Here is a 54,949-nt window from a genome sequence, read left to right as displayed (position 1 = left end):
CGGGGCACGCCCATCCGGACCAACTCGCCGACCTCGTCGCGGCACTGCGCGATGACCCGGTCGACGGCCCGGCCCAGCTCCCGCTCGTAGCCGATCCGGCGGGCCGGGCTGGTGTCCTGCACGCCCTGGTGGCGCCGCTTGACCACCCCCAGGGCGTGGTACGTCTGCACGACCGGAACGCCGGTCTGCCGGCTGGCGGCCAGCGCGGCGAGGCCGCTCATCCAGAAGTGCGCGTGGATCACCTCGGGCATCCAGTCGCCGCCCCGCCACCGGTCGACCAGCCAGCGGCTGAACTCCCGCATGTGCGGCAGCAGGGCGTCCTTGGCGACCGGCTCGGCCGGCCCCGCCGGGACGTGCACCACGTCGTAGCCGTCGGCGCTGCGTACGGTCACCGGCAGGTCCACGGCGTCGCGGCGGGTGTAGACCCGCACGTCGTGTCCGGCGGCCGCGAGGGCGGCGGAGAGCTCGGCGACATGCGTGTTCTGACCGCCGGCGTCCTCGCCGCCCAGGATGGCGAGCGGGCTGGCGTGCTCCGAGATCATCGCGATGCGCATACTTCCTCCTCCAGCAGCCGGTCCCAGTCGGCGAGGAAACGGTCGAGGCCGTAGCGGTCCCGGGCGGCGGCGCGGGCCCGCTCCCCCGCCCGGCGTGCCTCCGCCGGCTCGTCGACGAACCGGCGGGCGGCGTCGAGCAGGGTGTCGAGCCGGGTGGACAGCGCGCCCGCCCCCGGTGGCACCGCCATCGCCGCCTCGGTGGCGGCCAGCGCGACCACCGGCATCCCGATGGACATCGCCTCGATCAGGCTCAGCCCCAGGGATGTCCACCGGCACAGGTGCAGGTACGCCCGCCGCCGCCCCAACTCGGCGTGCATCCGGTGCTGGGGCAGGTCGTCGTGGCTGGTGAGCCGGTCGGCGGGCAGGCCCAGATGCTCGGCCAGCCCGGCCACCTTCATGCCGAAGACGTCCAGCGGGGCGATCTCGGCGAAGCGGGGCAGCAGGTCGGTGCCGGTGACCCGCCCCCGGCGTACCGGCTCGTTGATCACCACCGCGAGCCGGTCGAGGTCGCCCGTGTACCGCACGGCGGGTGGGACGATGCCGTGGTCGACCACGGTGGTGCGGGTGGCGCCGGTGTCCCAGAACAGCTCGTTGAACCCGGTGACGTGGGCGACGAGCAGGTCGTCGCGGTCGGCCATGGGGTGCCGGCTGTTGGGCACGTCGCCGTCCTTGGGCGTGTTGTGCTCGACGTAGACGGCGGGTACGTCGCGGCCGGGCCGCCGGCCGAGCCACCGCTCGGCGAGGTCGATCTCCTCGGGGCGTTGCAGGACGACCAGGTCGACGTCGGCGGTGCGCAACTGCTCGGGGGTCACCTCGACGGCCGTGTCGGGCCACGGGTAGGTGCGGGCGCGGCCGAGGCCGTAGGGGCCCCGGTCCGGGGTGACGGGCACCAGGTACCGGTGCTTGCCGTGCACGAACGACGTGGTCCAGGAGCCGTGCACGTGCCACAGGAGCAGGTTCATCGGCCGCTCCCGCCGATGGTGGCCAGCGTCGTCACGCCGGCGGACGGGCTGCCGGTGGGCGGTGCCGGCCGGGCCGACGGGGTCACCCCGAGCAGCCGCAGCGCGTCGACGACCTCCTCGGGGTCGACGTTGCTGAGGCAGGGGTGTCCGGGCACCGGGCAGCGCGCCGCCCGGGTGTCGCGGCAGGCGGCCTCCGCGTCGCCGAGGCGCACCGTGGGCACCCGCCACGGCCCCCACTGCCCGAACGGCACCGTGGGGGCGAACAGGCTGACCACCGGCACCCCGTGGGCGGCGGCGAGGTGCGCGGGGCCGGTGTTGCCGACCACGACCGCGCCGGCGCCGGCGACCGTCGCGGCCAGCGCGGCGAGGCCGGTCCGCCCGCCCAGGTCGACGGCGACGTCGCCGGCCACCCGCGCGGTCAGCTCCTGCTCGTCGGGGCCGCCGGTGACCACCACCCGGTGGCCGGCGGCCGTCAGGGCGCGGGCGATCCGCGCGGCCAGCTCCGGCGGACAGCCCCGGGCCTGCGCCGCCGAGCCGGGGTGCAGCACCACGTAGCCGGGCGCGCCGGCCTCCGGCGGCGGCGCCTGCGCCGGACGCAGGCGCAGGGCGGGTCCGTCGTGGTCGGCGAGGGCGAAGCCGGCGGCGGCGGCGAGGGAGAGCGCGCGTTCCGGTTCGGGTACGCCGGCCGGCACGCGGTGCCGTACGTCGAGCAGGCTGCCGGGGTAGTCGTCGCTGATGGCGCTCACGCGTCCGACCCCCGCCAGGCGCAGCAGCAGGGCCAGGGGCAGGGGCGACTGGTGGAAGCTGGTGAAGACGACCGCCTCGTCGGCGTGCACGGCGGCGAGCCGGTCGGCGAGCTGACGCATGTCGGCGGGGTCGACGGGATCGGGGGCGGGATCGATCCAGGGCAGCCGGTGTTCGACGATCTCGTCGACGCCGGGCAGGAGGTCCGCCGCGGCGCGTCCCCGGGGCCCGCACAGCAACACCACCCGCTCGGCGTGGGCGGCGACGGCGCGGATGGCGGGCCCGGTCACCAGCACGTCCCCGGCCGAGTCGGCGCGTACCACCAGCACGGCCCCCGCCCGGCGCCTGCCAGCGCACCGCGCGGTGTCGGTGTCGGCCTGCCGGTAGGTATCGGGGTCGGCCTGCCGGTAGGTGGCCGGGTCGAGCGCCGCCTGGCGGCGCAGGATCTCCGCCACCGCCGCCGGGAGATCGGGCGCCACCTGCGGGGCGGCGGCCACCTCCTGCGGGCGGGTCACCGGCGTGGGCACCAGGATCCCCGACGCGCCCGCGGCCGACGCCGCGGTCATGTCCCGGCCGATGTCCCCCACCAGCACGCACCGCGCCGGCACGGTACCCAGCTCCCGCGCCGCGGCGTGCACCAGCCCCGGCGCCGGCTTGCGGCACCCGCATCCGTCGCCGTCGTCGTGCGGACACACCAGCCAGGCGTCGAACGGCCCCAGCAACCGCTCGACCCGGGCGTGCACCGCCCGCAGCTGCGCCTCGGTGAACAATCCACGGGCCAGGCCGGACTGGTTCGTCACCACCGCCAGCCGCAGGCCCGCCGCCCGCAACCGGTCCAGGGCGGCCCGCGCCCCCGGCACCGGCCGCACCTTCTCGGGATCGCCGTTGTACGGCACGTCCTCGATCAGCGTGCCGTCGCGGTCCAGCAGCACCGCGTCGAACAGGACGGGCCCGGAACCCGCCGTGCCAGCACCGGCAAAAACCCGGGCTGACCTGCGCTGATCCGGCTCCACCTGGTCCTGTCGCACAGCCGGCGGGTTCCCGGCGCCCCGGGGAGTAAACGTCGTCCCGGACGCCCGCCGCGTCGTACGCCGACGGCGCCGACCTGCCGTTACCCGTCGCCCGGGAGAAGCTAACCCGTCGGCACCGTTAGCCCCGGCCACACCCGGGGTACGGGAGAACAGTGGCGATTGTGGAGAAAGTGATCAAAGCTTCCCCGCAGCAGGTGTGGGCGGTGCTGGCGGACGGGTGGACGTACAGCGACTGGGTCGTGGGCACGGTGCACGTGCGCGACGTGGACGACGCCTGGCCCCGGGTGGGCAGCCAACTGCACCACAAGGCCGGGCCGTGGCCGTTCTCCCTGCACGACGTCTCCACGGTGCTGACCTGTGACCCGACGCGCCGGCTGGTGATCCGCGCCGGCCTCTGGCCTGCCGGCGAGGCCATCGTGGTGTTCACCCTCGAAGCGGTCGGTGCGGACGCCACCCGGGTACGCATCGGCGAGGACTTCGCCGCCGGTCCGCTGCACTGGATACGCAACAAGATCAACGACCTGGTGCTGCACCAGCGCAACAAGGAGACCCTGACCCGGCTGGCCGACATCGCCATGCGGCAGAAGGCGGACGCATGACGCAGACCGTGGTGGTCACCGGGGCGAGCGCCGGCGTGGGACGGGCGGTCGCCCGCCGGTACGCCGAGCGCGGCGCCCGGCTCGCGCTGCTCGCCCGCGGCGAGGCCGGGTTGGCGGCCGCCGAGCGCGACTGCCGGGAGCTGGGCGCCTCGGAGGTGCGCACCTACCGGGTGGACGTGGCCGACGCCGGGGCGGTGCAGCAGGCCGCCGACGACGTGGCGCGCCGGTTCGGCGGCATCGACGTGTGGGTGAACAACGCGATGGTCTCGGTCTTCGCCCCGGTGTGGGAGATCCCGGCCACCGAGTTCCGGCGGGTAACCGAGGTCAACTACCTCGGCACGGTGCACGGCACCCTCGCGGCGCTGCGGCACATGCGGGCACGTGGGCGGGGCGCGATCGTGCAGGTCGGCTCCGCGCTGGCCTACCGCGGGATCCCGTTGCAGTCGGCGTACTGCGCGAGCAAGCACGCCGTCCAGGGCTTCAACGACTCGCTGCGGGCGGAGCTGCTGCACGACTGCCCGGGCGTGAAGCTGTCGATGGTGCAACTGCCGGCGATCAACACCCCGCAGTTCTCCTGGGTACGCACCCGGCTGCCCCGGCACCCCCAGCCCGTACCGCCGATCTTCGCACCCGAGGTGGCCGCGAAGGCGATCGTCTGGGCGGCCGACCACGGGCCGCGCGAGCTGAACGTGGGCGGACCGACCTGGCGCGCCCGGCTCGGCGACGTCCTCGCCCCCGGCCTGCTCGACCGGAAGCTGGCCCGCGACGGCTACGACAGTCAGCAGACCGAGACCCCGATCGACCCGGCGGCCTGGCGGGACAACCTGGACCGCCCCGGGGACGACGAACGGGACCGGGGCGCGGAGGGTGTCTTCACGGACCGGGCCCGGGGCCGCTCGGCCGCCCTGTGGATCGGTACGCACAAGCCGGCCGTCTCCGGCGCCGCCCTGGCGGGGCTGGCGGTGGCCCTCACCGCGCTGGCCCGCCACCTCCGCTGACCCGGAACGGGTGCTCGTCGGGGCGGTGAACGGGACGGTAGGGGTGGCCTTTTCGACCCGGATGTGGCAACTGGCTACGCTCTGAGGGAGCCCCGTCCGCCGACCGAGGATGTCCGACATGATCGAACCCGTGCAGTTGCCCGTGCCGTGGCGGGACGCACGCCTGACCGTCGTGGTTCCCACCTACAACGAGGCGGGCAACCTCCCGGTGCTGGTCGAGCGGCTGCTGGCCCTGCCGCTGCCGGGCCTGAAGATCCTGGTCGCCGACGACAACTCGCCGGACGGCACGGGTGAGGTGGCGGACAAGCTGGCCATCGAGCACCCCGACCGGGTCGAGGTCGTGCACCGGGCCGGCAAGGAGGGTCTCGGTCGGGCCTACGTGGACGGCATCGGACGCGCCCTCGAGGGCGGCGCGGAGTACGTGGCGCAGATGGACGCCGACCTGTCGCACCCGCCGGAGGCGCTGCCGGGCATGCTCGGCGCGCTGCTCTCCACCCAGGCCGGCGTCGTGATCGGCTCCCGGTACGTGCCGGGCGGCGAGCTGGACGAGAACTGGCCGCTCTACCGGCGGGCCCTCAGCGGCTGGGCCAACCTCTACGTGCACACGCTGCTGCGGGTCCGGATCCGCGACCTCACCGCCGGGTTCAAGATCTGGCGGGCGGACGCGCTGCGCGACATCGGCCTGGAGCGGGTGCAGTCCAACGGCTACAGCTTCCAGGTGGAGATGCACTACCTGGCCACGAAGCTGGGGCACACCATCCTGGAGGTGCCGATCCGCTTCGAGGAGCGGCGCGACGGCGCGTCCAAGATGACCACCGCGACCAAGATCGAGAGCGCGCTGATGCCGTTCAAGCTGCGCAGCAAGCACCGCCACATCGAGCGCTGACCCGACCCGCTCCCCGCCACCCCACCCGGCCCTGCCACGCTGCCACGCCACGTCCTGCCCTGGTCCCGGGTCCCGTTCAGCGGGCCGGGCCCGGGGGCGGCAGGCGAACGGCGGAGGACGACGGACGGGTGAAGCAAGGGCGAAGGCGAGCGGTAGCGGCGAACGGGCGGAGCGGCGGACGGGCGACCTTGAGTCCCGGCCGTCCGGCCGCACGGAACGTCCGACACCGGCACCGCAACTGCGGAGTGCAACCCTCACCTTCCGTGACCATCGACCCCGCCTTGGGATCGGCGCTCTTCGCCCTTTGCTCTGCAGCCACGGACGCACCACGTCGCTGACCTGGGGCTGGCTCGCCGCCGGTGTGGCGGACTCGCCCGCACTTCGTCACCCGCAGCAACCGTTGCGTATATGGATGCAGAGCAAAAGGTGCGGCGAGCGACCCGCGCGGCCAGCGCTCCCCTAACTGTCCGTCAACAGCTTCCCCACAATCCGCCGGCGGGCACGCGCCCGTCCGGGCGCCCTGCTGGCCCGGCTCCGCGAAGATTCGGCCTGTTCGTGCGGGCCGCAGTGCACGGCGCCCCGCGCACGGCGCACGGCGCGAGCTTGTCGTCTTCGCCCTGCTGGCGGTCAGCGGTAGATCGCGCGGTGCGCGGCGTCGATCCCGGCCGCGTACAGCGGGCCGGTGAGGGCGCGGTCGCGGGCCAGGGCGGCGCGGGCCGCGTTCGCGCCGGGCGCGCCGTGCACGCCGCCGCCCGGGTGCGCCGACGCGCTGGCGAGGAAGAGCCGGTCCACCGGGGTGTCCGCGCGGCCCAGGCCGGGGATCGGGCGCAGGAACAGCTGCTGGTACGCGGCGGCGGTGCCACCACCGAGCGCGCCGCCGACCAGGCTCGGGTCGCCCGCCTCCAGGTCTGCAGGGCCGGCCACATGCCGCCCCACGATCAGGCTGCGGAAGCCCGGCGCGGCCTCCTCCAGCACCTGCTCCATCCGCTCGACGTGCGCGGCGATCTCGTCGGCCCGCCACCTCTGGCGGAACGGCAGGTGGGTGTACGACCAGAGCGACTCCGTGCCCGGCGGCGAGTGGCTCGGGTCGGCCACCGACATCTGTCCCAGCAGCAGGAACGGGTCGCGCGGGATCTCCTTGCGGGCCAGCGCGGCGGCGTAGCTGGTGAGGCCGTCCAGGTCCGCCCCCAGGTGCACGGTGCCGGCGGTGGCGACCGCCCGGTTGGTCCACGGCACGGGGGCCGACAGCGCCCAGTCCACCTTGAGCGTCGAGCCGTCCCAGCGGAAGTGCGCCAGGTCCTCCACCAGCCGGGGCGGCAGCGCCGCCGCGCCGACCAGGTCCAGGTAGAGGGCGGGCGCGGGGACGTCGGCGAGCACCGCGCGGCGGGCCCGCCAGAGGGCGCCGCCGGTGGTACGCACGCCCATCGCCCGGCCGCGGGCGGTCAGCACCCGGTCGACGTGTGCGCCGTAGAGGATCCGGCCGCCGCGCTCGGTCAGCCGGGCCACCAGCGCGTCGGTGATCTTCTGGGCGCCGCCGTCGGGCACCGGCCAGCCGACCTGCTGGCCGAGCATGGCGAGCAGCCAGCCGTACACGCCCGAACCGGCCTCCTCGGGTGACAGGTCGGTGTGCAGGGCGCAGCCGGCCAGCAGCACCGGGCCGCCCTCGCCCTCGAAGAGTTCGTCGCCGAGCTTGCGTACCGGCACCACCAGCCGTCGGGCCAGCCGCAGCGCCCCCGACACGCGCAGCCGGCGCAGCAGGGTCAGGCCCCCGCGCATCGGCGGGAACGGCCTGGTGATGCTCTCCAGCATCGGCTCGGCCACCTGGCGCCAGTCGTCGTACGCGTGCAGCCAGCGCTTGCCGTCGCCCGGGGCGAACGCCTCCAGCGAGGCCGCGGTGGCCTCCGGGTCGCGGTTGAGCACCGCCGCCCGGCCGTCGGGCAGCAGGTGGGCCAGCACGTCCGGGGAGTGCCGCCAGCGCAGCCCGTACCGGTCGAGCCCCAGCCCGCGCAGCACCGGCGAGGCGTAGCCGAGGGGGTAGAAGGAGCTGTAGAGGTCGCTCAGGTAGCCGGGAGCCGTCACCTCGGCGGAACGCACCGCCCCGCCCGGAGTCTCCGTGGCCTCCAGCACCAGCACGTCCCAGCCGGCGTCGGCGAGCAGATTGGCGGCGACCAGGCCGTTGTGGCCTGCTCCCACGATGACGGCGTCCGCGCTCTCCGCGCCGGGCGAACTCATCCGATCCGCCTACCCGGCCAGCAACCGGGCGAAACGCGTTTGCCGCGCCGGGGCCGGGGCATGCACTGCCATGTACACGGTTGCGCAGCTCATAGGCGGAGTGTGGGGCGCGGGCGGCGAGGGTGGCGAGTTGGTCGTACACGATCCGGCCGACGGCTCCCCGGTCAGCTCGGCGCCGGTGGCGACGGCCGACGAGGTCGGCAAGGCGGTGGAGGCGACGCGCGGCGTCGCGGCGGAGTGGGCGGCGACCGCCCCGGCGGAACGGGCGGCGGCCCTGCACCGGGCGGCGGACGCCGTGGCGGCGGTGGCCGACGACCTGGCCCGGGCCACGACGGCCGAGATGGGCAAACCCCTCTCGGACGCCCGGGGCGGCGTGGAGGCGGGGATCGGCACGCTGCGACAGTACGCGGAACTCGCCCCCGTGCGCGGCGGGCGGACCCTGCACGGCGCCACCCACGCCCTCGACTTCATGACGCCGCAGCCGCGCGGGGTGGTCGCCGCGATCACCCCGTGGAACGACCCGGTGGCGGTCTCCTGCGGGCTGCTCGGCGCGGCACTGGTCACCGGCAACGTGGTGCTGCACAAGCCGAGCGAGCGCACCCCGGCGACCGGCTGGCTGCTGGCGAAGGCGCTCGACTCCGCGCTGCCGCCCGGGGTGCTGTCGCTGCTGACCGGGGGCCCGGAGGTCGGGGCGGCGCTGGCCGCCCAGGAGGTGGACGTCGTCGCCCACGTCGGCTCCACCGCCACCGGGCGGGCCATCGCGGCCGCGGCGGCACGGACCGGGGCGAAGGTGCTGCTGGAGAACGGCGGCAGCGATCCGCTCGTCGTGGACGGCGACGTCGACCCGGTGTGGGCGGCCGGGCAGGCGGCGATCGGCGCGTTCGCCAACGCGGGGCAGATCTGCGTCGCGGTGGAGCGGATCTACGTGCACCGGGACGTCGCGGAGGACTTCGCGCTGGCACTGGTGGAGCAGGCCGCGAAGCTGCGGGCGGGCCCGGGCGGCGACCCGCGTACCGAACTGGGGCCGCTGGTGGACCGGCGGCACCGCGACCACGTGCACGGGCAGGTGACCGCGGCGGTGGCGCAGGGCGCGCGGATCCGCACCGGCGGCACGCTGCCCGACGGGCCGGGTGCGTTCTATCCGGCGACCGTGCTCACCGACTGCCGGCACGACATGACTGTGGTACGCGAGGAGACGTTCGGGCCGGTCGCCCCGATCGTGGCCGTCGACTCGTTCTCCGAGGCGCTGCGGTGCGCCGCCGACTCCCCGTACGGGCTGGCCGCGACCGTGCTGACCGGATCGATGAGTCACGCCCAGCGTGCCTGGCGGGAACTGCCGGTGGGCACCGTGAAGGTCAACGCGGTGTTCGGCGGCGCGCCGGGCGGTGCCGCGCACCCGCGCCGGGGCAGCGGGCACGGCTTCGGCTACGGGCCGGAACTGCTGGACGAGTTCACCGCGACGAAGGCGGTGCACATCGAGGCACCCGGTGGCGGCCACTGGTGAGACACGCGCGGGGGCTGTCCGCGCCCGGACAGCCCCTGCGTCGCGTACCCGAAAGGTGGCCTCAGCGGCCGCGGGCCTTGGCGGTCCGGCGGTTGTTCGCCTTCTCGATGGCCTTGACCAGTTCGGGCTTCGTCATGCTCGAACGGCCGGGCACGTCCAGCTTGCGGGCCACCTTCATCAGGTGGTCCTTGGTGGCGTTGGCGTCCACCCCGCCGGCCGTGGGCGCCCGGCGCTCCGGTCCGCCGCCGGCCGCCTGGCGGTCGCTCGGCCCCTTGCGACCCTTGGGCTCCCAGTGGTCGCCCACCTTCTCGAACTCGTGCTTGACGGCGGCGAATGCGGTGCGGTGCGCCCGCTCCCCCTCGCCGTACGTCTCCACGGCCGAGTCGTGCGTCTTCTCCCAGGTGCGCTGCGCCTTCTTGGGGGAGCGTCGCAGCGTGCTGGGCAGTACCTCGCGCCCGGGCATCTCGTCCTCCTCCGCGTCGATGGGTTCCCCTGACCGTTCCCCCGCGTCCGGTCGGCAAACCGGAGGTCGGGTTTGTCGATTTCCGGCCAGGGGTACCGGCGGGCCAGGCGAAGCCGGATGCACCGGGTCATCCGGCGGCCGGGGCGCAGGGAGCGGGCATGACGACGACGGAACCCGGCGCGGTGCGCGCCGGGCAGCGGCGACCGCGGATCCCCGGCCGGGTACGGCAGCTGAGCTGGCGCACCTGGCGCGGAGTGCTGGTGCGCAGCGTGCGCAACTTCGTCAAGGACAACTGCGCGGACTGGGCCGCCGCGCTGACCTACTACGGGGTGCTCGCGCTCTTTCCGTCCACGATCGTGGTGGTCGCCCTGGTCGGGCTGGTGTCCAACGGCGAACAGACCGTCGACACCGTGCTGGACCTGGCCCGGGACATGGGCGCCGGCTCGGTGGTGGCGAACGAGGGCTTCGTCGGCGTGGTGCGAGGCGTGGTCGACCAGAACGACTCGGCCAGCGCGCTGCTGAGCTTCGGTCTGCTCGGTGCCCTCTGGTCGGCCTCCGGCTTTATCGGGGCGTTCACCCGGGCCTCCAACGCCGTCTACGGGGTCGAGGAGGGGCGGCCGATCTGGAAGCTGCGGCCGGTGCAGATCGGCCTGGCGGCGATCTCGCTGGTGCTGTTGGCGATCGTCGCCACCGGGCTGATCGTGAGCGGGCCGGTCACCGACGCGGTGGGCGATCTGATCAACGCCGGCGGGCTGGCGCGTACGACGTGGAGCGTCGCCAAGTGGCCCGTGCTCGCGCTGATCATGATGGTGCTGCTGAGCCTGCTGTTCTGGATCGCGCCCAACGTCCGGCAGCCGCGGTTCCGCTGGCTCACCCCGGGCGGCGCGGTGGCCCTGGTGGCCTGGGCCCTCGCCTCCTTCGGCTTCGGCCTCTACGTGGCCAACTTCGGCTCGTACGACGCCACCTACGGCAGCCTCGGTGCGGTGATCGCGTTCCTGGTCTGGCTCTACCTGTCCAACTCGGCGCTGATGCTCGGCGTGCAGATCAACGCGGAACTCCAGCGCGGCCGGGTGCTCCAGGCCGGCGAGCCGGACCCCGACGAGCCGGTCCTGCCCCCGAAGACGCCGGCCACCACCTGACCCGCGCGGGGTTTACCGGCCGCGACGCCGCAGCGCCCGTTTACCGCCGGTGCCACCGGGTAGCGCAGAAGGCATGGAACGTGGCAGCAGCAAGCACGGACCGAGGGTCGACGAGCAGATGAGCCGGGAGGTCAGCGGCCTCGTGCAGGGGCCGGGGACCGGCGGCTCGCGGGTCGACGAGTCCCGTGTGCCGGAGCCGGCGGGTGAGGACCAGCCGGAGCCGACCACGGCCCCGGCCGGCGAACTGCGTACGGGCGCGCCCAAGGGGATGAGCTCCGAGGACGTCGAGCGACGCAGCCGGCTCGGCCGGTTCATCACGATGGCCGCCCTGCCCGGTGACCGGGAGACGCTGATCGCCAACGCGCGGGACAACGAGGCGCCGGCGGACATCGTCGCCGAACTGGAGCGGCTGCCCGAGGGCACCCGCTACCAGACGATCTCCGAGGTGTGGGCGGCGCTCGGCCACAAGAACGAGACGACCCGTTGGTGACCGGATCCCCGCACGATCCGGCCCGTCACCGGCGGACGAAGGAGGATGCCTTATGAGTGGCGTTACCGAGCACGTGGACGTCTCCGTCCCGGTCCGCACCGCGTACGACCAGTGGACCCAGTTTGAAGACTTCCCCCACTTCATGGAGGGGGTCCAGGAGGTCCGGCAGCTGACGGACACGATGACCCACTGGACGGTGGAGATCGCCGGGGTGAAGCGGGAGTTCGACGCCGAGATCACCGAGCAGCTCCCGGACGAGCGGGTCGCGTGGCGTTCCACGGGCGGCACCCAGCAGGCCGGCGTGGTGACCTTCCACCGGCTGGACCAGGACACCACCCGGGTCACGCTCCAGCTCGAGTTCGAACCGCACGGCGTGGTCGAGCAGGCCGGCGACAAGCTCGGCGTCGTCGACCGGCGCGCCAAGGGCGACCTGGAGCGGTTCAAGCAGTTCATCGAGCGACGCGGTCAGGAGACCGGCGCCTGGCGCGGCAAGGTCGACCGGCCGCAGCCCTGATTCCCCGCCCCCGGGTGTGAACCTCCGATGGCCGCCGGCTCCCCCGGCGGCCATCGTCGTTTGCGGGGACCCGGCCGGGGTACCGCGACTGGCATGACGGACGACGACAAGGTGTGGCGGGACGAGGAACGGACTTCGCTCCAGGAACTGGACCGGGCCGTCGCGCGGTCGACCCTGGACGGCCAGGCCGACGACGTGACGGCGAACGACGCCGGCGAGGAGGCGGCCTTCGGGCACGGCCCTCAGGCGGCGGACCGGGGCGGACAGGCCGCCGGTGCGGGCCGCGAGCCGACCGACCCGGAACGCGCGTACCGGCCCTCGACGACCGGCCGGACCGGACCGGACACGATGTGAACCGCACGGCGCGGCGGGCGGGCCCACCCCGGGTCCGCCCACCGCGCCGCTCGACGCGAAGGGTCCGGGCCGTCCGAGGCGACGGGTCCGGGCCGCTCGACGCGAAGGACCCGCGCCGCTCAGCGGGGCGCGGGGGCCGGCCGGCGGGTGCCGGCCGCGTGCAGGGCGATCAGGCCCAGCGCGAGGACGACGAGCGCCGGCCCGAGCAGCTCGACCGAGGTGTTGCCGAGCAGCACCCCGATGCCGGCGGGCACCAGCGCGCCGCCCAGCCCGGCCGCGGCGATCTGGAGCCCGATGGTCCGGTCCGCGTGCGCCGCACCGACCCGCTCGGCGGTGGTGAGGGTGAGCAGCGGGAAGACCGGGGCGGCGGCGAAGCCGACGACGAACAGCCCGGCCACGGCGACCCAGGCCGGTGCCGGCAGCGCGATCAGGACCGCGCCGACCGCCATCCCGGCGAGGCTGCCCCGCAGCACCACCGCCGCGCCCAGCCGTTCGGCCACCACGCCCTGCACCACGCGCCCGACGAACAGGCTGCCCCAGTAGCCCGAGACGCAGACGCCGGCGACGGCCGCGCCGAGGCCGCGTCCCTCGGTCAGCAGCAGGAACGCCCAGAGCCCGGCCGCCACCTCGATGGCCACGTAGACGGCGAAGGCGGACGCGCCGAGCCAGACCGCCGGCAGGCGCAGCGTCTCGCGTACCCGGGTGACGGTCGGTGGGGCGACGGCCGTCTCCCCGGCGGCGGACCCGGCGGGCTCGCGGGCCGGGGCGCGGTCCCGCCAGGCCCGCACGGTCAGCGCGAACGCGGCGGCCAGCGCGAGCTGGGCCCCCGCCACCAGGCCGTAGCCCCAGCGCCAGGAGAGCCCGGCGCTGAGCGCGCCGGTCATGATCAATGGTCCGAGCGCCACGCCGAGGCCGAAGAACGCGTGCATCCAGTTCATGTGCCGGGGACCGAAGGCGCCGGCCGCGTACGCGTTCAGGCCGGAGTCGATCGCGCCGGAGCCCAGGCCGAGCACCAGCGCGCAGCCCACCATCAGGGTGAGCCCGGGCGTCGACGCGTAGCCGGTGAGCGCGAGGCTGGCCAGCAGCGTGCTGCCGGCGAGCAGCCAGCCGACGCCGAGCCGGGCCAGCGTGAAGCCGGCCAGCACGCTGGAGGTCAGGTAGCCGGCGGTGCCGGCGGTGAGCACGAGGCCGACGGCCTCGGTGGGCACGCCGAAGTCGGCCCGGATCGAGGGCCAGCCCACGCCGATCAGGCCGTCGGGCAGGCCGAGGCTGACGAAGGCGAGGTAGGCCAGCAGGAGCAGCGAGGCGCGGGGCGGGGCGGTGGACACGGAGGACCATCCTGCCCGGAGTCGACGGCGGCGCCAGTCCGCCTCCCCTGGTGGGACGAAGATTACGGTCCGGACGGGCGGTAAAACGGACAGCTCATCCAGAATCGACCGTTCGGCTGACGGCAAGCGCCGGGTCGCGAGCAAGACTTTCGGGATGCATCAGGGCTCCGGCATCCTCTCCACGCGTCAGCGCCGCCTGGCATGGCTCGGCTTCCTCCTCGCCGCGCTCCAGGCTCCCGTCTCCGCCAAGCTGGCATCGGACGACTCCTGGTTGTTCAGCCTCTGCGTCGCGCTGATGGTGGCGACCGTGATCATCGCCGACGACGCGGCCCGCCGCCGCCCGGCGGACGCCCGCTCCATGGAGTGACGCGGCAGCCGGCGCTGCGCGTGACGCGGCAGCCGGCGCTGCGCGTATCGCGGCCGGGCGGCATGCGGTGGCCGCTCCGTGGGGGCGGCGCCTCGTTGCCGGGGCGCCGGCGGGCGCTAGCCGGCCCCGTCCGGGCGCGCCTCGTGCCCGGGCCGGCCCCGGCTGCGCCGTCGCTCCTTCATCTCCGCCTCGTAGAGGTGCCGGCGACCGCCGACCAACTCCTCCCGGGCGGCCCGGTCCAGATCGCGGAAGAGGGCGTAGTAGTTGTCGTCGAAGTCCTCGACGATCTGGAACGTCCACCGTCCGGCGATCACGTTGCGACCCAGCAGGTCGGTGTCGATCCGGTCCGCGATCCGGTCGTGCCCGGCGGCACGGAACATCTCCACGGCGTCGTCGAGCATCAGGTCGGCGTGCCCCACCAGCTGGTGCAGCGAGTAGAGGTGACCGCGGACCCGCTCGACGCACTCCAGCGCCTCGCTGAGCTTGCCGAGCGCCGCCACCGTCTCGTCGCTGACCCCGGCGGGCCTGCGGTGCCGTTCGTCCGGCCCGTCCTCGTGTCGTCCCATCCGTTCCTCCAGGTTTCGGCTGTGCCCGTCCGGGCGGTTCTCCTCCTGCCCCACCCGCGTCGGATCAACCCCCGCGCCGCCCGCTGACCGTTCGGGGGAGGGTGAAAAACCCGCCGACCGGCCGAGGTCGACCCTGGTCACGGCCGGATAGCCTCGGTCACCATGCGTGTGCCGTTCACCCGGGTCGAGACCCGTTCCGCCGCCAGTTCGGCGCGAGCCACCCTCGCTCTCCTGTCCACCTCGGTCGGCGCCGAGGGACTGGCCGCCGCCGCCGCGCGTCCGGGCCTGCTCGCCCTGGTCGACCAGCACGCCGCGGCGGTGCGGGAGAGCCTGGACGGCGACCGCCGGCCGCTGAGCGCTGCCGCGCTCGCCGGTTACGCGGAAGGTGTGCGCGCCGCCGCGCTGGAGCACGGCTGGCAGCCGCCGGCGGCCCCGGTGGACTGGTCCGCACCGGACTGGCTGCTCACCCGGCTGCTCGCGGTCTGTGCGCTGACCCGCTCGCTCGGGACCCCGGCGACCGCCCCGCTCCCGCTGGTCTGAACCGCGGCCCGGCAGGCCGCACCGACCGCCACGGGCGGGGGCGGCCCGCTGGTCTGAAGCCCGGGCAGCCGCGCCGTCCGGCCCGACCGGGGCGGGCCCCGAGCCCCGGTCGGACACGCCGGAGGGGCGCCCGCACGTCCGCGGACACCCCTCCCCGTCCCGCTCACCGCCAGGTCAGCGGCGGAACTGCTGGGTCTCGTCGCTGACGTTCCCCGACTGGTACGTGCCGCGCCCGCCAGCCGTCGCGGACTCCTGCCCGCGGGGCATGACCTCGGTGCGCTCGGCCGCCGTCCGGTCCGCCATCTGCCGGCCGACGTCGGTCTGACCGGCCTCCCGGGCCCGGCGGTGCTCCTGCACCGCCCGCGACTCCTCGGCCATCCGGTTCAGCCAGCCTTCCCAGCGGTTCTGCATCGGCCGCACCAGGCCACCGCCAACACCGATGATCAGGATGCCGGCCACGGTGGCGAGCACCGCGATCAGCACCGGTGTGGTCACCGTGGTGGCGATGCCCACCTGGTTCAGCGCGGCGATCACACCCAGCGCGAGGATGAAGACCGCCACCAGGTCGGCCAGGACCTTGCCGTACGCGAGCCCGCCCAGCGCCCCGGTGACCAGATCCCGGACGGCGTTGGCGATCGCGGCGGCCACGACGATGATGACGATCGCCACGAAGGCGCGTGGCAGCCAGGCGACCACGCCGCTGATCAGGTCACTGATCGCGTTGGGTCCCCACACCCCGAAGGCGAACTGCAGGGTGAACAGCAGTACGGCGTAGTACGCGAGTCTCGCCAGGATGTCACTGGCGTCGTACTTGGTGCGTTCCAGCGCGCGCTTGATGCCGCCCCGTTCCACCGCCCTGTCGAACCCGACCCGTTCCAGCGCCGTGTCCACGATCTTGAGCACCGCTCTGGCGATGAGCCATCCGACCACGAGGATCGCGATGAACGCGATGGCCCGCGGTATGAAGAGCAGCACCGACCTCCACATGTCGGCCACGGCGTTGCCGATGTCGACCTGCCTGACCGCGAGGCTTTCCGGCATGATGTCCCTCCTGTCGCATGGACTGCGCCGCGCGCTTACCCGGTCGCCGACGCGGCACGCCGTCGGAGTCCCCGAGTTTTTCCCGACATGTCACCGCAGAAGGACCCTGACCTGCCCGAACGTTCGGCCCCGGCGTGGTGCGGGGCATGATCGGAAACAGCCGACGGACCCTCCGGCTAGGCTGCGCTCATGCCAGGAACGGTCGGACGGGTCCCGAACCCACCAGCCCCGGTCTCGGGAACGCCCTCCGCGTCGGGCATGGCGGCCGCCGTCCCGCGCCACGACTGGGGTGGCACCCCGCTCGGTGCGTGGCGGACGTGGGACCCGGCGGTCCGGGCCGCCACGGAACTGCTCCTCGCCTCGCCCGTACCGATGGCCCTCACCCTGGGCGACGAGCACCTGCTCGTCTACAACGACGCGTACGCGGAGCTGATCGGCGACCGGCACCCCGACGCGGTGGGTCGGCCGGCGGCCCAGGTGTTCGCGGAGGCCTGGCCGCTGCCCGGCGTCGGGGACGCCATCGCGCACACCTACCGCTCCGGGGAGCCGTTCCTGGAGAAGGAGACCACGCTTCCGCTGCACCGTCGTCCCGGCCTGGTCGAGCAGTCGGTCTTCACCCGGGGCTACTCCCCCGTGCGCGACAGTGCCGGGCGGATCGTCGGCGTGCTGACCGTGGCCGCGGAGACCACCCAGGTCACCCAGCAGTTGCAGAGCCTCAGCGACTTCGCCGCGGCGCTCGCCGGCACCCTCACCCTGGACGACGTGGCCCGGGTCGCGCTGCGCTACGCGATCACCGCGTTCGACGCCGACCGGGTGTCGTTCGCCGTCGACGAGGGCGGCGGCGGCTGGCGGATGGTCCGGCGCATCCGTGGCGAGCTGGTGGACGAGGCCGACGAGCGCCTCCCCCCGCTGTGGCGGCGCATCCCGCCGGACTGGCTGGGGCCGGTGGTGACGTCCGCCCGCAGCGGCGTGCCGTACTTCGTCGACGACGGCCAGCCGCTGCGGGACATCGCGGTGGACCGGCACGACCAGAAGGTCCGTTCGCTCGCGGCGGTGCCGCTGCGGGCCTCGGTGGTGCGCGGCGGGCTGACGGTCGGCTACCAGGTCCCGCACGTCTGGTCGGCCGCCCGGCGCGCGCTGCTGGCCGCCTCGGCCGAGCTGGTCGGCCAGGCCGCCGAGCGGGCCCGCCGGTTCGAGACCCAGCACGGCACGGCCCAGCTGCTGCAACGCAGCATGCTGCCGGAGCACCTGCCCGACCTGCCCCGGATGCGGATCGCCGCCCGCTACGACCCGGGCGTCGACGGCAACGCCGCCGGCGGGGACTTCTACGACGCCTTCCTGCTGCCCGACGGCGGCCTGGGGATCGTGCTCGGTGACGTCGCCGGCCACGACGTGCAGGCCGCGGCCCGGATGGGTCAGGTCCGCGCGGCGCTGCGGGCGCTGGCGCTGACCGACCCCCGCCCCGACGCCGTGCTGGCCGGGCTCGACCGGTTGGTGACCAGCCTGGGCGCCGAGGGCGACACGCACGAGCTCTTCGTGACGGTGGTCTTCGGGGTCGTCGACGCCGACCGGCGGCGGCTCACCCTGGCCAGCGCCGGTCACCCCGCCCCGCTGATCCGCCGGTGCGCCCCGGACGGCGACCCGGTCGCCGAGTACCTCGACGTGCCCGCGGGCGCCCCGCTGGGCCTGGGCTGCCGACCGCGCACCGTCACGGTGCCCTTCGCCCCCGGCGACACGCTGCTGCTGTTCAGCGACGGTGTGGTGGAGCGGCGCTGGCAGGACCTGACGACCGGCCTGGACGCCCTGGCCGTCGCCGTGGCCGACGCGGGCAGCGGCGACCCCCGCGCGTTGTGCGCGGTGGCCACCGCGGCGGTGCCCGGCGCCACCGAGGACGACGTCGCGGTGCTGGCGGTGGAGCACGCGCTGCGGCCGTCCCGGTCGACGAGCATGGAGGTGCCGGCCGAGCCGACGGCGCCGAGCCGGGTACGGCACTGGATGACCGCGCAGCTCACGGAGTGGCAGGTGCCCGAGTCGATCATCGGCGCGGCGGTGCTCTGCACCAGCGAGCTGACCACCAACGCCCTGCTGCACGCGGGCACGGCCGCCCGGGTGGAGATCGACCTCAGCCCGGAGCGGCTGCTGGTGTCGGTCGCCGACTCGGGCACCCGGGGCACGGTGACCCGCGCGCAGACCGACACGCTCAGCAGCCGGGGCCGGGGACTGGGGCTGATCGAGGAGTTGAGCGACGCGTGGGGGACGGACCCGACCGTACGCGGCTCGACGGTCTGGTTCGAGATCCTCATCCCGCCCGCGTGAGCGGAGGGCGTCAGCCCGGCCCGACGGGGTAGGAGGACCGTATGACCACCGACGAGCCCACCGGTGTCCTCTTCGACGTGGACGGCACCCTGGTCGACACCACCTACCTGCACACCGTGAGCTGGTGGGAGGCGCTGCGCCAGACCGACCGGCCCGTACCCATGGCGACGATCCACCGCGCCATCGGGATGGGCTCGGACAAGCTGCTCGACCACCTGCTCGGCCCGGAGCGCGACCGGAGCGCGGACCAGAAGCTGCGCGCCGCCCACGACACCCTCTTCGCCGAGTACTGGGAGCGGCTGGTCCCGCTGCCCCGCGCCGCCGACCTGCTGCGTGCCTGCGCGGAGCGGGGACTGCGGGTGGTGCTGGCGACCTCCGCCGCCGAGCACGAGGTGACCGCGTTGCGCCGGGCGCTGGCCGCCGACGACGTGATCCACACGATCACCAGCTCGGCGGACGCGCGGGAGAGCAAACCGGCGCCGGACATCCTGGTCGCCGCGCTGGAGCAGTCCGGGCTCGCCGCCGAACGCGTGGTCTTCGTCGGTGACTCGGTGTGGGACGTCGCCGCCGCCGGCGAGCTGGGCATCCCCTGCGTCGGGCTGACCTGCGGCGGCACCGGCCGGGGCGAGCTGGCCGGGGCCGGTGCGGTGGCCGTCTACGAGGACCCCGCCGCACTGCTCGCCGCCCTCGACGACTCGCCGGTCACCCGGGCGGGGTGACGGCCGCCGGCTCTGTCGCTCCGAAGAGGAATACGAGAAGTCTTCCGGGGGCAAGGACTTGCACCACCTGCCCGCACGCCGTGGGCGAGGCGGAGAGGTGGGGTCGTGGAGCCGGTAGACGTGGCGTTCGCGGTGGTCGGTCTGGGCGCGCTGCTGGCGGGGATCCTGCCCCGCGTGCTCGAACGTCGGCCACTGTCCATGCCGATCGCCTTCCTCGGGCTGGGCATGCTGGTCTTCGTCCTCCCCGTCGGGCTGCCGGACCCCGACCCGCTCGCGCACCCGCAGATCGCCACCCACCTCACCGAGATCGGCGTCATCGTCGCGCTGATGGGCGCCGGGCTGAAGATCGACCGGCCGTTGAGCTGGGCCCGCTGGTCGTCGACCTGGCGGCTGCTGGCCATCGCCATGCCGCTGTGCATCGTGGCGGTGGCGGTGCTCGGCTGGTGGTGGGCCGGGCTGGTGCCGGCCGCCGCGCTGCTGCTGGGGGCGGCCCTCGCCCCGACCGACCCGGTGCTCGCCGCCGACGTGCAGGTCGGCGAGCCCACCGACGTCGAGGACTCCGAGGACGAGGTCCGCTTCGCCCTGACCTCCGAGGCCGGGCTGAACGACGGGCTGGCCTTCCCCTTCGTGTACGCGGCCATCGCCATCGCCACCACCAGCCTCGCGCCCGGTGACTGGCTGGGCCACTGGCTCGGCGTGGACGTGCTCTGGAAGGTGGCGGCCGGGGTGGCGGGCGGATGGCTGGTCGGGTGGCTGCTCGGCAAGCTCTTCTTCCGGGCCCCGAGCAAGCTGCGGCTGGCCCGGCACTCGGAGGGCTTCCTCGCGCTGGCGGCGACCTTCCTGGCGTACGGGCTGGTGGAGGTCGTCAGCGGCTACGGCTTCCTGGCGGTCTTCGTGGCCGCGCGGGCGATCCGGGCCGCGGAGCGCACCCACGAGTTCCACTCCGTGCTGCACGACTTCGCCGAGCAGGTGGAGCGGCTGCTCACCGTGCTGTTGCTGCTGCTCTTCGGCGGCGCCGTGGTGGGTGGCCTGCTGGGCCCGCTGACCTGGCCGGCCGCCGCGGTCGGGCTGGCGCTGGTCTTCGTGGTCCGCCCGCTGATCGGCTGGTTGTCGCTGCGGGGGGCGCCCGGCCGGCCGGCCGAGCACTGGGTGATCGCTCTGTTCGGTATCCGGGGCGTCGGCTCGTTCTTCTACGTCGCGTACGCGACCGCGAAGACCGATTTCCCCCAGGCGGACCTGATCTGGGCGACCGTCGGCCTCGTGGTGATCGTCTCGGTGGTGGTGCACGGCATCGCGGCGACCCCGGTGATGCAGTTGCTCGACCGGGCGGGGGAACGCACGTCCGACCCGTCCGAACGCCGCCAGGCCGGCGAGCCCGTCACCACCGGGGGTTGACCGTCCGGCCCGCCGGTGTGCGCAGGGGCCGCTTCCTCACCCTGCGCCCAGGCGGGTGACGAGGGCGCGACCGAGGTCGCGACCGGAGAGCCAGGCGCTCTGCACCCGGGGTGCGCCGAAGGCGTCGCCGGCCAGCCCGACGCCGTCGGCGTCGAGGTGGTACGTCCCGTCGGGGCCGGCGGTGGGCTTCGCGTACGTCCAGCGGTGCACGTGCACGTGCTCCGCCGCCTCGGGCAGCCCCAGCAGGTCCCGGACGGCCTCCTCGATCGCCGGGCCGGCACCGGAGGGCTGGGCGAGGTGGCCGGCGGCGAACTCGGGCGTGGTGTGGGCGACCAGCACCGGCGCGTCGTCGCCGCGGCGGTCGCCGTCGTCGCAGACGAGGTTCAGCAGCGGGTGGTCGTTGACGAAGGCGCCCCGGAAGGCGGCCCACCGGCGGGCCGGGAAACGCAGCACTCCGGCCAGGGACGGCGACCAGCGTTGGACCTGCGTGGCCCGGGTGGCGGCGGCCAGGGCCGGGTCGAGCAGCAGGGCCGCCTGCGGCCCCGGCATGGCGAGCGCCACCGCCTCGCAGGGCCGCCCGTCCACCACCGGGCCGGGCGCGACGCCGAGCACGAGCCGGTCCACGGTCACCGGCAGTTCCCGGGCCAGGTGCTCCACCAGCGTCCGCAGCCCCCGGGTCGCCGCCCAGCGCATCGGGCCGGGCACCGCACGCCGGCCGTCGGCGCCGTACGCGACGAAGGTGTCGGTCCACTCGCGGGCCAGGCCGGCCGAGCGCCATCCCTCGGCCACCTCGGCGAAGTCCGGATCGCTGACCGTGAAGTAGGCGGCGCCGGTGTCGGCCGGCCGGCCGTCGAAGCGGCGGCTGGCCATCCGGCCGCCGGCCACCCGGGCGCGCTCGCGGATCTCCACCGGGAGGCCGGCGCGGACCAGTTCCGTCGCGCACGCCACTCCGGCGATGCCCGCGCCGACCACCACCACACCCGCCCGCTGCGCCGTCGTCATCCGGTGAGCGTATGCGCGCCCGCGTCGCCCGGACGGCCGGAGACACGCCCGGCGCGTCCGGGCGTACGACGCGCCGGAGTGCGGCATGGATCGGTGCCGCGCGGGGTATTGGCACGTCTGTTCGAAGGAAGGTGGAGAGCATGACGGACCGCAGCAGCAGCCAGGCCAACCCGCAGGGCGCCATCAAGGACCCGGACGAGTGGGTCACCGGCGAGGAGCCGCCGACCGCCGCCCAGGAGTCCTACCTGGCGACCCTGGCCCGGGAGGCCGGCGAGGAGCCGCCGGAGGGCCTGACGAAGGCAGAGGCCTCGAAGCGGATCGACCAGCTCCAGGAGGAGACCGGCCGCGGTCAGTGACCGGGCGCGCGGCGCGGTGGCAGGCGGTGCAGTTCGACCTCGTCGAGCCGTCCCGCCGCCACCCGCGCCGTCAGGTACGTGGCGTACGGCTGGGCCCGCCGGTCGGTGGGCGAGCCGGGGTTGAGCAGCCGCAGGCCACCCGGGGCGAGCGTGTCCCAGGGGATGTGGGAGTGGCCGAAGACCAGCACGTCGGTGTCGGGGAAGCGGGCCGCGCAGCGGCTCTCCCGCCCGGTCTTCGGGCCGGTCTCGTGCACGACGGCGACCCGCAGCCCGTCGAGTTCCACCCGGGCGACCTCCGGCAGCCGGGCGCGCAGCGCCGGCCCGTCGTTGTTGCCGTACACCCCGACGAGGCGGCGGGCCCGGGCGGCGAGGGCGTCCAGCAGCGCCTCGTCGACCCAGTCGCCCGCGTGCAGCACCACGTCGGCGGCGTCGACCGCCGCCCAGAGGGGCTCCGGCAGGTCCCGGGCCCGCTTCGGGACGTGGGTGTCGGCGGTGATCACCAGGCGCATCCCGCCATTCTCCCCACGGGCCGCGCGCCGGCATCCGGCACGCCGACACGCCGCCCCGGAAAGTCGCGGCCTCTTCACATCGCGGCAATCAGCACGTAGTTTGACGGCGATGCATGGGAGCGCTTCCAGCGGTGCTCCTCGATGGAATGGAGATCCCGTGAGAAGCAGATCCGCACTCGCCGCGCTGAGCGCCGCGGCGGCGCTCACCGTCGCCGCCACCGTCACCGTCGGCATCGTCCGCGCACCCGCCGCGGTGGCCGCCGACTCGGCGTTCTACGTCGACCCCGCGACGGCCGCGGCGGCCTGGGTCGCCGCCAACCCCGGCGACCCCCGGGCCGCCGTGATCTCCGGCCGGATCGCGAACGTCCCCCAGGGCCGGTGGTTCACCCGGACCAACACCTCGACCGTACGGTCCGAGGTCGACGCCCTGGTCGGCGCGGCGGCGGCCGCCGGCAAGGTGCCGATCCTGGTCGTCTACAACATCCCGAACCGGGACTGCAGCGGCGCGAGCGGCGGCGGCGCGCCCGACCACGCCACGTACCGGCAGTGGGTCGACCAGGTCGCGGCCGGCCTGGCCGGGCGGCCGGCGACCATCGTCCTGGAACCCGACGTGCTGCCGCTGATGACCAGCTGCCAGAACGCGGCCCAGCAGGCCGAGACGAGGGCCTCCATGGCGTACGCCGGCAAGAAGCTCAAGGCGGGCTCGGCCGCCGCGAGGGTCTACTTCGACATCGGGCACTCCGCGTGGCTCGCCCCCGGCGAGGCCGCCTCCCGGCTGCTCGGCGCGGACGTCGCCAACAGCGCGGACGGCATCTCGCTGAACGTCTCCAACTACCGGCGCACCGCCGACGAGGTCGCCTACGCCAAGGCCGTGATCGCGGCGACCGGGGTGTCCCGGCTCAAGGCGGTCGTCGACACCAGCCGCAACGGCAACGGGCCGGCCGGCTCCGAGTGGTGCGACCCGGCCGGGCGGGCCATCGGCACCCCGAGCACCACCGCCACCGGCGACTCCGCCATCGACGCGTACCTGTGGGTGAAGCTGCCCGGCGAGGCCGACGGCTGCATCGCGCCGGCCGGCCAGTTCGTGCCGCAGCGGGCGTACGACCTGGCCCTGGCCGCCGGCCCGGCCCCCACCACCGCCCCGCCGACCACCGCCCCGCCGACCACCGCTCCGCCGACGACGGCGCCCCCGACCACCGCCCCGCCCACGACGCCCCCGCCGAGCACTCCCCCGCCGACCGGCGGCTGCGCGGTGTCGTACACCCCGAACTCGTGGTCCGGCGGCTTCACCGCCGAGCTGCGGGTGACCAACCACGGCGCCGCGCTCACCGGCTGGACGCTGACGTTCGCCCCCGGCGCCGGGGTCCGGCTGACCAACGGCTGGAACGGCGACTGGACCCAGTCGGGCGACCGGATCACCGTGCGCAACGCCGCCTGGAACGGCGGCCTGCCCACGGGCGGCACGGTCTCGCTCGGGTTCCAGGGCACCTGGCCGGGCGGCGCCCTGCCCACCCCGACCGGGTTCACCCTCAACGGCACCGCCTGCTCCTGACCGCCGTGCCTCGCCCGTCCCGCACGGGGCGGGCGAGGCACGGGGCCGTGCCGTGCGGCGCGGCCTAGAATCGGCGCGTGGGCGTGGGCGTGGGCGTGGCCGTGGCGGTGCAGGAGCGGCGGGCGCCGGTCGGGGCGCTGCTGCGGCAGTGGCGCCGGCGCCGCGGGCTCAGCCAGCTCGCCCTCGCGGTCGGGGCGGAGATCTCCACCCGGCACCTCAGCTTCGTGGAGACCGGGCGCTCCGCGCCCAGCCGGGAGATGGTCCTGCGGTTGGCCGAGCACCTCGACGTGCCGCTGCGCGACCGCAACCGGCTGCTGCTGGCCGCCGGGTACGCCCCCGTCTACTCCCACGCCCCGCTGGACTCCCCCGAGCTGCGACGGGTCCTCGACGCGGTACGCCGGGTCCTGCGGGCGCACGAGCCGTACCCGGCCGTCGCGGTGGACCGGTGCTGGAACCTGGTGGCCGGCAACGCCACCCTGCCGCTGCTCACGGAGGGTGCCGCCGCGCACCTGCTCCGGCCGCCGGCCAACGCGCTGCGGCTGACGCTGCACCCGGAGGGCATGGCGCCCCGGATCGCCAACCTCGGCGAGTGGCGGGCCCACCTGCTCGGGCGGCTGCGCCGGCACCTGGCGCTGACCGACGATCCCGAACTGGGCGCGCTGCACGACGAGCTGCGCGGCTACCCGGGCGGGCCGGCCGGCCCGGACGCGGGCCTGCCCCGCGCCGGGGACGTGGTCGTGCCCCTGCGACTGCGTCACCCGGGCGGCGAGCTGGCCTTCCTCAGCACCGTCTCGACCTTCGGCACCCCGCTGGACGTGACGGTCGAGGAGCTCTCCATCGAGTCCTTCTTCCCCGCCGACGAGGCCACCGCCGCGTACCTGCGTGCCGCCGCCCGCTGAGCGTTACCTCGCGACGGCGGCGGGAACGCGGGCGGTCGACGAAGGAGGAACTCATGACCACACCGTCGAGTCCCACCTCGGCATGGCGGCCCGGGATGCCGGGCGGCGACACCCTCCCGTCCGGTCCGGCCGGCCACCCGAGCGGCCCCGGCCACGACGGGCACGGCCCACAGACCGGTCCGCCCACCGTGACGATCGGGTCGTACCCGGACTATCCGTCCGCCCAGCGGGTCGTCGACTACCTGGCGGACAACCGGTTCCCGGTCGAACACAGCGCCATCGTCGGCACGAACCTCACCCTGGTCGAGACCGTGCTCGGCCGGATGACGACGGGGCGGGCCGCCCTGGCGGGTGCCGGCACGGGCGCCTGGTTCGGACTCTTCATCGGGCTGCTGTTCGGCATCTTCACCGCTGGCAACTGGGTCGCGGCGATCCTGGTCGGGCTCGTCGTCGGCGCGATCTGGGGGGCGGTGTTCGGCGCGGTCGCGCACGCGATGACCGGCGGGCGGCGCGACTTCACCTCGGCCAGCTCGCTGCGCGCCGGCCAGTACGCGGTGATCGTCGACGCGCAGTTCGCCGAGCAGGCGCGTCAGCTGCTCGGCCGGATGCACATGACGGCCGCACCGCCCGCCCGCTGAGGCCTCGCCGGGTCGTCCACCGACCACGACCGCCCCGGCCCCTCGTCCGGCAGCCGGCGTCCGCCCCGGCGGACGCCGGCGCCGTCCGGTCCGGCCGGCGGCGACCCCGCTCCCGACACGGGAGCACCATTCAAAGCTGAACGACACCACCGCATCGCGGGTGATCGCGCTCACGGAGCACTAGTTAAATTTTGAAATAGTGCTACTGTCATGGCGTGACCGAGAGCCTGGACAGTGCCCGACTCGCCGCCTGGCGCGCCTACATCGAGGCCAGCCAGCGGCTCTACACGCGGCTGGAGGACGACCTGCGCGCCGACAGCGCGCTCAGCTTCGCCGACTACCACGTGCTCGTCCTGCTCTCCGAGGCGCCGGGCCAGCGGCTGCGGATGGGGGAGCTGGCGGGCCGACTGGTCTTCTCGCCCAGCCGGCTGACGTACCAGATCACCACCATGCAGCGGCGCGGCCTGGTCGCCCGGGAGTCCTGTCCCGACGACCGCCGCGGCAGCGAGGCCGTGCTCACCGCCGCAGGGCTGCTGGCCCTGCGCGAGGCCGCCCCGCACCACCTGCGGTCGGTGCGCGCCCACCTGATGGACGACCTCGACGACGCCGAGGTCGCCTGCCTCACCCGGATCTTCGAGCGACTCGGCCGGCGCCTGCGCGCGGACCGCGACGCGTCGACCGCCCACCCGCACAGCTGAGGAGCCCCCGATGCCCGCCATCACCGTCGACAACGTGCTCGTCCTGCCCCGCCTGCCCAAGCTCGACGAGTCCACCGCGTTCCGCCCGGTCCGCCGGCTGACCACCGCGCCCAGCGGCTACGAGGGCGAGGGCTTCCCGGTCCGCCGGGCGTTCGCCGGCGTGCCGGTCGGCGAGCTGGACCCGTTCATCCACCTGGACCAGATGGGCGAGGTGGACTACGCCCCGGGCGAGCCGAAGGGCACGGCCTGGCACCCGCACCGCGGCTTCGAGACGGTGACCTACATGATCGACGGGATCATGGACCACCAGGACTCGCAGGGCGGCGGCGGCACGATCACCAACGGCGACACCCAGTGGATGACGGCCGCGAGCGGCCTGCTGCACATCGAGGCGCCGCCGGAGCACCTCGTCATGAGTGGCGGGCTGTTCCACGGCACCCAGCTCTGGGTCAACCTGCCCCGGGCCGCGAAGATGAACCCGCCCCGCTACCAGGACATCCGGGGCCGCGAGGCGGCCCTGCTGACCACGCCCGACGGTGGCGCGCTGATCCGGGTGATCGCCGGCGAGATCGCCGGGCACCGGGGGCCGGGCTCCACCCACACCCCGATCACCATCACGCACGTGACCGTGCAGCCGGGCGCCCGCGTCGACCTGCCGTGGCGGCCGGACTTCAACGCCCTGGTCTACGTGCTGGGCGGGCGGGGCACGGTGGGCACCGACGGACGGCCGGTGCACACGGGGCAGCTCGCCGTGCACGGCCCCGGCGACGCGCTGACCTTCGCCGCGGACGCCAGCCAGGACGGCCACACCCCGACGCTGGACCTCTACATCATGGGCGGCGAGCCGATCCGCGAGCCGGTGGCGCACTACGGCCCGTTCGTCATGAACACCCGCGACGAGCTGCTCCAGGCGTTCGAGGACTTCAAGGCCGGCCGGCTCGGTGTCGTCCCCGCCGAGCGGCTGCCGCACACCGACGGCCAGGCCCCGAGGCCCTGATCCGAGGCGCGGGCGGTGGGCGCCCCCGGCACGGCCGGATGGCGCCCACCGGCGCATCGGGACATGGCGCCCCACCGGCGCGTGCGGGCATGGCGCCCCACCGGCGCGTCGGGACGTGGCGTCAGGAGACGGCGAAGATGCCCGCGACTCCCAGGATCACCATGAGCAACACCGTCACCAGCGCGCCCCGCTCGCTCTCCACCGCCTGCTCGCGGTACTCGGTCACGGGGTTCGTCGTCTCGCCGGGCATGGTGTTGCCTCCTCGGTGTTCGCGTCGTGATCGGGCGGGCTGTCGGGGGCCGTCCGGCCGGTCACCGGAGTGCCGGCCGGGATGCGGACCCGCGACACGGGTCCTACCGTGAGGACGTTGTCGACCTCGGGGGGCTGGAACGGTGGCACCGCGCAACTGGTTCCTGAGCGCAGCCGAACGCGCCAACCCGGTGTCAGAGTTACCCGTCTGGAGCGGCGGAAACCTCGCCGAGCCGTTAATTCACGGTGCCGCGTACTTCGACCGGCTGGTCGACGAGGTCGAGGCGCTGGAGGCCGGCGACCACCTCTTCTTCACCGACTGGCGGGGTGACCCGGACCAGCGGTTGCGCCCGGACGGGCCGACCGTGGCGCAGCTCTTCGCGCGCGCCGCGCAGCGGGGCGTGGTGGTCAAGGGCCTGGTCTGGCGCTCCCACCTGGACCTCCTGGCCTACAGCGAGGCGGAGAACCGCAACCTGAGTGAGGCGGTCTCCGCCGCCGGCGGCGAGGTGCTGCTCGACCAGCGGGTCCGCCGGGGCGGCTCGCACCACCAGAAGCTGGTGGTGCTGCGGCACCTGCGCGCGCCGGAACGGGACGTCGCCTTCGCCGGCGGGATCGACCTGTGCCACAGTCGCCGCGACGACGCCGCGCACCGGGGCGACCCGCAGGCGGTGCAGATGTCCGCCCGCTACGGCGACCACCCGCCCTGGCACGACGTGCAGCTCGCGGTGCGGGGGCCGGTGGTGGGCGCGCTGGACACCACCTTCCGGGAGCGCTGGTCCGACCCGATGCCGCTGGACTCGGAGAATCCCCTCGCCTACCTGCGCGACCGGCTGCGCGGCGCGGACCTGCGGCCCGACCCGCTGCCGCCGCAGCCGGCCGACCCGCCGCCCTGCGGCCCGCACGATGTCCAGGTGCTGCGCACCTACCCGGCGGTCCGGCCCCGCTACTCCTTCGCCCCCGACGGCGAGCGCACGGTGGCCCGCGGCTACACCAAGGCGGTCCGGCGGGCCCGGCGGCTGATCTACCTGGAGGACCAGTACCTGTGGTCCAGCGAGGTGGCCGACCTGTTCGCCCGGGCGCTGCGGGAGAATCCCGACCTGCACCTGGTCGCCGTGGTCCCCCGGTTCCCGGACGTGGACGGCCGGCTGGCGCTGCCGCCCAACACCGTGGGCCGCGAGCAGGCGCTGTCGCTCTGCGAGCGGGCGGCCCCCGACCGGGTGCACGTGCTCGACGTGGAGAACCACGCCGGCACCCCGGTCTACGTGCACGCCAAGGTCTGCGTGGTCGACGACGTGTGGGCCAGCGTGGGCAGCGACAACTTCAACCGCCGGTCCTGGACGCACGACAGCGAGCTGTCCTGCGCGGTGCTGGACGGCACCCGGGACGACCGGGCGCCGACCGACCCGGCCGGCCTCGGCGACGGTGCCCGGGTCTTCGCCCGGGACCTGCGGCTGCGGCTGTGGCGCGAGCACCTGGACCGCGACCCCGACGGCGGCGAGGACGCCGACCTGATCGACCCGGCCGACGCCGTGGCGGCGATCAGCGCCGCCGCCGACGCGCTGCAACGGTGGTACGACGCCGGGCAGGCCGGCCCCCGGCCGCCGGGCCGGCTGCTGCCGCACCGGGCGGAACGGCTGCCCTGGTACACCCGGGCCTGGGCGCTGCCGGCGTACCGGCTGGTCTACGACCCGGACGGCCGGCCGCTGCGGGCCCGTCGGGCGGGCACGTGGTGAGCGCTCGGGCCTGACCGGGTGAGCCGTCAGGCGGGTACGAAGAGGGCGTCGGCCCGGCTGCGGGCGGGCCCGGCCTCGACGGGACCGGCGTCGGCGGTGTGCACCGTCAGCCCGCCGGGGTAGGCGAACGAGGCGCGCGGGGAGTAGAAGCCGAACCCGATCGTCAGCGGGTTCTCCGGGCGGAGCGCGTAGATCGGGTGGGCCGGCTCCAGGAACTCCACCGACTCGATCACGAACGGGTCGACCGGTTCGGCGACGTACGGGTAGACGGCGCTGAGCAGCTGCCCGTCGCGCGCCGTGAAGTAGCGGTGGTGGCCGCTGCTGATCGCCCGGCCCGTCTCGCCCACCTGGCAGCGGGCCCGGATCACCGGTACGCCGTCGATCTCCGTCTCGGCGACGATGTCCCCGTCGTGGCGCTCGATGCGGGTCCGGCCCACGGCGGTGGGCGCCCCCCGCGCGGCAGCGTAGGCGCGGACCCGTGCGCTACAGGTCACGTACTGCGTCCACCAGCCGCCGGGGTTCATCCCGCCCGGCGCGTCCACCCCGGCCAGCGCCACCCCGAGGTAGGTCAGCGAGTACGCGCCGAAACCGGAGGTCTGGCTCTCGTCGTCGACCACGTACTGGTTGATGAAGACCAGCCGGTCCGGGGACGGGCGCAGCCCGGCCGGGACCAGCGCCGCGACCGCGTCCGGGTCCGCCGGCAGCCAGCCGAAGTGGAGCGTGCGGCTGTTGACGACGAGATGGGGAGCGGCGGGGTCGAGCACGGCACCTCCGGAGCGGGGCGGGTACCCGCACGCTACGGCCCGTCCCGTTGACGGGACAACGACGGAAAGCCGACATTCGACGCCGGACATCGGGGGAACCGTGACCGCTCGGCCGGCCGGCCAGGGCCACCCGGATGCAGCATCGTCGATGTCCGGTGGAGCCGGCTGACCGCACGACCGACGTAAGCCGGCCCACAATCCGAGACCGGTTCGCCCGATTCACGCCGTTCATGGTGGAAAATTACTTAAGTACATCGTACTTTCGGCTAGATTTCGTCATACCGATCGGGCTAAGGTGACTCCCGAACGGACATCTGAACTTAAACCTAATCGTCACGTCTTTCATCCGCGGACGAGGTGCAGGGAGGACCACCCATGACCGCGCCAACGATCAGCGAGCCGGCGACCACGACAGCGCCGAGCACCACCACCCAGAAGCTCGACCCGCGTGCGCTCACCGACAGCGCCGCAGACCTGCTCAACGCGATGGCCGCGTTGCCGGCCGACCACCCGTCCCGCGCCGCCCTGCGCGACAAGGCGATCGAGGCCTGGCTGCCGCTCGCCAACCACCTCGCCCACCGCTACAGCGGCCGGGGCGAGCCCACCGACGACCTGGCCCAGACCGCCGCCGTCGGCCTGATCAAGGCGATCGACAAGTTCGACCCGTCCCGCGGTGTCGATTTCGCCGGCTACGCGATCCCCACCATCATCGGTGAGCTCAAGCGGCACTTCCGCGACCGCACCTGGGACATCCGGGTCCCCCGCCGGCTCCAGGAGCTGCGGCTGGCCATCTCCGACGCCAACAGCTCGCTGTTGCAGACCCTGGGCCGTTCGCCCACGGTGGCCGACATCGCCGCCCACCTCAAGCTCACCGAGGAAGAGGTCCTGGAGGGCCTGGAGGGCGCCCGCGCCTACAACGCGGTCTCGCTCTCCACCCCGACCGGCGACGGCGACCGCGCGACCGAGCTGGGCGACATGCTCGGCGGCGTGGACGGCGAGTTCGAGCTGGCCGAGCTGCGGGTCGCCCTCGGCCCGGCGCTGGCCACGCTCGACGAGCGGGAGCAGAAGATCCTCACGCTGCGGTTCTACGGCAACCTGACGCAGTCGCAGATCGCCGAGCAGATCGGCGTCTCGCAGATGCACGTGTCCCGGCTGCTGGCCCGCGCGCTGACCAAGCTGCGGGGGCAGCTCGACGGCACGTACTAGGGGTGGAGGGCGATGGCCGGGCCGGCGGGCCCGGCCATCGCCGTGTCCGGGGCGGGCGCCGCACCGCCGCAGCACGACGCCCGGGTCACCCTCCCGCAAGGGGTGACCCGGGCGTCGCCGCTCGGACGGGCGCAACAGGAGCCGTCGCTCGGACGAATGGAACCGGGCGCCGTCGTTCAGGCGGGCGGCCCGGCCGCCGTCGCCGCGCGGACGGGCTCCCGCCACATCGGCCAGAACGGCGTGCCGTCGGGCAGGTGGAAGGGCTCGGCTACCTGGTAGCCGTGCCGCGCGTACAGGTCGCGGCCGGTCTCGCTGGCCGCCTCCAGGTAACCGGGCACCCCCTCGGCGTCGAGGACGGCGTGGTGGTGCCGCAGCAGCGCGCTGCCCAGCCCCTGCCCCTGCCGGTCCGGTGCGACGGCGAGGAACGCCAGGTGGTGGTGGTCGGGGTGCGGATGGTGGGCCTCGAAGAGCTTGTCCAGGTGGGCGAACCGGTCGGTCCACTCCCCGCAGGCCGCGGCCAGCCGGGCGTCGTAGTCCGCCGGCGGCGGGGCCGGGTCGCCCACCGAGGGGAACCAGACCGCGACCCCCGCCCGGTCCGCGGTCGCGTGGACGAGGCCGTACCGCATCGCGTGGTCCACCAGGATCGCGAAGTTGCCGGCCAGCACGGACTGCCGCCGCGCGGCGTCGGGCACCAGCCACCGGGGCGCGTCGAGGGCCATGAACGCCTCGGCGATCCGGCCGGCCACCAGCGACGTCTCCTGCGGCCCGAGCCGCTCGATGCGCACCTCGCTCACCGCCGCGCCGCCGTCCCGCTCGGGACGGGCCCGCCGAGGTGGGCGGCCGGCGGCGCCGTCACCGCCACGCTCTCCGCGCCCAGACCGATCCGCGCGTACGTGTCGGGGCGGTTGCCGCGCAGCACCAGCGCCCACAGCAGGCCGAGCAGCGCGGCGACCGGGTAGACCGCCGGGACCGCCCAGCGCAGGGGCGAGTCGGGGGCCACCCCGAGCAGGTCGGCGAAGTTGACCACCGCGAGCAGGACGATCACGGCCAGGGCCACGGCGGCGAGGCCGGGGGCGACCGCGCGCCGCCACAGCGTCTCGTTGACTCCGTCGCGGGCGAAGAAGGCGATCACCGCGACCGAGGTGGTGGCGATCAGCAGCAGCACCCCGAAGCCCCCGGCGGTGCCGACCCAGTAGAACAGCTGCACCACCGGATCCCAGCCGTTGAGCGCGTAGAGCAGGATCACCACGAGGCCGAGCGCGCTCTGCGCGAGGGAGGCCGCCCGGGGCGAGCCGGTGCGCGGCGAGGTCTGCCCGAACACGGCCGGCAGCACCCGCTCCCGGCCGAGCGCGAACGTGTACCGGGCGGTGGTGTTGTGGAAGGAGATCATCGCGGCGAGCACCGAGGTCAGGAAGAGCGCCTGGCCGATGGTGACGGCGGTGCCCCCGAGGTGTGCCTCGGCCAGGTTGAAGATGAGTCCGATGCTCTGCTCGCCCGCCTCGGCGGCGATCCGGTCCGGCCCGACGGCGACGGTCATGCTCCACGACGACAGCGCGTAGATCCCCGCGATGATGGCGATGGAGAGATAGGTGGCCAACCGCACCGTCCGCCGCGGGTCCTTGCTCTCCTCGCTGAACACCACGGCGGACTCGAAGCCCACGAAGCCCAGGATGGCCAGCACCAGCACCGCGCCGGCGCCGGGCACGACGAGGTTCTCCGGTGACAGCGCGGCGAAGCTGACGTCCCCGCCGGCCGGGTGGGTCAGCTGCCCGAGGTCGAAGACCACGATCACCACCATCTCGGCGACCAGCAGCGCCGCGAGCACCAGGCCGTTCAGGTCGATGCGGAGCAGACCGAGCACGCCGACCGTCGCCCAGGCGACCAGCGCCACCACCCACCACGCCGGGGCCACCCCGAACAGGCGGCCCAGCACCGGTTCCGCGGCGGCGCCGATGGTGCCGTAGAGCCCCACCTGGAGGGCGTTGTACGCGATCAGCGCCACCCAGGCGGCGCCGACACCGGCCGGGCGGCCCAGCCCACGGGCGACGTAGGCGTAGAACGCGCCGGCATTGGCCATCCGCCGGGCCATCGCCACGTACCCGATGGAGAAGAGGGCGAGCACCGCGGCCACCGTCAGGAAGGCCAGCGGGATGCCGAGCACCCCGACGACCCCGTAGCCGGTGGTGACGACGCCGGCCACGACGGTCAGCGGGGCGGCGGCGGAGAGGACGAAGAAGATCACCGACGGCACCCCGAGCCGGCCACGGGCCAGGGCCTCGGAGACGTTGCTCGGTCGGTCGAGCGTTGGTGTCGACATGCGCGGACTCCGGTTCGAGGGGAGGGAAGGGTGGAGGGCGTCAGCCGACGCCGCGCAGCACGGCGGCGCCGACGGCGGCCTCGGTGTGCGCCACGAGTTCCCGCAGCGGCGGGGGCAGCGCCGGGATGAGCACGCCCAGCCGGTGGTGCGCCCGGGGGCCGGCGCTCCACAGCACCTCGCGGCTCAGCCCGGCGGCGACGACCAGACCCAGCAGCGTCCCGTCGGGCACGCTCGGCGGTTCCGGCCGGTCGAGCAGGGCGCGCAGCCGGGTGGCCGGCCAGGCCACCGCGTTGAGGTCGATCGGCAGGTAGCTGACGGTGGTGCGCAGCAACCGCCGGGTCTCCTGCCGGCGCAGCACCCCCGCTCTGACCAGCCGCTCACCCACCGAGGTGGTGGCGGTCTGCGCCAGGAAGCTCAGCCAGGTACGCACCGGGTGCTGCTGCGTCTCGCCGACCAGCTGGTCCAGCACGGTGTGCGCCAGCGCGTCGGCCGGCGGGCGACGGTCGAGCACCGTGACGACCCCGGCGGAGACGGTGGCGTGTCCACGTAGGACCAGTTCGCCGAGCAGCCCGCCGGCGAGGCCGAGGCCGGTCGCCGTCGGGTGCAGCTTCGCCTTGCCCCGACTGTCGTTGTGGGTGATCAGGAAGAACTCGTCGGCGATGTGCAACCGGTCCTCCCGCACGGGTTGTCCACAGTGTTCGCAACCGGGCAAGGATGCACCGGCCGTGACTGCAACGCAACTCCCGTTTATGGAAGTTGCACTCCGTGCTGGCCCCACCTGCGGATCTTGCCGTGACAGACTCGGAGGGTGACCGCGAGCCCCACCGTCCGCCGCCGCCGCATCGCCCGGGAACTCCGCCAGTTGCGCGAGCGCGCGGGCATGACCCTGGATGTCGCCGCCCGGCAACTCGACATGTCCAAAAGCAACCTGTCCCGCATCGAGAACGCCCAGATCGGCATCAAGCCGCGCGACGTCCGGGCCGCGCTGGCGCTGTACGAGGTGACCGGAGCCGACGCCGAGGCGCTCATCGAGATCGCCCGCGGGGCGCAGCAGCGCGGCTGGTGGCAGAAGTACAGCGACGTGCTGCCCGAGTGGTTCGAGTTCTACGTCGGGCTGGAGGCGGAGGCGGCGAGCCTGCGCACGTACGAGGCCGAGGCGGTGCCCGGGCTGTTACAGACCGAGGCGTACGCGCGGGAGGTCTTCCGGCGTACCGCGGGCGAGGACGGGATCGAGCGCAAGGTCGCCGCGCGGCTGCATCGGCAGAACGTGCTGCACCGCGACAATCCGGTCGAGTTGTCCGTGGTCCTCAACGAGGCGGTGCTCTGCCGCCCGGTCGGCGGCAACGCCGTGATGGCCGACCAGATGGCCCACCTCGCGAAGGTCTCTCAACTACCGAACGTGACCCTCCAGGTACTTCCGTTCTCCGCCGGCGGGCACCCGGCGATGAACGCGCCGTACGTCGTGCTGACGTTTGCCGACACCGCCGACGCGGCCGTGGTTTACCTGGAAAACCTCACGATGGGGCTGGCTCTGGAGGAGGCCGGGCAGGTGCGCGGGTATAGCCTTGTGCACGAGGAGATGTGCCGGATGGCACTCGGTCCGGAGGCGTCCCTGACCCGCCTGACGGAAGCTTCTCGTCACTTTGCGTGACCGTTGACGCGGCGCGCCGGCACAGACGGGGGTACCGCGATGAGCGCGCTCGACCTGACCCGCGCCCAGTGGCGCACCAGCAGCCGCAGCGTGGGCAACGGCAACTGCGTGGAGGTCGCCGCCGCCGGTGACCGGATCGCCGTCCGGGACAGCAAGGACCGGCCCGGCCCCGTGCTGGCCTTCCCGGCGTCGGCCTGGCGCGCCTTCGTCACCGGCGTCGACGGGGTACGCCCCGGCTGAGCCGCTCCCCGGGCGGTGCGAGACTGGGCCGTGCTCTCGGACGTGCCCCTCGACCTGCCCGTACGCCCGGTGCTGCCGGAACTGGTCGCGGCGCTGCGCGGCGCCGGCGCCGGGGTGCTGGTCGCCCCGCCCGGCACCGGCAAGACGACCCTCGCCCCGCTGGCCGTGGCCGACGAGGTCCCTGGTCGCGTGCTGGTCGCCCAGCCGCGCCGGGTGGCGGCCCGCGCGGCGGCGCGCCGGATGGCCGCGCTGCTCGGCGAGCCGCTCGGCGAGCGGATCGGGTACGCCGTGCGCGGCGAGCGGCGCAGCGGACCGCGGACCCGCGTCGAGGTGGTCACCACCGGGCTGCTGGTGCGGCGGCTGCACCGCGATCCCGAGCTGGCCGGCACCGGCGCCGTGCTGCTCGACGAGTGCCACGAGCGGCAGCTCGACGCCGACCTGGCGCTCGCGTTCGCGGTGGAGGCCCGGGCCGCGCTGCGCCCCGACCTCTGGCTGCTGGCGATGTCGGCCACCCCCGAGGCGGACCGCTTCGCCGCGCTGCTCGGCGACGGTGGCGCTCCCGCGCCGATCGTCCGGGCGTCCTCGGCCCTGCACCCGGTGACCCGGATCTGGGCGCCGCCGCCCCGGCCGGTGGCCGCGCCGGGGGCCGGCCCGGTCGACCGGGGCCTGCTCGACCACGTCGCGGCGACGGTGCGCCGGGCGCTGCGCGAGTGCGACGGTGACGTGCTGGTCTTCCTGCCCGGGGCCGGCGAGATCGGTGCCGTCGCGGGCCGGCTGGCCGACCTGCGCGACGCGGTCGCCGTCCTGCCGCTGCACGGCCGGCAGCGCGGCGCCGACCAGGACGCGGCGCTGCGCCCGGCCGACCGGCGGCGGGTGGTGCTGGCGACAGCGGTGGCGGAGAGCAGCCTGACCGTGCCGGGCGTCCGGGTGGTGGTGGACGCCGGGCTGTCCCGGGTCGCCCGGATGGACCTGGCCCGGGGCCTGGGCGCCCTGGTCACCGTCGGCGTGTCCCGGGCGGCGGCCACCCAGCGGGCCGGCCGCGCGGGCCGGGAGGCGCCCGGGCACGTCTACCGCTGCTGGTCGGCGGCGACCCACGAGCGGCTGGCCGCACAGCCGGAGCCGGAGATCGCGACCGCCGACCTGACCGGCTTCGCTTTGGAGCTGGCCGCCTGGGGTTCGCCGGACGGCGCCGGGCTGGCCCTGCCGGACCCGCCCCCGGCGGCGTCGATGACGGTGGCCCGCGACACCCTCGCCACCCTCGGCGCGCTCGACGCCGACGGGCGGATCACCGACCGGGGTCGGGCGATCGCCGCGGTCGGGGCGCACCCCCGGCTGGCCCGGGCGCTGCTCGACGGGGCCGCCCGGGTGGGGGCGGACCGGGCGGCGGAAATCGTGGCGCTGCTCGCCGAGGACACCGCCGCCGGGCCGGGCGACGACCTGACCGCCGCGTGGCGCCGGCTGCGCGCGGGCGCGGACCCGGGCGCCACCGCCCGCTGGCGTTCGGAGGTACGCCGACTGCGCGCCGCCCTGCCCGACGCGCAGTCGGGACGGCCTGACCGGGGCAGGTTGACCGACGACCTGGCCGCCGGGCTACTGGTCGGGCTGGCCCACCCGGAGCGGCTGGCCCGGGTGCGGCGGCCGGGCGGCTCGGCGTACCTGATGAGCGGCGGCACCGCGGCGGAGCTGGCGCCCGGCTCGGGGCTGGCCGGCGCCGACTGGCTGGCGGTCGCGGTGGCGGACCGCTCCCCCGGCGCGCCGACGGCCCGGGTGCGGCTGGCCACCCCGCTCGACGAGGCGACCGCCCGGGAGGCGGGCGGGCCGCTGCTGCGCACCGAGCGGGAGGTCGCCTGGGCCGGCGAGGACGTGGTGGCCCGGGAGGTGCTGCGGCTGGGCGCGATCGAGCTGGTCGAGCGGCCCCTCGCCCGGCCCGACCCGGCGGAGGTGACGCAAGCCCTGCTGACCGGCCTGCGTCGTACCGGCCTCGGCCTGCTGACCTGGACCCCGGCGGCGCGGGCGCTGCGCGAGCGGCTGGCGTTCTGCCGGCACGCGCTCGGCGGCGACTGGCCCGACGTGGGCGACGAGGCGCTGCTCGCCGACGCGCCCGCCTGGCTGGGCCCGGAGCTGGCCCGCGCCCGCCGCCGCGCCGACCTGGCCCGCCTCGACGTGGCCGGGGCGCTGCGCCGGCTGCTGCCGTGGGCGCTGGCGGCGCGGCTGGACGAGGTCGCGCCCGAGCGGATCGCGGTGCCGAGCGGATCGCGGATCCGGCTCGACTACGCCGACCCGGCAGCGCCGGTGCTCGCGGTCAAGCTCCAGGAGACCTTCGGCTGGCGGGACGCGCCGCGCATCGCCGACGGCCGGGTGCCGGTGCTGCTGCACCTGCTCTCGCCGGCCGGGCGGCCGGTGGCGGTCACCGCCGACCTGGCCTCCTTCTGGCGCACCGGCTACCCGCAGGTACGCGGGGAGCTGCGCGGGCGCTACCCGCGCCACCCGTGGCCGGAGGACCCGACCACGGCCCCGCCCACCCGGCACACCACCCCGCGCCGGCGCTGAGCGGGCTCATGTCGTCACGAGGCTCCAGAGCGCTGAACCGGCTGGTTCGCTCGTGACGCTCGCTCACTCCTGCACGACGTCGGCGACGACCACCGTGACGTTGTCGGGACCGCCGGCGCGCAGCGCCAGGTCGATGAGCCGGCGGGCGCAGTCCGCGCGGTCGGGGTGCTCGGCGAGCACCTCGGCGAGGGTGTCCGGGCGGACGACGTTGGACAGCCCGTCGCTGCACAGCAGCCAGCGGTCCCCGGCCCACGGCACCATCGTCGCGTACGCCGGGGAGACCTCCTCGCCCTGCAACGCCTGGGTGACCACGGCCCGGCGGGGGTGGCTGCTGGCCTGGTCGGCGGTGATCACCCCCTGGTCGACGAGCATCTGCACGAACGTGTCGTCCCGGGTGATCTGCTTGAGCACGCCTTCGCGGAACAGGTAGGCGCGGGAGTCGCCGACGTGGGCGAGGGCCAGGCAGCTGCCCGTCCGGGCGAAGAGCAGGGCGGTCAGCGTGGTGCCCATGCCCTGCCGCTCCGGATCCTCGGCGACCGCCTGGTGGATCCGCTCGGTGGCGAGCTGGATGCCGCTCTGCAGTGCGGCCACCAGCGCGTGCTCCGGGGTCTCCACGTCCAGCGGAGCGACCGCGTCGATGGCGATCGCGCTGGCCAGGTCGCCGGCCGCCATCCCGCCCATGCCGTCGGCGACGGCGACGAGCCAGGTGCCGGCGTGCAGGGCGTCCTGGTTTCCGCTGCGGATCAGCCCACGGTCGCTCGTTCCCACGGAACGCAGCTTCAGGGTCATGGGTGGCAGCCTGCCAGGCGGAGGGCTCAGTTGTCTCTAGGAGATCAGGACCTCGGCGCGTCGCGCGGCGAATCTCACTGTCCCGGGGGCCCGTCGGCGGGTTCACGCCATCCAGCCGGGTCGATTGACAGGTGCCGGAGGCACTGGAACCATCGACAGGACCTGGGAGCGCTCCCAGGTCGCCCACCGCCATCCCCCGTCCCCGCAGTCGTCCGGAAGGAACACCCGTGACGCCATCCCGACGTCGCCTCGCGCTGCTCGCGACCGCGACCGCCCTCGCCCTGACCGGCACCGCCGCCGGCACGGCCCACGCCGAACCGCCCCCCGACGCCCCCGAGCAGATCGACAACGGCGACTTCAGCGCCGGCGTGTCCCCCTGGTTCTCCTACGGCACCGGCCCGCTCGCGGTCACCGACGGCCGGCTCTGCGCCACCGTGCCCGGTGGCCTGGCCAACCCGTGGGACGCCGGCATCGGCCAGGACGGCGTGCCGCTGGTCGCCGGGGCCGAGTACACGCTCGGCTTCGACGTCTCCGCCACCCCCGGCGCCGCCGTCAAGGCCGTCCTGCAACTGGGCACCGCCCCCTACACCACGTACGCCAGCGTCGACGCCACCGCCAGCGGCACCGCCCAGCGGTTCGAGAAGACGTTCACGGTGCCCGAGGCGAACCCGGCCGCCCAACTGATCTTCCAGGTCGGCGGCAGCGCGGCCGAGCAGACCGTCTGCCTCGACGACGTCTCGCTGCGCGGCGGCGACCCGCCCGCGCCGTACGTGCCCGACACCGGGCCACGGGTGCGGGTCAACCAGGTCGGCTACCTGCCCGGCGGGCCGAAGAACGCCACCGTGGTCACGTCGGCGACCGACGCCCTGCCCTGGCAGCTGCGCTCCGCCGCCGGCGCCGTCCTGGCCAGCGGCAGCACCACCCCGCGCGGCGTCGACGCCGCCTCCGGGCAGAACGTGCAGACGCTCGACTTCTCGTCGTACCGGACCCCGGGGGCGGGGCTGACCCTGACCGTCGACGGCGAGACCAGCCACCCCTTCGACATCTCCGGCACCCTCTACGACCGGCTGCGCGCCGACTCCCTCCAGTTCTTCTACGCCCAGCGCAGCGGCATCGCCATCGACGGCGACCTGATCGGCGCGGAGTACGCCCGCCCGGCCGGGCACCTCGACGTGGCACCCAACAAGGGCGACACCAACGTGCCCTGCCAGCCGGGCGTCTGCGACTACTCCCTGGACGTGCGCGGCGGCTGGTACGACGCCGGCGACCACGGCAAGTACGTGGTCAACGGCGGCATCGCCACCTATCAGCTGCTGAACACCTTCGAGCGGACCCGCACGGCCGCCACCGCCGGGCACGGTGCGGCCCTCGGCGACAGCACGCTGCGGGTACCCGAGCGCGGCAACGGCGTGCCGGACGTACTCGACGAGGCGCGCTGGGAGCTGGAGTTCCTGCTGCGCATGCAGGTGCCGGCCGGCAAGCCGCTCGCCGGGATGGCCCACCACAAGATCCACGACCGGAACTGGACCGGGCTGCCGCTCGCCCCGCACGACGACCCCGAGCAGCGCGAGCTGCACCCGCCGTCGACCGCCGCCACCCTCAACCTGGCCGCCGTCGCCGCCCAGTGCGCGCGGCTCTTCGCCCCCTACGACGCGGCCTTCGCCAAGCGCTGCGGCATGGCGGCGAAGACGGCCTACGCCGCCGCCAAGGCCAACCCGACGCGGTACGCCAGCCCCGCCGACAGCACCGGCGGCGGCGCGTACGACGACACGAACGTCACCGACGAGTTCTACTGGGCCGCCGTCGAGCTCTTCCTGACCACCGGCGAGCAGCCGTACCTGGCGGACCTGACCGCGTCGCCGCACCACACCGGCAACGTGTTCGACCCGCGCGGCTTCGGCTGGCAGGGCGTCGCCGCCCTGGGCCGGCTCGACCTGGCCACCGTGCCGAACGGGCTGCCGGCCGCCGACCTGGCCCGCGTCCGCGCCTCAGTCACCGCCGCCGCCGACGCCCACCTCGCCGAGGCCGCCCGGCAGGCGTACGGGCTGCCGATGCCCGGCGACCCGGACAGCTACTTCTGGGGCGGCAACAGCAACATCATCAACAACGCGGTCGTGCTGGCCACCGCCTTCGACCTGACCCGCGACGCGAAGTACCGCGACGGCGCGGTGCAGGCGATGGACTACGTCCTCGGGCGCAACGCGCTGAACATCTCGTACGTGACCGGGTGGGGCGAGCACGCGGCCGAGAACCAGCACAGCCGGATCTTCGGCCATCAGCTCGACCCCGACCTGCCGAAGCCGCCCGCCGGCTCGCTGGCCGGCGGCCCGAACGCCGCCCTCCAAGACCCGTTCGCCGCCAAGCTGCTCGCCGGCTGCAAGCCGATGTTCTGCTACGTCGACGACATCAACTCGTACGCGACCAACGAGGTCGCCATCAACTGGAACTCGGCGCTGGCCTGGATCGCCTCGTTCCTGGCCGACCAGGGCGACTCGAGGGCGGTGCCGGCGCCCACCTGCGCCGCCACGTACACCAACTACGGCACCTGGGAGGGCGGCACCGGGTTCACCGCCCAGGTGACCATCCGCAACACCGGCACCAGCGCGATCGACGGCTGGGCGGCCCGCTTCGCCTTCACCGGCGACCAGAAGGTACGCGAGGCGTGGCTGGCCAAGGCGACCCAGGCGGGGGCCACGGTCACCGCGAAGAACGAGTCGTACAACGCCAGGATCGCCCCGGGCGGCACCGTCACCTTCGGCTTCAACGCGGTGACCGGCGGCGGCGCCAACCCGGCACCCGGCCTGATCACCGTCAACGGCGCGGCCTGCACGCTCTCCTGACCGACCCCTGGTCCGGCGTGCCCCGGCGACCCGTCGCCTCGGCCGCACCGGCCCGGATCGTCCCAGGTGACGAGCGCGCCGCCCGCGTAACGGCCTCCCCCGGGGTCCCCCGGGGGAGGCCGCCACCCGGGTCCGGCCGCGACGCGGGCCGTGCGGCCGGCAGCCGCCGAATCCGGTGGACGGCGTCTCGGGGCGTACGACAGGGTGGCCGGCATGGACGACGCGGAGCGGCGGGTCTGGTCGCGACTGCCCGACGGCACCCGAAGCGCCCTGGCCGGCCTGAGCCCGGCGGACCTGCGCACGCTGCTGCTGGCGGTGGCCCGGGACCGGGCGGCGGCGGTACGCCCCGCGGACCTGGTCCGCCGCTGGCGCACGGACCGCTTCACCCGGCCGGCGGCGGCCGACCCCCGCGCGCTGGCCGCCGTCGAGGCCCGCCTGTGGGAACTGCTCCCGGCGGAGTTCGCCGGCGTCGACCTCTCGCCCGTCGCGCCGCTCGGCACCTGCTCGGTCGTCACGCCGATGAGCCAGAACCGCATCGTCACCACCTTTCGCGCCACCGAGGTGCTCAGCGACCCCACCAACGCGCTCGCGATCGAGGCCGCGGTACGCCGCCGCGAACAGCCGGCCGGCGGCACCGTGCATCTGGCCGCCTGCCACCGGGTGCTGCGGGCGCAGGACTTCGGGCCGACCCGGTCGGCGCACTTCCGGCTCTTCACGCTGGTCTCCAGCGCCCGCGACACCGGCTCGGGGCGCACCGAGGCACGGCTGCTCACCCTGCACCTGGCGTACTGGCGCACGGTGCTCGCCACCCTGCTGCCGCAGTCGGCGGCGGCCCGGGTTCACCTGACCGTGCTGGACAGCCCCGTCGTCGGGGAACGGATCGCCGACACCGTCCGGCCGGCGCTGGGCCCGTCGGGCGTACCAGTGGTGGACGAGCCGGAGCGTCGACGCGGCCGGGGCTACTACGTCGACGCGGCGCTACGAATAACCGCCGGCGAGGTCGCACTCGGCGACGGCGGCTTCACGGACTGGACCGCCAGGATGACCAGCGACGCCAAGGAACGCTGCCTGACCTCCTGCCTCTCCACCGAACCCCTAACCCTCTTCACCCCCTGACCCCCTCCCGCCCCACCCCACCCCGTCCCGTCCCGCCCGTCCCGTCCCGTTGATCATGCAGTTGTGGTGGGGGACGTGCCCTGGATCGCACCTTTTGCGGGGCGCCACAACTGCATGATCGGCGCCGTAGGGGCGGCGGGGGCGGGGGCGGGTGTAGGAGCATGTCCGTCATGACGGACCAGCGGAGTCCTGGGCTGCGGCCCGGCGGGCCCAGCGACGCGGCCGCCGTGCTGCGGCTGCTCGACGACGCCACCGCCTGGCTGGCGGCGCGGGGTCGCACCGGTCAGTGGGGCACCGAGGCGGCCTCGACCGACCCGCGGCGGATAGCGCAGGCCGAGGCCTGGGCGAGCGGCGGCGGGCTGTGGCTGGCGACGCTCGCCGACCGGCCGGTCGGCGCACTGGTGGTGGGTACGGCAACCGAGTACGTGCCACCCGCCACCGAGCCCGAGTTGTACGTGAACCTGCTGGTCACCGACCGCGCGCACGCCGGGTCGGGCATCGGCGGCCGGCTGCTGGCGCACGCCGCGGAGCTGGCCCGGGAGCGCGGGCTCGGCCTGCTGCGGGTGGACTGCTACGCGGGCGACGACGGCGCGCTGGTCCGCTGGTACGAGCGGCAGGGCTTCACCGCCACCGACCCGTTCACGGTCGAGCGTCCGGGCCGCGACCCGTGGCCGGGGCAGGTCCTCGTCCGCCGCCTGCCCTGAGCCGCTCGCCCGTCGACACGGCGCGTCCCGACAACGGCGCGGGCCGCCACCGCTCAGCCGGCACCGCGCAGGCCCGGCACGGGACCGCTCAGCCGGCGCTGCGCAGCTTCGGCAGCACCTCGGCGCCGAACGCGTCGATGAAGTCCCGCTGCTCCTGCCCGACGTGGTGCAGGGCGATCTGGTCGAAGCCCAGCTCTAGGTACTCCTCCAGCCAGCCGACGTGCCGGCCGAGGTCGGCGGAGACGTTCACGACCTCGTGGACCTTCTCCATCGGCACGTCCCGCGAGACCACGTCGAAGTGCTCCGGGGTCTCCAGGTCCCAGCAGACCGGCGGGGCGAAGACGTTGCTGCGCCACTGGTCGTACGCGAGCCGTTCGGCCTCGGCCTGCTCCGGCGCCCAGCTCACGTGCACCTGGAGGTGCAGCGGCCCGCGCCCGCCGGCGTCCCGGTACGCGTCGATCATCTGCCGCAGGTGCGCGGTCGGGGCGTTCACGGTGATCAGCCCGTCCGCCCACTCGGCGCACCAGCGGGCGGTGGCCACGCTGACCGCCGCCCCGATCAGCGCCGGTGGTTCCTCCGGCCGGGTCCACAGCTTCGCCCGGTCCACCCGGACCAGGCCGTCGTGGCTGACCTCCTCGCCGGCCAGCAGCGCGCGGATCACGTCCACGCACTCGCGCAGCCGGGCGGTGCGGACGTCCTTGCGCGGCCAGGCGTCGCCGGTGATGTGCTCGTTGCTCGCCTCGCCGGTGCCGAGGGCGGCCCAGAACCGGCCCGGGTACATCGCCCCGAGGGTGCCGATCGCCTGGGCGATGATCGCCGGGTGGTAGCGCTGCCCGGGGGCGTTGACCACCCCGAATGGCAGGTTGGTGGCCTGGAGGGCGGCGCCGAGCCAGGACCAGGCGAAGCCGGACTGGCCCTGCCGCTCGCTCCAGGGTGCGAAGTGGTCCGAGGACATGGCGGCGTCGAAGCCGGCCCGCTCGGCGTGGATCACCGCCTCCAGCAGGGCGCGGGGATGGATCTGCTCGTGGGACGCGTGGAAGCCGAACACCGTCATGGCGTCACTCCGTACCCACGACGGCGTCCGGCTACGCCGATCAAGCCGGGCGGGGCTACTCCGCGTGCGCCCCGGCGCCGGCCGAGGCGGCCCCCTCGCCCACCCAGACCGTCTTGGTGTTGCAGAATTCCCGCATGCCGAGCGCGGAGAGCTCGCGGCCGTAGCCGGAGTTCTTCACCCCGCCGAAGGGCAGTTCCGGGTACGACGTGGTCATCCCGTTGACGAAGACGTTCCCGGCGTCCAGGTCGGTGGCGAAGCGCTCCTGCTCCTCCGGGTCGCGGGTCCAGGCGTTGGACCCCAGGCCGAAGGAGGTGCCGTTGGCCACCTCGATCGCCTCGTCGTACGACGACACCCGGTAGAGGCCCGCGACGGGCCCGAAGACCTCCTCGGACCACATGCGCATCTCCGGCCTCAGGTCGGTGACGACGGTCGGCGGGTAGAACCAGCCGGGGCCGGCGGGCAGCTCGCCGCCGCAGAGCACGGTGGCGCCCTTGTCGACCGCGTCCCGCACCTGGGCATGGATCTCGTCGCGCCCGCCCTCGCTGGCCAGCGGGCCGACGTCGGTGTCGGAGTCCATCGGGTCGCCGACCCGCAGCGCCGACATGTTGGCGGCGAACTTCTCGGCGAAGGCGTCGAAGACGTCGGCGTGCACGATGAACCGCTTGGCGGCGATGCAGGACTGGCCGTTGTTCTGGCAGCGGGCGGTGGTGGCTACCTCGGCGGCCCGGTCCAGGTCGGCCGACGGCATCACCACGAACGGGTCGCTGCCGCCGAGCTCCAGCACGGTCTTCTTCAGCTCCCGGCCGGCGATCTGGGCGATCGACCGGCCGGCGCCCTCGCTGCCCGTCAGCGTCGCCGCGCGTACCCGTGGGTCGCTGAGCACCTGGTCGACCTCGGCCGAGCCGACCAGCAGGGTGGTGAACGCCCCCTCGGGGAAGCCCGCGCGGCGGAACAGGTCCTCCAGCAGCAGCGCTGTCTGCGGCACGTTGGAGGCGTGCTTGAGCAGCCCGGTGTTGCCGGCCATCAGGGCGGGCGCGGCGAACCGCATCACCTGCCAGAGCGGGAAGTTCCACGGCATCACCGCGAGCACCGGCCCGATCGGCTGGTAGCGGACGAAGGCCCGGGTGGCCTTGACCGCTCCCGCGTCGGCGGGCTCGTCGGCGAGGAACTCGGCCGCCTTCGCCGCGTAGAAGCGGCAGGCGGCGGCGCACTTCGTGACCTCCGCCTGGGCCGAGGCGTACGTCTTGCCCATCTCGGTGGTCATCAGCCGGGCCGTCTCGTCGCGCTCGGCCTCCAGCAGGTCGGCCGCCGCGTTCAGCCAGCGTCCGCGCTGGTCGACGGTGGTGCCGCGCAGCTGGCGGTACGCCAGGTCGGCCCGCTCGATCGCGGCGTCGATCTGCTCCGGCGACATCGGGTCGTAGGTCTTGAGCGTCTGTCCGGTGGCGGGATTGGTGGTCGCGATGGGCATCTCGTACTCCTGTCACTCGAAGAGTGAGTGGCGGGCTCCCGGCTCCTCCCGGCGGCGGGCGGCGCGGCGGCGCTGGATGATGACTAGGTCGACCACGGCGACCACCGCGAAGACCACGCAGAGCACCCCGAGCCACACCAGGTCGGCGTTGAACGCCAGCACAGCGAAGACGGTCATGGTCACCAGCCCGAACCCGGCGAGCAGGAGCCGCATGTTGAGCGCGCTGTAGGCGTGGCCGACCGTGCCACGGGCACGCCGGGGCTGCGATCTCGTCATTGCACCGACCTACCCCCGATCGACCCGCTTAACCCGCCCCGGCCGGTCAGCTCCCCCGGGCGCCCTCGTCGGTGCGCCAGGCGCCCCGGGCCGCCGCGTCGGCGGCGTAGGCCGTGAAGTCCTTCGGCGCCCGCCCCGTGACCTGCCGGACGGTGTCGGTCGGCTCGGCGTCGCCGAGCTCCCGCAGGGCGGCGAAGGCGCGGATCTCCGCCTCGATCTGCGCGGGCGGGAGGCCCAGCGGGGCCAGCGCGGCCCGGTAGTCCTCGGCGGCGCCCAGGTGGCGGACCGGGCGCCCGGCGGCCCGGGCGACGATGTCGGCGGCTTCGCCGAAGGAGAGGGCGCGGGGCCCGGTGATCTCGTGGACCCGGCCGTGGTGGCCCTCGCCGGTGAGCGCCGCCACGGCCACCGCCGCGATGTCGTCGGCGTCGACGAAGCCCTGGCGGGCGTCCCCCACCGGCACGGCCACGGCGCCGGCGAGCACGGCGTCGCGGAAGACGCCCTCGTCGAAGTTCTGGTCGAACCAGTCCGGCCGGAGGATCGTCCACTCGACGCCGCAGTCGCGCACCAGCGCCTCGGCGGCCAGCAGCCGCTCGTCACGCATCGCCTCGATCGCCCGGCTGGACAGCAGGACGATGCGTCGCACGCCACCCTCCACGGCGAGTCGGACGAACGCCGGGTCGACCGGCACGTCGTGCGGGGCCATCAGGTAGAGGCGGGAGGCGCCGGCCACGGCCGGCTCCCAGGTCGCCGGCAGGGCCCAGTCGAAGCGGACGGTGCCCCGGCGCGACGCGGCCCGGACCGGCAGGCCGGTGTCCGACAGCCGGCGCGCCACCCGCCGGCCGGTCGAGCCGGTGGCGCCGAGCACGAGGATGTCGTCTGCACTCATGGGCCCAGTCGACCACCGACCTCCGACAGTTTTCCGGCGCGTGGACCGGTCGACCGCCACCCTGCCGGTCGACCCCGTCGGCCCGACCGCTCGTCCGCGTCGGCCGCGCCGTCAGCCCTGCCGGTGGGCCGCGTCACCCCGCTGGTGGGGTGCGTCATACCGGTGGCCCGTGAGCCTGTCGAACCGGCTCCCAGCGGAGAGGATGGCCGGTATGACGATGACCCACGCGCTGCCGGTGACCGTCGCCGTCGCCCGGCGCACCGACCCCGCCCGGACCAGCGAGATGGTGGCCTGGATGCGGGCCGGCACGGCGCTGGCCGAGGCGTTCCCGGGGTTCCTCGGGTCCGGCTGGGTACGCAGCGCGCCCGGCTCCGGGGAGTGGCACATCATCTACCGCTTCGCCGACCACGACACGCTGCGCCGCTGGGAGGAGTCCCCGCAGCGGCACTGGTGGCTCTCCTCGGCGCAGGGCATCGTCGAGCACACGCGGGTCGAGCGGCGTACCGGCGTCGAGGGCTGGTTCGACCCGCCGCAGGAGCACGTGGCGCAGACCGTGCCGGTCAGCGCCGAGCCGACGGTCCCGCCGCCCTCCCCACCGCGCTGGAAGCAGGCGGTGACGATCTGGCTGGCGTTCTTCCCGCTCAGCCTGACCGCGACGCTGCTCACCAGCCGTTTCCTCCCGGACGTGCCGCTGGCCGCCCGGGTGCTGATGATGACCCTCACGCTGACCCCGCTGATGACCTACCTGGTGCTGCCTCGGATCACCCGGACCCTGCACTGGTGGCTGCACGGCCAGCCCGCGCCCTGGCGCGCCGACCCCCGCCTGGCGCGCTGACCCCCGCCCGACGCATCGATCCGCTAGCATGCGAAGCCGCGCCGGAACAGCCCTCTGCCGCATTGTCGACAGCGGCGGGTCGCCTCACCGGGGCCGCGCTTAGAGTTACCGCGCTGTCGCTCTCCGCTGCGGGACTGGGGATGGTATGCCTCGACGCTGGGTCACCGTGGCCGCCTGTCTGCTGGCGCTGGTCGCGCTCGCCTGCGAGGGCGGCGGGGAGCCCGGCTCCCGCCCGCCGCGGGAGACCCCGTCGCCCGGCTCGCCCGGCGGCATCGCGGCCCTCGGCGACTCGATCAGCACCGGCTTCGGCTCCTGCCTGGTGCTCGTCTCGTGCGAGCGCAACTCGTGGTCCACCGGCGACGGGCTGCGCGTCGACAGCCTCTACCGGCGGCTGCTCGACCGGAACCCGGCGATCCGGGGCAGGGCCCACAACCACGCCAGCCCCGGGGCCCGCGCGGCGTCGCTGGAGGGGCAGGCACAGCGGGCGGTACGCGACCGCGTCGACCACGTCACCGTGCTGATCGGCGCCAACGACGTGTGCCGGGGCGGCATCGAGGCGATGACCCCGGTGAAGCAGTTCCGCGCCGAGGTGGACCGCGGCCTGCGGGTGCTGCGGCAGGGGCGACCGAAGGCCCGGGTGCTGGTGGTGAGCGTGCCCAACCTGCACCGGCTCTGGGAGGTCGGGCACACCGACGCGCGGGCGGTACGGGCCTGGAAGCGGGGCGTCTGCCCGGCGCTGCTGGCGAATCCCACCTCGACGGAGCCGCTCGACCGGGCCCGCCGGGCGGCCGTGCGGGAGCGGATCGCCGACTACAACGCCCAGCTCGCCGCCGCTTGCAGGGCGTACGGCTCGCGCTGCCGGCACGACGGCGGGGCGGTGCACCGGGTGCGGTTCGACCTGGAGCTGGTCAACCCGCTGGACTGGTTCCACCCCAACGCCGCCGGGCAGGACCGGCTGGCCGACGTGGCGTGGCGCGCCTCGGGCCTCGGCTCCTGACCCTGCCAGCCGACCGCACGCCCACAGGGGCGGGCGGACGGACGGGCGGCGGGTGGCGGCCGGCGTCAGGGCCGGCGGGGTTCGGGGACGGTCGGTCCGCCGTGCTGGCGGTAGAGGGCGTGGGAGCGCACGGCGAGATCCTTGGTGGCCGACGAGTTGGCCCAGGTCCCGAGCACGATCGCCGCGCCGGGCACCACCTTGGCGAAGACCCGCTTCGCCGCGCGCACCCCGGCCATCTGGGCCAGCCGCACGCCGAGGCGCAGCATGACCTTGCCGAGCGGGTTCTGCCCACCGCTGCCGAAGAGGGCCCCGGCGCGCTCCCGGCCGGCGGCCACCCCGAGCGCGAGCCGGGCACTCTCGGCGACCTTGTGCACCTTCTGCAGCACCAGCAGGTCGGCGGCCCGGTCGCCGTGCAGCGGGTCGACCCCGTACGCGGCGGCGACGTGCAGCACCATCCGGGCCTGCGTCCAGGCCAGGATCCCCACGTCGATCACGGCGCCAGGCAGCCCGGCGGCGCCCGACACCGCGCCGGAGAGCCGGGCGTGGTTGACGAACTTGCGTACCGCCTGCTCCGCCAGGGCCTCGGCGGGGATGCCGGGCTGCTCGGCCCGGGCCCGCGCGGCCCACTGCGCCGCCTCCGGCCCCAGCCGGCGTACGGCCTCCAGGGCGAGGTGCTCCGGGGCGTACTGCGGGTCTTCCCGCATCCGGTCCCAGAGCTTCAGCGGCGGCGCCTCGGTGGCCTCCTGCGTCGGTGCCGGAACCACGGCCGGCGGCTGCGGTCCTCCGGCGACGTGCTGGTCGTCGGCGGGCGCGGGATCGGTCACAGGGTCTCCCGGGGGTCGGAGAGGTCGGCGGTGACGGGTCAGCGGCGGTTCTGGAGCTTGGCCGCGAGACCCCGGAGCTTCTGCTGGGTGCCGGGCTTGGCCAGCTCGCGACGGCCACGGTCGACCATCTGCTGGCCCTTGGGCGAGCGCAGGAAGGTGCTGATCCGCTGCATCAGTGACATGTCGTCCTCCAGTCGGTGGTGCCTGCTCCATGTGTACCTCGGAGTGACAACCCATGTACCCCGGATGCCCGAACCGCAACCGTCCACTGTGGCTGATGTAAGCCTACTGCCCGGCCTCCAGGCAGGCGGCGACGACCTTGGTGGCGCGCCACTCGTGCTTGGCGTAGTGCTCCGGGTAGGCGGAGATCTGCACCGCCTGGGCGGCGTCGGTGAGCCGCATCTGCTGCCAGCCCGGCACCCGCGCCAGCGCCGAGAGGAACTGTCGGGTGGCGAACTCCGGGTCCATCAGCTCACCGACCTTGCCCCAGCCGCTGCTGGAGCGCTGCTGGAACAGCCCGACCGAGTCGTGGTCCCACCCGATGCCCTGGTGCGGGTACTCGCGGGACTCGGGGAGCACCCCGCTGGCGACGTTGTAGAGGTTGCTCTCCTGCATCGCGGTGGCGACCGCGATCACCAGCGCGCGCCGGGGCATCCCCATCTCGCGCCCGGTCCGCACGATCTCCTCGGCGTTCTCCATCTGGGCGTTGTCGAGCCCGACGACCGGGGCGGGATCGACCGGCTTGCGGGTGGTCCTCTTCGGCGCCGGGGTGGTGGTGTCCGGATCGGCGGCGCGGGTCGGGCTGGCGGAGGCGGCGACGCGTTCCACCTTGCGGGAGGCCGGGTCCGGCTCGGCGCGCTCGGCGAGCGCGGAGGGGGCGGCGGCGGGGGCCGGGTCGGCGGAGTCGTCCCGCGCGCCCTGGGCGACGGCGGTCAGGCCGAGGCAGCACAGCACGCCGGTGGCGAGGGCGATCCGGGCCCGGGCGGGCCCGCGGGTCAGCAGATGGGCGTACGCCCCGGCGGCGCGGACGGCGATTGACCGAACGTACGAGGGGGTATCGTTCGAACGGCCAACCGGGTCACCGGGGGCGATCTGGTCGTCGAGGGTGCGGTCGTCACGCATCAGCCGAGGCTAGGCAGGCCCACACGCCGATCACCCCGGGTGATCTCGTGGCTTTCCTCACGATTTGGGCTGGGCCGGGTGGACACCCCTGCCGCCCCGGGCAGCCCGGGGGACGGACCTCGCGGACCGGTCAGACCTCCGGGTCGCCCCGGCCCGCCCCTGCGCGCCCGGAACACGGACAAACCCCTGCCACCCGCCCATGATCCCCAAACTCGCCCGTTCGACCGATAGCCTGGTCGTCCTGACGGCCAGCGTTCCTCGTCCGCCGGTGGGCTTGCGGGCATACGCCCGATTACCGGACAGGTGACGACCCGCGGCGGGGCGCGGCGAGGAATGCACGAGGATGGCGGGTACGTTCCCCGAACCGGGTGCCCTCGCGCGGCGACCCGTACGCACGACCAGGGAGGTCCGCACCGGTGCTCGACCCACACGAGCTCTACGAGCTCACCGACGATCTGCCCGACCTCGGTCAGCCGGTCCTGATCCAGACCCTCACCGGCTTCGTCGACGCCGGCAGCGCCACCCGACTGGCCAGGGAGCAGCTGCTCACCTCCCTGGACGCCCGCCCGATCGCCCGGTTCGACGTCGACCAGCTCTTCGACTACCGCTCGCGCCGCCCGGTGATGACCTTCGTCGAGGACCACTGGGAGGCGTACGACGCCCCGGAGCTGGAGCTGCACCTGCTCCGCGACGACGACGAGACCCCCTTCCTGCTGCTCACCGGCCCGGAGCCGGACCTGCAGTGGGAGCGCTTCGTGGCCGCGGTGGCCGGCATCTCCGCACGGCTGGACGTCCGGCTCACCGTCGGGCTCAACTCGATCCCGATGGCCGTGCCGCACACCCGGCCCGCCGGGGTGACCGCACACGCCACCCGCCGCGAGCTGATCGCCGGCTACGAGCCGTGGTTGCAGCGGGTGCAGGTGCCGGGCAGCGTCGGGCACCTGCTGGAGTACCGCCTCGGCGAGCTGGGCCGGGACGCCCTCGGCTTCGCCGCCCACGTGCCGCACTACGTGGCGCAGACGGAATACCCGGCCGCCGCCGAGGTGCTGCTCGCCTCCGTGTCCCGCAGCACCGGCCTGCTGTTGCCCCGCGACGGGCTGCGCTCGGCGGCCGAGGTGGTCCGCGTGGAGATCGACCGACAGGTCGCCCAGACCGACGACGCCGCCCAACTGGTGCAGGCCCTCGAGGAGCAGTACGACGCGTTCGCGCGCGGCCGGGGCGAGCGGAACCTGCTGGCCGCCGAGGCCGGGCCGCTGCCCACCGCCGACGAGCTGGGCGCCGAGCTGGAGCGGTTCCTGGCCGAGCAGACCCGCCCGGGCGACACCCCGGGCAGCTGAACCGGCGACGCGCGCGGGGATGGGGCAGGCTGGTCACATGCGCCTGGCGACCTGGAACGTGAACTCGGTGAAGGCCCGCCTGCCCCGGCTGCTGGACTGGTTGGCGGGCACGGGGCCCGACGTCGTCTGCCTCCAGGAGACGAAGTGCCCGGACGGCGCCTTCCCGGTCGCCGAGGTGGGCGAGCTGGGCTACACGGTGGCCAGCCACAGCGACGGCCGCTGGAACGGGGTCGCGATCCTGTCCCGGGTCGGCCTGGCCGACGTCACGGTGGGATTCCCCGACGAGCCGGGCTTCCCCGATCCCGAGGCCCGGGCCATCTCGGCGACCTGCGACGGGGTCCGGGTCTGGTCGGTGTACGTGCCGAACGGCCGGGCCCCGGACGACCCGCACTACGCGTACAAGCTCGCCTGGTTCGCGGCGCTGCGGGACGCGGTCGAGGCGGAGCTGACCGGCGGCCTGCCGCTCGCGGTCTGCGGCGACTTCAACGTGGCGCCCACCGACGCCGACGTCTGGGACCCGGCGCTGTTCACCCACTCCACGCACGTCACCCCGGCGGAGCGGGCGGCCCTCGCGGCGCTGCGCGACCTCGGGCTCTCGGACGTGGTGCCCACGCCGATGAAGGGCCCGCACCCGTTCACCTACTGGGACTACCGGGCCGGCATGTTCCACCAGAACAAGGGCATGCGGATCGACCTCGTGTACGCCTCGGCGCCGTTCGCCCGGGCGGTCCGCTCCGCGTACGTGGACCGGGAGGCGCGCAAGGGCAAGGGGCCCTCCGACCACGCGCCGATCGTGGTCGACGCCGACCTGGTTCCGGCCGTCGAGTCGTTCTGAGCCCCGGCCTCGTCGCTAGGGTGGAGCCATGGCAGTCGTGAAGATCAACGCGATCGACGTCCCTCCCGGCGCGGGCGAGGAGCTGGAGAAGCGGTTCGCCGCCCGGGCCGGGGCCGTGGAGAACTCCCCCGGCTTCCTCGGCTTCGAACTGCTGCGCCCGGTGGCCGGGGAGAACCGCTACTTCGTGTACACCCGCTGGGAGACCGAGGAGGCCTATCAGGCATGGGCCGCCGGCCCTGCCCGCGCCGCCCACGCCGGGACGGGCGAGAAGCGTCCCCCGGTCGCCGCCGGCGCCACCCTCCTGGAGTTCGAGGTCGTCCAGCGGGTCCCACCCCGCCCCTGACCGGTCGCGGGAGGCGACACGGGAGTGGGAGCCTGCACTCAGGAGTTGCGGGAGGAGAGCAGGGTGGCGAAGGCGATGATGTTGTCGGCGTAGCCCGTCCGGCCGCCGAGCCAGTCGCCGCCGCAGGTGATCAGGCGCAGGCCCGCGGGGCCCTCGTCGCCGTAGACCCGCTCCGCCGGCAGCCGCTCCTTGGGGAAGTGCTCCACGGAGTCGACCCGGAACACCACGACCGATCCGTCCGCCCGGGCCACCTCGACGGTGTCGCCCGGGCGCAGCTTGTGCAGGTCGTAGAAGACCGACGGCCCGCGCTTGGTGTCCACGTGCCCGACGATGACCGACGGGCCCGGCTCGCCCGGGGTGGGGCCCCGGTCGTACCAGCCGGTCTCGTCGGCCCGCTCCAGCGGCGGGACGGCGATGGAGCCGTCCCGGGCCTGGCCGACGGGGGCCACCGGGGCGGACACCTTGATCGCGGGAATCGACAGGCGCACCGGCCGGCTGGCCGCCAGCGCGCCGTTCTCGCTGCGGGCCGGCCGGTCCTGTCCCCCGCCGGCGGTCCAGTCGAACGGCCCGGCGGTGCGCCCCAGGCCCGCGCCGGTGGCGAAGACCCCGGCCAGCACCAGCACCACGGCCAGCGGCACCGACCAGGGGCGGCGTCCGGGCGGCCGTGGGTTGCGGGCCGCTGCGGCGGCCGGCTGCGAGGCGGGTGTGGGGACCATGACCGGGCTCAGCGTCGGGCGGTACGCGGGCGGCGCGCCGACCGGACGGCGAGCACGATGCCGGTCACGATCAGCGCGAGGCCACCGGGAAGCAGCAGCCCGCCCGTGACGCCACCGGCGCCTCCGCCGAACCCGGTCGCCGGGCCGCGACTGGGCTTCACGGCCTTGACGACCTGGAGCATGGTCGAGGCGGTCTCGCCGTCGCGGCACTCCAGCTTGACCCGGTAGTTGCCGGGCCGGGTGCGCTCCCGCACCATCGGCGCGGCGGTCAGCGTGCTGCCCTGCGGCTGCACCTGCACCCGGCCGAAGGCGTCCGAGACCACGGTGGCGGGGACCGAATTGTCCTGGCAGCTGGCCCGGATCCCCACCAGGAAGCCGGGCTCGACGGTGCTCGGGCTGACCTCGACGAAGACGCGCGGCCCCGGTGGTCCCGGCTGGGGCGCGCCGGCCCGGGCCAGCAGGGCGCCGCCGGACCTGGCCGCGACGCCGGACGGCGGGGACGACAGGGCGGCGAGGACGGTGGTGGACGACAGGGCGACGTTGGGCGGCGGGGCGACGTTGGGCGGCGGGGCGACGTTGGGCGGCGGGGCGACGTTGGGCGGCCGGGCGACACGGGGCACGGCGGTGGCCGGCTGGGCGGCCGGGGCCGGCGGGGCCGCGAGCAGAGGACCGGCGACCACGGTCACGATCGCCAGCGCCACACC

At 74.8% G+C, this 54,949-nt stretch carries 57 protein-coding genes (2 of these 57 only partly in view); 32 read left to right on the top strand and 25 right to left on the bottom strand.

Annotated elements, in window-relative coordinates; translation table 11 throughout:
• The 3 genes in view from EV374_RS15750 to EV374_RS15740 are tightly spaced (each overlapping or abutting the next) and all read right to left on the bottom strand, a layout consistent with a single transcriptional unit that may run on beyond the window.
• Window positions 1–554 carry the beginning of a glycosyltransferase gene (locus tag EV374_RS15750; protein WP_132235986.1) on the bottom strand. 661 nt of this gene lie to the left of the window's left edge, so the window shows 554 of its 1,215 coding nt (coding positions 1–554); its start codon is at window positions 552–554; its stop codon lies beyond the left edge, outside the window.
• Window positions 539–1,516: a glycosyltransferase family protein gene (locus EV374_RS15745; protein ID WP_132235984.1), complete on the bottom strand. Its 978-nt coding sequence runs from the start codon at window positions 1,514–1,516 to the stop codon at window positions 539–541. The genes EV374_RS15750 and EV374_RS15745 overlap by 16 nt, the downstream gene beginning before the upstream one ends.
• Window positions 1,513–3,192 (bottom strand): HAD-IIIA family hydrolase, encoded by a 1,680-nt coding sequence (locus EV374_RS15740; protein ID WP_486485784.1) that lies wholly within the window; start codon window positions 3,190–3,192, stop codon window positions 1,513–1,515. The genes EV374_RS15745 and EV374_RS15740 overlap by 4 nt, the downstream gene beginning before the upstream one ends.
• A gap of 269 nt (window positions 3,193–3,461) precedes the next feature.
• Between EV374_RS15740 and EV374_RS15735 the strand changes: the two genes are divergently transcribed.
• From EV374_RS15735 to EV374_RS15725, 3 genes are all read left to right on the top strand, one after another.
• The gene (locus tag EV374_RS15735; protein WP_486485783.1) at window positions 3,462–3,890 is read left to right on the top strand and encodes an SRPBCC family protein; all 429 of its coding nucleotides are present in this window, start codon (window positions 3,462–3,464) and stop codon (window positions 3,888–3,890) included.
• On the top strand, window positions 3,887–4,888 hold the full coding sequence (locus EV374_RS15730; protein ID WP_132235978.1) for an SDR family oxidoreductase: 1,002 nt from the start codon (window positions 3,887–3,889) through the stop codon (window positions 4,886–4,888). Before EV374_RS15735 ends, EV374_RS15730 begins: the two co-directional genes overlap by 4 nt.
• 118 nt (window positions 4,889–5,006) lie before the next feature.
• On the top strand, window positions 5,007–5,774 hold the full coding sequence (locus EV374_RS15725) for a polyprenol monophosphomannose synthase (RefSeq protein ID WP_132235976.1): 768 nt from the start codon (window positions 5,007–5,009) through the stop codon (window positions 5,772–5,774).
• Window positions 5,775–6,401: 627 nt separating this feature from the next.
• Here the strand turns inward: EV374_RS15725 and EV374_RS15720 are convergent.
• Window positions 6,402–8,006, bottom strand: a complete 1,605-nt coding sequence (locus EV374_RS15720; protein WP_132235975.1) for a phytoene desaturase family protein — start codon at window positions 8,004–8,006, stop codon at window positions 6,402–6,404.
• 70 nt (window positions 8,007–8,076) lie between these two features.
• On the opposite strand from EV374_RS15720, the gene EV374_RS15715 reads away from it, so the two are divergent.
• Window positions 8,077–9,510: an aldehyde dehydrogenase family protein gene (locus tag EV374_RS15715; RefSeq protein WP_132235974.1), complete on the top strand. Its 1,434-nt coding sequence runs from the start codon at window positions 8,077–8,079 to the stop codon at window positions 9,508–9,510.
• 61 nt (window positions 9,511–9,571) lie between these two features.
• On the opposite strand, the gene EV374_RS15710 is transcribed toward EV374_RS15715, so the two are convergent.
• A complete protein-coding gene (locus EV374_RS15710) occupies window positions 9,572–9,973 on the bottom strand; it encodes a ChaB family protein (protein WP_132235972.1) in 402 nt (133 codons plus the stop codon).
• A gap of 158 nt (window positions 9,974–10,131) precedes the next feature.
• On the opposite strand from EV374_RS15710, the gene EV374_RS15705 reads away from it, so the two are divergent.
• From EV374_RS15705 to EV374_RS15690, 4 genes are all read left to right on the top strand, one after another.
• Complete coding sequence (locus tag EV374_RS15705; RefSeq protein ID WP_132235970.1) at window positions 10,132–11,112, top strand: YihY/virulence factor BrkB family protein; 981 nt, start codon at window positions 10,132–10,134, stop codon at window positions 11,110–11,112.
• A 73-nt stretch (window positions 11,113–11,185) separates the two neighbouring features.
• Window positions 11,186–11,602: a DUF2795 domain-containing protein gene (locus tag EV374_RS15700; RefSeq protein WP_132235968.1), complete on the top strand. Its 417-nt coding sequence runs from the start codon at window positions 11,186–11,188 to the stop codon at window positions 11,600–11,602.
• Window positions 11,603–11,654: 52 nt separating this feature from the next.
• Window positions 11,655–12,116 carry an SRPBCC family protein gene (locus EV374_RS15695; RefSeq protein WP_132235966.1) on the top strand — a complete coding sequence of 154 codons (462 nt, stop codon included), beginning with the start codon at window positions 11,655–11,657 and terminating at the stop codon, window positions 12,114–12,116.
• 93 nt (window positions 12,117–12,209) lie between these two features.
• Entirely contained in the window at window positions 12,210–12,470 is a 261-nt protein-coding gene (locus EV374_RS15690) for a hypothetical protein (protein WP_132235964.1), read from the top strand.
• Between the two features lie 119 nt (window positions 12,471–12,589).
• On the opposite strand, the gene EV374_RS15685 is transcribed toward EV374_RS15690, so the two are convergent.
• Entirely contained in the window at window positions 12,590–13,798 is a 1,209-nt protein-coding gene (locus EV374_RS15685; RefSeq protein ID WP_486485782.1) for an MFS transporter, read from the bottom strand.
• Between the two features lie 154 nt (window positions 13,799–13,952).
• Between EV374_RS15685 and EV374_RS15680 the strand changes: the two genes are divergently transcribed.
• Complete coding sequence (locus EV374_RS15680; protein WP_132235960.1) at window positions 13,953–14,165, top strand: hypothetical protein; 213 nt, start codon at window positions 13,953–13,955, stop codon at window positions 14,163–14,165.
• Window positions 14,166–14,281: 116 nt separating this feature from the next.
• Here EV374_RS15680 and EV374_RS15675 read toward each other — a convergent pair whose 3' ends face one another.
• Window positions 14,282–14,731 carry a hypothetical protein gene (locus EV374_RS15675; RefSeq protein WP_132235958.1) on the bottom strand — a complete coding sequence of 150 codons (450 nt, stop codon included), beginning with the start codon at window positions 14,729–14,731 and terminating at the stop codon, window positions 14,282–14,284.
• Between the two features lie 162 nt (window positions 14,732–14,893).
• Between EV374_RS15675 and EV374_RS15670 the strand changes: the two genes are divergently transcribed.
• The gene (locus EV374_RS15670) at window positions 14,894–15,271 is read left to right on the top strand and encodes a DUF6401 family natural product biosynthesis protein (protein WP_132235956.1); all 378 of its coding nucleotides are present in this window, start codon (window positions 14,894–14,896) and stop codon (window positions 15,269–15,271) included.
• A gap of 174 nt (window positions 15,272–15,445) precedes the next feature.
• On the opposite strand, the gene EV374_RS15665 is transcribed toward EV374_RS15670, so the two are convergent.
• On the bottom strand, window positions 15,446–16,312 hold the full coding sequence (locus tag EV374_RS15665; RefSeq protein ID WP_132235954.1) for a mechanosensitive ion channel family protein: 867 nt from the start codon (window positions 16,310–16,312) through the stop codon (window positions 15,446–15,448).
• Window positions 16,313–16,501: 189 nt separating this feature from the next.
• On the opposite strand from EV374_RS15665, the gene EV374_RS15660 reads away from it, so the two are divergent.
• From EV374_RS15660 to EV374_RS15650, 3 genes are all read left to right on the top strand, one after another.
• Complete coding sequence (locus EV374_RS15660) at window positions 16,502–18,628, top strand: SpoIIE family protein phosphatase (RefSeq protein ID WP_132235952.1); 2,127 nt, start codon at window positions 16,502–16,504, stop codon at window positions 18,626–18,628.
• A gap of 41 nt (window positions 18,629–18,669) precedes the next feature.
• Window positions 18,670–19,347 (top strand): HAD family hydrolase, encoded by a 678-nt coding sequence (locus EV374_RS15655; RefSeq protein WP_132235950.1) that lies wholly within the window; start codon window positions 18,670–18,672, stop codon window positions 19,345–19,347.
• A 105-nt stretch (window positions 19,348–19,452) separates the two neighbouring features.
• Entirely contained in the window at window positions 19,453–20,742 is a 1,290-nt protein-coding gene (locus EV374_RS15650) for a cation:proton antiporter domain-containing protein (RefSeq protein ID WP_132235948.1), read from the top strand.
• A 36-nt stretch (window positions 20,743–20,778) separates the two neighbouring features.
• On the opposite strand, the gene EV374_RS15645 is transcribed toward EV374_RS15650, so the two are convergent.
• Window positions 20,779–21,720, bottom strand: coding sequence for an FAD-dependent oxidoreductase (locus tag EV374_RS15645; protein WP_165947804.1), 942 nt, complete (start codon window positions 21,718–21,720; stop codon window positions 20,779–20,781).
• Window positions 21,721–21,884: 164 nt separating this feature from the next.
• On the opposite strand from EV374_RS15645, the gene EV374_RS15640 reads away from it, so the two are divergent.
• Window positions 21,885–22,100, top strand: coding sequence for a DUF3072 domain-containing protein (locus tag EV374_RS15640; protein ID WP_132235944.1), 216 nt, complete (start codon window positions 21,885–21,887; stop codon window positions 22,098–22,100).
• Here EV374_RS15640 and EV374_RS15635 read toward each other — a convergent pair.
• Window positions 22,094–22,609 carry a YfcE family phosphodiesterase gene (locus EV374_RS15635; protein ID WP_132235942.1) on the bottom strand — a complete coding sequence of 172 codons (516 nt, stop codon included), beginning with the start codon at window positions 22,607–22,609 and terminating at the stop codon, window positions 22,094–22,096. The two genes, EV374_RS15640 and EV374_RS15635, sit on opposite strands and share 7 nt — an antisense overlap.
• Before the next feature lie 157 nt (window positions 22,610–22,766).
• On the opposite strand from EV374_RS15635, the gene EV374_RS15630 reads away from it, so the two are divergent.
• The 5 genes from EV374_RS15630 (at window position 22,767) to EV374_RS15610 (ending at window position 27,393) form a co-directional block, all read left to right on the top strand.
• The gene (locus tag EV374_RS15630; protein ID WP_486485781.1) at window positions 22,767–24,161 is read left to right on the top strand and encodes a glycoside hydrolase family 6 protein; all 1,395 of its coding nucleotides are present in this window, start codon (window positions 22,767–22,769) and stop codon (window positions 24,159–24,161) included.
• A 77-nt stretch (window positions 24,162–24,238) separates the two neighbouring features.
• A complete protein-coding gene (locus EV374_RS15625) occupies window positions 24,239–25,060 on the top strand; it encodes a helix-turn-helix transcriptional regulator (RefSeq protein ID WP_486485780.1) in 822 nt (273 codons plus the stop codon).
• A 53-nt stretch (window positions 25,061–25,113) separates the two neighbouring features.
• Entirely contained in the window at window positions 25,114–25,698 is a 585-nt protein-coding gene (locus EV374_RS15620; protein WP_132235938.1) for a general stress protein, read from the top strand.
• A 215-nt stretch (window positions 25,699–25,913) separates the two neighbouring features.
• Window positions 25,914–26,396 (top strand): MarR family transcriptional regulator, encoded by a 483-nt coding sequence (locus EV374_RS15615; RefSeq protein WP_132235936.1) that lies wholly within the window; start codon window positions 25,914–25,916, stop codon window positions 26,394–26,396.
• 10 nt (window positions 26,397–26,406) lie between these two features.
• Entirely contained in the window at window positions 26,407–27,393 is a 987-nt protein-coding gene (locus EV374_RS15610) for a pirin family protein (protein ID WP_132235934.1), read from the top strand.
• A gap of 121 nt (window positions 27,394–27,514) precedes the next feature.
• On the opposite strand, the gene EV374_RS33450 is transcribed toward EV374_RS15610, so the two are convergent.
• Entirely contained in the window at window positions 27,515–27,643 is a 129-nt protein-coding gene (locus EV374_RS33450) for a hypothetical protein (RefSeq protein ID WP_255474758.1), read from the bottom strand.
• Between the two features lie 142 nt (window positions 27,644–27,785).
• Between EV374_RS33450 and EV374_RS15605 the strand changes: the two genes are divergently transcribed.
• Window positions 27,786–29,375, top strand: a complete 1,590-nt coding sequence (locus tag EV374_RS15605; protein WP_132235932.1) for a phospholipase D-like domain-containing protein — start codon at window positions 27,786–27,788, stop codon at window positions 29,373–29,375.
• A gap of 26 nt (window positions 29,376–29,401) precedes the next feature.
• Here EV374_RS15605 and EV374_RS15600 read toward each other — a convergent pair whose 3' ends face one another.
• On the bottom strand, window positions 29,402–30,139 hold the full coding sequence (locus EV374_RS15600; RefSeq protein WP_207914209.1) for a hypothetical protein: 738 nt from the start codon (window positions 30,137–30,139) through the stop codon (window positions 29,402–29,404).
• 375 nt (window positions 30,140–30,514) lie between these two features.
• Here EV374_RS15600 and EV374_RS15595 point away from each other — a divergent pair, with 375 nt between their 5' ends.
• Window positions 30,515–31,345, top strand: a complete 831-nt coding sequence (locus tag EV374_RS15595; protein WP_132235930.1) for a SigB/SigF/SigG family RNA polymerase sigma factor — start codon at window positions 30,515–30,517, stop codon at window positions 31,343–31,345.
• A gap of 176 nt (window positions 31,346–31,521) precedes the next feature.
• On the opposite strand, the gene EV374_RS15590 is transcribed toward EV374_RS15595, so the two are convergent.
• Genes EV374_RS15590 through EV374_RS15580 form a run of 3 tightly spaced genes read right to left on the bottom strand, consistent with a single transcriptional unit; the run spans window position 31,522 to window position 34,344 of the window.
• Complete coding sequence (locus EV374_RS15590) at window positions 31,522–32,139, bottom strand: GNAT family N-acetyltransferase (protein ID WP_132235928.1); 618 nt, start codon at window positions 32,137–32,139, stop codon at window positions 31,522–31,524.
• Window positions 32,136–33,662 (bottom strand): APC family permease, encoded by a 1,527-nt coding sequence (locus EV374_RS15585; RefSeq protein ID WP_132235926.1) that lies wholly within the window; start codon window positions 33,660–33,662, stop codon window positions 32,136–32,138. Before EV374_RS15585 ends, EV374_RS15590 begins: the two co-directional genes overlap by 4 nt.
• Window positions 33,663–33,702: 40 nt before the next feature.
• Window positions 33,703–34,344, bottom strand: a complete 642-nt coding sequence (locus tag EV374_RS15580) for a GOLPH3/VPS74 family protein (RefSeq protein ID WP_132235924.1) — start codon at window positions 34,342–34,344, stop codon at window positions 33,703–33,705.
• A gap of 126 nt (window positions 34,345–34,470) precedes the next feature.
• Here EV374_RS15580 and EV374_RS15575 point away from each other — a divergent pair, with 126 nt between their 5' ends.
• Genes EV374_RS15575 through hrpB form a run of 3 tightly spaced genes read left to right on the top strand, consistent with a single transcriptional unit; the run spans window position 34,471 to window position 38,103 of the window.
• Window positions 34,471–35,313, top strand: coding sequence for a Scr1 family TA system antitoxin-like transcriptional regulator (locus EV374_RS15575; protein ID WP_132235922.1), 843 nt, complete (start codon window positions 34,471–34,473; stop codon window positions 35,311–35,313).
• A gap of 39 nt (window positions 35,314–35,352) precedes the next feature.
• Window positions 35,353–35,553, top strand: a complete 201-nt coding sequence (locus EV374_RS15570) for a DUF397 domain-containing protein (RefSeq protein WP_132235920.1) — start codon at window positions 35,353–35,355, stop codon at window positions 35,551–35,553.
• 30 nt (window positions 35,554–35,583) lie between these two features.
• On the top strand, window positions 35,584–38,103 hold the full coding sequence (hrpB, locus tag EV374_RS15565; protein WP_132235918.1) for an ATP-dependent helicase HrpB: 2,520 nt from the start codon (window positions 35,584–35,586) through the stop codon (window positions 38,101–38,103).
• Between the two features lie 63 nt (window positions 38,104–38,166).
• Here the strand turns inward: hrpB and EV374_RS15560 are convergent, their stop codons facing one another.
• Entirely contained in the window at window positions 38,167–38,892 is a 726-nt protein-coding gene (locus EV374_RS15560) for a PP2C family protein-serine/threonine phosphatase (RefSeq protein WP_132235916.1), read from the bottom strand.
• Between the two features lie 227 nt (window positions 38,893–39,119).
• On the opposite strand from EV374_RS15560, the gene EV374_RS15555 reads away from it, so the two are divergent.
• The 3 genes from EV374_RS15555 (at window position 39,120) to EV374_RS15545 (ending at window position 43,552) form a co-directional block, all read left to right on the top strand.
• Complete coding sequence (locus tag EV374_RS15555) at window positions 39,120–41,732, top strand: glycoside hydrolase family 9 protein (protein ID WP_132235914.1); 2,613 nt, start codon at window positions 39,120–39,122, stop codon at window positions 41,730–41,732.
• A gap of 213 nt (window positions 41,733–41,945) precedes the next feature.
• Window positions 41,946–42,848, top strand: a complete 903-nt coding sequence (locus tag EV374_RS15550) for a hypothetical protein (protein WP_132235912.1) — start codon at window positions 41,946–41,948, stop codon at window positions 42,846–42,848.
• A 170-nt stretch (window positions 42,849–43,018) separates the two neighbouring features.
• Window positions 43,019–43,552, top strand: a complete 534-nt coding sequence (locus EV374_RS15545) for a GNAT family N-acetyltransferase (protein ID WP_132235910.1) — start codon at window positions 43,019–43,021, stop codon at window positions 43,550–43,552.
• 88 nt (window positions 43,553–43,640) lie between these two features.
• Here EV374_RS15545 and EV374_RS15540 read toward each other — a convergent pair whose 3' ends face one another.
• Genes EV374_RS15540 through EV374_RS15525 form a run of 4 tightly spaced genes read right to left on the bottom strand, consistent with a single transcriptional unit; the run spans window position 43,641 to window position 47,236 of the window.
• Complete coding sequence (locus EV374_RS15540; RefSeq protein ID WP_132235908.1) at window positions 43,641–44,606, bottom strand: TIGR03885 family FMN-dependent LLM class oxidoreductase; 966 nt, start codon at window positions 44,604–44,606, stop codon at window positions 43,641–43,643.
• A gap of 55 nt (window positions 44,607–44,661) precedes the next feature.
• A complete protein-coding gene (locus tag EV374_RS15535; RefSeq protein ID WP_132235906.1) occupies window positions 44,662–46,074 on the bottom strand; it encodes an NADP-dependent succinic semialdehyde dehydrogenase in 1,413 nt (470 codons plus the stop codon).
• A gap of 12 nt (window positions 46,075–46,086) precedes the next feature.
• The gene (locus EV374_RS15530; RefSeq protein ID WP_121395528.1) at window positions 46,087–46,350 is read right to left on the bottom strand and encodes a DUF6343 family protein; all 264 of its coding nucleotides are present in this window, start codon (window positions 46,348–46,350) and stop codon (window positions 46,087–46,089) included.
• Between the two features lie 46 nt (window positions 46,351–46,396).
• A complete protein-coding gene (locus EV374_RS15525; protein WP_132235904.1) occupies window positions 46,397–47,236 on the bottom strand; it encodes a Rossmann-fold NAD(P)-binding domain-containing protein in 840 nt (279 codons plus the stop codon).
• Between the two features lie 211 nt (window positions 47,237–47,447).
• Between EV374_RS15525 and EV374_RS15520 the strand changes: the two genes are divergently transcribed.
• Complete coding sequence (locus tag EV374_RS15520) at window positions 47,448–48,071, top strand: antibiotic biosynthesis monooxygenase (protein WP_132235902.1); 624 nt, start codon at window positions 47,448–47,450, stop codon at window positions 48,069–48,071.
• A 145-nt stretch (window positions 48,072–48,216) separates the two neighbouring features.
• The gene (locus tag EV374_RS15515; protein ID WP_132235900.1) at window positions 48,217–49,068 is read left to right on the top strand and encodes a GDSL-type esterase/lipase family protein; all 852 of its coding nucleotides are present in this window, start codon (window positions 48,217–48,219) and stop codon (window positions 49,066–49,068) included.
• Window positions 49,069–49,133: 65 nt separating this feature from the next.
• Here the strand turns inward: EV374_RS15515 and EV374_RS15510 are convergent, their stop codons facing one another.
• From EV374_RS15510 to EV374_RS15505, 3 genes are all read right to left on the bottom strand, one after another.
• Window positions 49,134–49,892, bottom strand: coding sequence for an EcsC family protein (locus EV374_RS15510; RefSeq protein ID WP_486485779.1), 759 nt, complete (start codon window positions 49,890–49,892; stop codon window positions 49,134–49,136).
• 38 nt (window positions 49,893–49,930) lie between these two features.
• Entirely contained in the window at window positions 49,931–50,074 is a 144-nt protein-coding gene (locus EV374_RS32575; RefSeq protein WP_165947802.1) for a hypothetical protein, read from the bottom strand.
• A gap of 103 nt (window positions 50,075–50,177) precedes the next feature.
• A complete protein-coding gene (locus EV374_RS15505; RefSeq protein ID WP_132235898.1) occupies window positions 50,178–51,014 on the bottom strand; it encodes a peptidase M23 in 837 nt (278 codons plus the stop codon).
• A gap of 416 nt (window positions 51,015–51,430) precedes the next feature.
• On the opposite strand from EV374_RS15505, the gene EV374_RS15500 reads away from it, so the two are divergent.
• The 3 genes from EV374_RS15500 to EV374_RS15490 are packed head-to-tail and all read left to right on the top strand — an operon-like array spanning window position 51,431 to window position 53,529.
• On the top strand, window positions 51,431–52,351 hold the full coding sequence (locus tag EV374_RS15500; RefSeq protein ID WP_132235896.1) for a proteasome assembly chaperone family protein: 921 nt from the start codon (window positions 51,431–51,433) through the stop codon (window positions 52,349–52,351).
• 37 nt (window positions 52,352–52,388) lie between these two features.
• A complete protein-coding gene (locus tag EV374_RS15495; RefSeq protein ID WP_132235894.1) occupies window positions 52,389–53,186 on the top strand; it encodes an exodeoxyribonuclease III in 798 nt (265 codons plus the stop codon).
• Between the two features lie 28 nt (window positions 53,187–53,214).
• A complete protein-coding gene (locus EV374_RS15490; RefSeq protein WP_132235892.1) occupies window positions 53,215–53,529 on the top strand; it encodes an antibiotic biosynthesis monooxygenase family protein in 315 nt (104 codons plus the stop codon).
• 38 nt (window positions 53,530–53,567) lie between these two features.
• Here the strand turns inward: EV374_RS15490 and EV374_RS15485 are convergent, their stop codons facing one another.
• A complete protein-coding gene (locus EV374_RS15485; RefSeq protein ID WP_132235890.1) occupies window positions 53,568–54,245 on the bottom strand; it encodes a class F sortase in 678 nt (225 codons plus the stop codon).
• A gap of 8 nt (window positions 54,246–54,253) precedes the next feature.
• Window positions 54,254–54,949: the 3' portion of a hypothetical protein gene (locus tag EV374_RS15480; protein WP_486485789.1), read on the bottom strand. It continues 12 nt past the right edge of the window; 696 of the gene's 708 nt are visible here — the last part of the coding sequence; its start codon lies off the right edge, out of view; its stop codon occupies window positions 54,254–54,256.

This window comes from Micromonospora sp. CNZ303 (assembly GCF_004345505.1).
This window is presented reverse-complemented; position numbering and strand designations above follow the sequence as displayed.

Coding starts and splice junctions, on each gene's coding strand:
- EV374_RS15745 (WP_132235984.1), bottom strand. CDS start 1,516: ATGAACCTGCTCCTGTGGCACGTGCACGGCTCCTGGACCACGTCGTTC.
- EV374_RS15730 (WP_132235978.1), top strand. CDS start 3,887: ATGACGCAGACCGTGGTGGTCACCGGGGCGAGCGCCGGCGTGGGACGG.
- EV374_RS15725 (WP_132235976.1), top strand. CDS start 5,007: ATGATCGAACCCGTGCAGTTGCCCGTGCCGTGGCGGGACGCACGCCTG.
- EV374_RS15720 (WP_132235975.1), bottom strand. CDS start 8,006: ATGAGTTCGCCCGGCGCGGAGAGCGCGGACGCCGTCATCGTGGGAGCA.
- EV374_RS15715 (WP_132235974.1), top strand. CDS start 8,077: ATGTACACGGTTGCGCAGCTCATAGGCGGAGTGTGGGGCGCGGGCGGC.
- EV374_RS15710 (WP_132235972.1), bottom strand. CDS start 9,973: ATGCCCGGGCGCGAGGTACTGCCCAGCACGCTGCGACGCTCCCCCAAG.
- EV374_RS15705 (WP_132235970.1), top strand. CDS start 10,132: ATGACGACGACGGAACCCGGCGCGGTGCGCGCCGGGCAGCGGCGACCG.
- EV374_RS15700 (WP_132235968.1), top strand. CDS start 11,186: ATGGAACGTGGCAGCAGCAAGCACGGACCGAGGGTCGACGAGCAGATG.
- EV374_RS15695 (WP_132235966.1), top strand. CDS start 11,655: ATGAGTGGCGTTACCGAGCACGTGGACGTCTCCGTCCCGGTCCGCACC.
- EV374_RS15690 (WP_132235964.1), top strand. CDS start 12,210: ATGACGGACGACGACAAGGTGTGGCGGGACGAGGAACGGACTTCGCTC.
- EV374_RS15680 (WP_132235960.1), top strand. CDS start 13,953: ATGCATCAGGGCTCCGGCATCCTCTCCACGCGTCAGCGCCGCCTGGCA.
- EV374_RS15675 (WP_132235958.1), bottom strand. CDS start 14,731: ATGGGACGACACGAGGACGGGCCGGACGAACGGCACCGCAGGCCCGCC.
- EV374_RS15670 (WP_132235956.1), top strand. CDS start 14,894: ATGCGTGTGCCGTTCACCCGGGTCGAGACCCGTTCCGCCGCCAGTTCG.
- EV374_RS15665 (WP_132235954.1), bottom strand. CDS start 16,312: ATGCCGGAAAGCCTCGCGGTCAGGCAGGTCGACATCGGCAACGCCGTG.
- EV374_RS15660 (WP_132235952.1), top strand. CDS start 16,502: ATGCCAGGAACGGTCGGACGGGTCCCGAACCCACCAGCCCCGGTCTCG.
- EV374_RS15655 (WP_132235950.1), top strand. CDS start 18,670: ATGACCACCGACGAGCCCACCGGTGTCCTCTTCGACGTGGACGGCACC.
- EV374_RS15640 (WP_132235944.1), top strand. CDS start 21,885: ATGACGGACCGCAGCAGCAGCCAGGCCAACCCGCAGGGCGCCATCAAG.
- EV374_RS15635 (WP_132235942.1), bottom strand. CDS start 22,609: ATGCGCCTGGTGATCACCGCCGACACCCACGTCCCGAAGCGGGCCCGG.
- EV374_RS15620 (WP_132235938.1), top strand. CDS start 25,114: ATGACCACACCGTCGAGTCCCACCTCGGCATGGCGGCCCGGGATGCCG.
- EV374_RS15610 (WP_132235934.1), top strand. CDS start 26,407: ATGCCCGCCATCACCGTCGACAACGTGCTCGTCCTGCCCCGCCTGCCC.
- EV374_RS33450 (WP_255474758.1), bottom strand. CDS start 27,643: ATGCCCGGCGAGACGACGAACCCCGTGACCGAGTACCGCGAGCAGGCG.
- EV374_RS15595 (WP_132235930.1), top strand. CDS start 30,515: ATGACCGCGCCAACGATCAGCGAGCCGGCGACCACGACAGCGCCGAGC.
- EV374_RS15585 (WP_132235926.1), bottom strand. CDS start 33,662: ATGTCGACACCAACGCTCGACCGACCGAGCAACGTCTCCGAGGCCCTG.
- EV374_RS15570 (WP_132235920.1), top strand. CDS start 35,353: ATGAGCGCGCTCGACCTGACCCGCGCCCAGTGGCGCACCAGCAGCCGC.
- EV374_RS15560 (WP_132235916.1), bottom strand. CDS start 38,892: ATGACCCTGAAGCTGCGTTCCGTGGGAACGAGCGACCGTGGGCTGATC.
- EV374_RS15550 (WP_132235912.1), top strand. CDS start 41,946: ATGGACGACGCGGAGCGGCGGGTCTGGTCGCGACTGCCCGACGGCACC.
- EV374_RS15545 (WP_132235910.1), top strand. CDS start 43,019: ATGACGGACCAGCGGAGTCCTGGGCTGCGGCCCGGCGGGCCCAGCGAC.
- EV374_RS15540 (WP_132235908.1), bottom strand. CDS start 44,606: ATGACGGTGTTCGGCTTCCACGCGTCCCACGAGCAGATCCATCCCCGC.
- EV374_RS15535 (WP_132235906.1), bottom strand. CDS start 46,074: ATGCCCATCGCGACCACCAATCCCGCCACCGGACAGACGCTCAAGACC.
- EV374_RS15530 (WP_121395528.1), bottom strand. CDS start 46,350: ATGACGAGATCGCAGCCCCGGCGTGCCCGTGGCACGGTCGGCCACGCC.
- EV374_RS15525 (WP_132235904.1), bottom strand. CDS start 47,236: ATGAGTGCAGACGACATCCTCGTGCTCGGCGCCACCGGCTCGACCGGC.
- EV374_RS15520 (WP_132235902.1), top strand. CDS start 47,448: ATGACGATGACCCACGCGCTGCCGGTGACCGTCGCCGTCGCCCGGCGC.
- EV374_RS15515 (WP_132235900.1), top strand. CDS start 48,217: ATGCCTCGACGCTGGGTCACCGTGGCCGCCTGTCTGCTGGCGCTGGTC.
- EV374_RS32575 (WP_165947802.1), bottom strand. CDS start 50,074: ATGTCACTGATGCAGCGGATCAGCACCTTCCTGCGCTCGCCCAAGGGC.
- EV374_RS15505 (WP_132235898.1), bottom strand. CDS start 51,014: ATGCGTGACGACCGCACCCTCGACGACCAGATCGCCCCCGGTGACCCG.
- EV374_RS15495 (WP_132235894.1), top strand. CDS start 52,389: ATGCGCCTGGCGACCTGGAACGTGAACTCGGTGAAGGCCCGCCTGCCC.
- EV374_RS15490 (WP_132235892.1), top strand. CDS start 53,215: ATGGCAGTCGTGAAGATCAACGCGATCGACGTCCCTCCCGGCGCGGGC.
- EV374_RS15485 (WP_132235890.1), bottom strand. CDS start 54,245: ATGGTCCCCACACCCGCCTCGCAGCCGGCCGCCGCAGCGGCCCGCAAC.